The following is a 56709-nucleotide window of genomic DNA, read 5'->3' on the forward strand; positions in this document are numbered from 1 at the left end:
CCCCGGCGGCTCGCTGGTCATCTCCGGCGCCACCAGCGGCGACCGACCCGCGCACGCCGAGCTGACCCGGATCTTCTTCCTGGAACTGAAGGTGGTCGGCTCGACCATGGGCTCCAGGGACGAGCTGGAGGACCTGCTGGCGTTCTGCGAGAACACCGGGGTGCGGCCGGTGATCGACCAGGAACTGCCGCTGGACCGGGCCCGCGAGGGCTTCGAGCGGCTCGCGGCGGGCGACCAGTTCGGGAAGATCGTGCTGACTGTCAACTAAGGTTGACGCGCGTCATGGTGTCAATGTAGGTTGACACCATGACCGAAGCAACGGATCTCGCCGAGCGTGCCGGCGACCGCGACCCCCGGGTGGGGCTGCGGTCGGTCGCCGCGCTGCGGCGGCTGCTGGAGCAGCTCGAAGCCGTACAAGTCAGAAGCGCCCGGGTGCAGGGCTGGTCGTGGCAGGAGATCGCGGCCGAACTGGGTGTCAGCCGGCAGGCCGTGCACAAGAAGTACGGGAGGCATTGATGTTCGAGCGATTCACCAAGGGAGCCCGCGCCACGGTGACCGGCGCCGTGGCTCACGCCGAGCGGGCCGACGCCGGTTCGATCACCGCGGAACATCTGCTGCTCGCCCTGCTGGACCAGGACGGCGGCCGGGCCTCGTTCGCCGTCGCCGCACTGGGCCTCACGGACCGCAGGGCGTCGGTGGAGGCGGCACTCGCCGACGCGCGCAGGCGCGGCGGAATGACGAAGGCCGACGCGGACGCCCTCGCGGGCATCGGCATCGATCTCACCGCGATCGTCTCCCGCATCGAGGAGGCGCACGGCGAGGGGGTCCTGGCGGGCGGCGGCAGGACCCGCCGCCGGCGCACCGGGCATCGCCCGTTCGCCCAGGAGGGCAAGAAGATCCTGGAGAAGTCGCTGCGGATCGCACTCGGCCGCGGCGACCGCTTCATCGGCGAGGAGCACCTGCTGCTGGCCCTCACCGCATCCCCGGGAGTCGTCGCCGACGTGCTCGCCGACCACGGCGCCACGTACGGGACGGTCAGCCGCGCGCTGTACGGGGAGGGCGGCGAGGAGCAGGACAGCCGCAAGGCGAGCTGAAGGCGGCGGGCGGCCCGGGGAGTGGTCCCCGGGCCGCCCGCCGCCTTCGGTGCTGCCGCCGCTACCTCACTTCGTGCCGCCGTCGGTGTTCCCCCGCAGCAGCGCCCCGATGTGGGCCGCCGCCGTCGACAGGTGGCGGCGGGCCTCGGTGAGCTGGTCCTCCGTCACCCCCCGGTCCCTGGCCGCGTCGCGGATGTCGTCACGGAACCGGTCGAGCAGGCGGTCCAGATCGCGGGCCGGGTCCCCGGTGCCGCCCGCGTCCTTGCCCCAGTCGGGGTCGGCGTCGGCGGGTTCCGGCTTGACGTACGGAGGCCAGGTCCCGGTGCGGGCGAAGCCGCCCAGGGTGCCGGTGAGTTCCGCCAGCCCCTCCCGTACGCCCGCCGGCCAGTCGCCCCGGGCGAAGTGCTCCTGGACCTGGCGGGCGGCGTTCTGCATCTGCTCGCGCGCCCTGTCCTGGGCCTCCTTGGCCTGGCGGCGGGCCTGCTGGGCCTCCTCGCGGGCGCGGCGGGACTCGTCCTTCGCCCGGCGGGCCTGCTCCTTCCACTCCTGCTTGGCCTTGCGCAGTTCTTCCTTCGCGGTGCGCCAGGCCTCGTTGTCACCGAGGTCGCCGAAGTCACCGAAGCCTCTGAACGGGGGCTCCTTGCCGGTGCCCGCCCTGCCGCCGCCCGGCCGGGCGGAGCCGGTGTGCCGGGATTCGTCGGCGGCGGCCCGCATCTCGCTGCGCAGCTTGCCCGCCGCGCCCCGGACGTCGTCGCGCATCTCGGCGGCCAGTTCGGAGACCGACTCCCTGATCTCCAGCTCCAGGTCCGCGAGCTCACCGGTGCGGCCCGCCAGTTCGGCCCGGCCGGCGTCGGTGATCGAGTAGACCTTGCGTCCGCCCTCGGTGGCATGCGTGACCAGGCCCTCGGCCTCCAGCTTGGCCAGCCGCGGGTAGACCGTGCCGGCCGAGGGCGCGTACAGGCCCTGGAAGCGCTCCTCCAGGAGGCGGATCACCTCGTAGCCGTGCCGGGGGGCCTCGTCGAGCAGCTTCAGCAGGTAGAGGCGCAGGCGGCCGTGGGCGAATACGGGGGGCATGTCAGAGCACCTTTCCGGTCGGCTCGGCGTCGTGCGCGTCGTCATCGGCCGGTGGGCGGCGCAGCAGCGCGATCGATCCCGAGATCGTCGACGCCTTGAGTGTCCCGGCTCCGGAGCCCAGCGTGCCGGTGATCTTCTTCGCCCCCCACTGGCCGCTGACCCGCAGGTCCTCGAAACCGTTGGAGACGGAGCCGCTGGCGGTGTTCGCCTCGACGGTCGCGTCGGCCGGGTGCGGCAGGCGGATGGCGATCTCGCCGGAGACCGTGGCCAGCCGGACGTCGGTGGGCTGCCCGGTCGGGTCCAGGTCGAGCACCATGTCGCCGCTGACCGAATCGGCCTTCACGGAGGTGCCGGCGCCCTCGATGATCGTCAGATCGCCGGAGACCGAGTGGAAGCGCAGCCCGCCGGTGACGGCCTGTGCCTCCACGTTGCCGGAGACGGTCTCCGCGCCGACCGGGCCGGCGAGCCCGACGAGCGTGGTGTCGCCGGTGACGCCGCGTACGTCCGTACGGCCGCGGACCCCGGAGACGAAGGCGCCCGCACCGACCACGCCGACCTCCACGGCCGAGCCGGCCGGGACCGCGAGGGAGACCACCGCGCGGCGGTGCCAGCCCTTGCGGTCGAGCCACTTGAGCAGGCCCTGCCAGGCCAGGTCCTCGTACGCGACGGTCAGGACGCCGTCCTGCTGCGTGACGATCAGCGGGGGTCCCTCGATGTCGGAGACCTCCAGGCGGGCGGTCGGCTCGTCGGTGCCGACGACGTTGACCGTGCCGTTGACGATGCGCACGTTCAGCGCGGTGACGGGCTCGTCGAAGGTGAGCTTGCGAGGCTCGTCAATGGCCCACGTCGACACAGGCATGGATCTGACCTCCTGGGGAGCGCGGACGACGCAACATATCGCGTCTCTTGGTGAACACGATATATCGCGGGTACGGGAAGTCAAGGCGCGCAAGGAGAGGAGGCGAGATGGCCATTGGGGGCAAAAAGGATCAAAAGGGTGCAATGTGTCCTACGGTGTGGGGCATGGACGCGACATCACCTGTGGGGGCACTCCTGCTGTGCCGGGCCGAGCCCGAGACCGTGCGGCCGGTCGCCCAACTGCTGCGCGAGCCGATGCTGCTCGCGCCCGCCGGGGACGGCTGGAGCGTCCTCGTACCCGGGGGAGAGCCCTGGCGGGGCGGGCGCGACGGGCATGACGGGGAGCCGGCCGAGCCCGTCGACCGGGTGCTCGGCGGCTGGGCCACCGCACTCGCGGTCGGCTCCACCTGGCCGGTCCTGGCCCTGTGGTGGGACGGCGACCGGGCCGGATACACGCTCGCCGCGGGATTCCGCCGCCCGGTCGGCTACGTCTGGCTCGCGGACGGGACCCCGGCCGGTGAGGACGAGGCGACGCGTACGTTCGCCGAACGGCTCGGCCTCGACCCCGTCCTGGACGTCCAGGCCCTCGAAGCCCTGACCCGGCCCGATCCGGGGACGGACGCCCGGACCCGGCTGCGCGGGCTGCTCGCCGTGCTCACCCGCACCGGGCTCGCACTCCCGCCCGGCCTCGACCCCGGCGAGCCCTCCGGCCGGCTGGCCGAGGGGGCTGCCGCCTGGCCGGAGAGCGAACGGATCGAGTGGACCGGCTGGCGCGACGCGGTGAAGGTGGAACTCGAAGCGGTCGAGAACAGCCGCCTGGGTCCCTGGATGCGCGGGCCCCGGGCCCGCGCCCTGGCCGGCGCCCAGCTGGCGGCCGGACTCCCGCTCGCCCTCTGGGGAGCCGGGCGGCGCAGCGGCGGATGGATCTTCGCCGGGGCGCTGCTGATGGTCCACGGCGCGCTGGGTCTCGCCTACGACCGGATCAGGGACGGCGACGCGCCGGACGGTCCCTGAGCGGTCCCGTCGAACAGCCCCGCGTTCCGGCCGGTCAGTCCTCGTCGTCGTCCTCGTCGTCCAGCCGGGCCAGCCAGGTGGCGAGGCGCTCGACGGGCACCTCGAAGTCGGGGTTCAGATCGACGAAGGTGCGCAGCTGCTCGGCGAGCCACTCGAACGTGACCTCTTCCTCGCCTCGCCGCTTCTCCAGCTCCTCGATACCGCGGTCCGTGAAGTACATGCCGCAATTCTAGTGAAGGACGAAAGGCGCACATCAGTGGCCTGGTCGAGGCGCCCACGCCGAGGGGCCCGGTCCGCGATCGACTCGCGGGCCGGGCCCCTCGTTGCGTACGCGACCGGTCAGGCCTCGAAGACCTCCGCGACCAGCTGTGCCTGCTCGGCCTGGTGGCGCTTGGCCGAGCCGACCGCCGGGGACGAGCCGTGCGCGCGCGAGATGCGGCGCAGGCGCTCACCGTGCGGCACGTCGGCGCCGACGGCCAGGTCCAGGTGGTCGATCAGGTTCAGGGCGATGAACGGCCAGGCACCCTGGTTGGCCGGCTCCTCCTGGGCCCACAGGTACTTCGCCGCGTTCGGGTACTTGGCGATCTCGGCCTGGATCTCCGCACCCGGCAGCGGGTACAGGCGCTCCAGCCGGATGATCGCCGTCTCCGTGTCGCCACGCTTCTGACGCTCGGCGTCCAGGTCGTAGTAGACCTTGCCGGTGCAGAACACGACCTTGCGGACCGCGCTCGCCTCGACCGAGTCGTCGCCGATCACCGGGCGGAAGCCGCCGGTGGTGAACTCCTCCGCCTTCGACGCCGCCGCCTTGAGGCGGAGCATCGACTTCGGGGTGAAGACGATCAGCGGCTTGTGGTGCGGGTTGTGCACCTGCCACCGCAGAAGGTGGAAGTAGTTCGACGGCAGGGTCGGCATCGCGACCGTCATGTTGTCCTGCGCGCACATCTGGAGGAAGCGCTCCGGGCGGGCGGACGAGTGGTCCGGGCCCTGGCCCTCGTAGCCGTGCGGCAGCAGCAGCGTGACGCCGGAGGTCTGGCCCCACTTCTGCTCGGCCGAGGAGATGAACTCGTCGACGACGGTCTGCGCGCCGTTGACGAAGTCACCGAACTGGGCCTCCCAGATGACCAGCGACTCCGGGCGGGCCAGCGAGTAGCCGTACTCGAAGCCCATCGCCGCGTACTCGCTGAGCAGCGAGTCGTAGACGTTGTAACGGGCCTGCTCGTCGGAGAGGTAGAGCAGCGGGGTGTAGTCCTCGCCGGTCTCCTGGTCGACGAGGACCGCGTGGCGCTGGCCGAACGTGCCGCGGCGGGTGTCCTGGCCGGCGAGCCGGACCGGGGTGCCCTCCATCAGCAGCGAACCGATGGCCAGGGTCTCGCCCATGCCCCAGTCGATCGTGCCGTCCTCCACGGAGGCCGCACGACGCTGCATCTGCGGCATCAGGCGCGGGTGGACGGTGATGTGGTCGGGGATGTTGACCTGCGACTCGGCGATCCGCTTCACGACCTCCTGGGAGACCGCGGTGGTCACCGCCACCGGGAACTCGGCCCGGGGTTCGGACACATGCGGCTGCGCCGGGTGCGAGGTGGCCTCGCGGACCTCCGCGAACACCTTCTCCAGCTGGCCCTGGAAGTCCTGGAGCGCCTGCTCCGCCTCTTCCAGCGTGATGTCGCCGCGACCGATGAGGGACTCGGTGTAGAGCTTGCGCACCGAGCGCTTCTTGTCGATCAGGGTGTACATCTGCGGGTTGGTGAACTGCGGGTTGTCGCCCTCGTTGTGACCGCGGCGGCGGTAGCAGATGAGGTCGATCACGACGTCCTTGTTGAACGCCTGACGGAACTCGAAGGCGAGCCGCGCGACGCGGACGACGGCCTCGGGGTCGTCGCCGTTGACGTGGATGATCGGCGCCTCGATCATGCGCGCCACGTCGGTGGCGTACATCGAGGAGCGCGAGGACTCCGGGGCGGCGGTGAAGCCGACCTGGTTGTTGATCACCACGTGCACGGTGCCGCCGGTGCGGTAGCCGCGCAGCTGCGACATGTTCAGCGTCTCGGCGACGACGCCCTGGCCCGCGAAGGCCGCGTCGCCGTGGAGCGCGACGGGCAGGACGGTGAAGTCCGTGCCGCCCTTGTTGATGATGTCCTGCTTGGCGCGGGCGATGCCCTCCAGGACCGGGTCGACCGCCTCCAGGTGCGAGGGGTTGGCGGCCAGCGAGACCTTGATCTGCTCGCCGTCCAGACCGGTGAAGGTGCCCTCGGCGCCCAGGTGGTACTTGACGTCGCCGGAGCCGTGCATCGACTTCGGGTCGAGGTTGCCCTCGAACTCCCGGAAGATCTGCGCGTACGACTTGCCGACGATGTTCGCCAGCACGTTCAGCCGGCCGCGGTGGGCCATGCCGATGACGACCTCGTCGAGGCGGGCCTCGGCGGCGGAGTCGATGACCGCGTCGAGCAGCGGGATGACGGACTCGCCGCCCTCCAGCGAGAACCGCTTCTGACCGACGTACTTCGTCTGCAGGAAGGTCTCGAACGCCTCCGCGGCGTTCAGCCGGCGCAGGATGCGCAGCTGCTCCTCGCGCTCGGGCTTGGGGCGCGGACGCTCCACCCGGTCCTGGAGCCACTTGCGCTGCTTCGGGTCCTGGATGTGCATGAACTCGATGCCGGTGGTGCGGCAGTACGACTCACGCAGCACACCGAGGATGTCGCGGAGCTTCATCATCGTCTTGCCGGCGAAACCGCCGACCGCGAAGTCCCGCTCCAGGTCCCACAGGGTGAGGCCGTGCTCGGTGATGTCCAGGTCGGGGTGCTTGCGCTGGTGGTACTCCAGCGGGTCGGTGTCGGCCATGACGTGGCCGCGGACCCGGTAGGAGTGGATCAGCTCGAAGACCCGTGCGGCCTTGGTGACGTCGTCGTCGTGCGAGGCGTCGATGTCCTTGAGCCAGCGGACCGGCTCGTAGGGGATGCGGAGCGCCTTGAAGATCTCGTCGTAGAACTCGTTCTCGCCGAGCAGCAGCTGGGAGAGGATCCGCAGGAACTCGCCGGAGGCGGCGCCCTGGATGACCCGGTGGTCGTACGTCGAGGTCAGCGTCATGACCTTCGAGATGCCCAGCTTGTTCAGGGTGTCCTGGGACGTGCCCTGGAACTCCGCCGGGTAGTCCATCGCGCCGACGCCCATGATGAGGCCCTGTCCGGGCATCAGGCGGGGCACCGAGTGGACGGTGCCGATGCCGCCGGGGTTGGTCAGCGAGGCGGTGACTCCGGAGAAGTCGTCCATGCCGAGCTTGCCGTTGCGGGCCCGGCGGACGATGTCCTCGTAGGCCTGCCAGAACTCGAAGAAGTTGAGCGTCTCGGCCTTCTTGATGGCCGCGACGACCAGCTGGCGGTCGCCGTTCGGCTTCACCAGGTCGATGGCGAGGCCGAGGTTGACGTGCTCCGGCTTCACCAGGGTCGGCTTGCCGTCCTTCTGAGCGAAGGAGTAGTTCATCGCCGGCATGGCCTTGAGGGCCTGCACCATCGCGTACCCGATGAGGTGCGTGAAGGAGATCTTCCCGCCGCGGGCGCGCTTGAGGTGGTTGTTGATGACGATGCGGTTGTCGAAGAGCAGCTTCACCGGGACGGCGCGGACGGACGTGGCCGTCGGCAGCTCCAGCGAGGCGTTCATGTTCTTCGCGACCGCGGCCGACGGGCCGCGCAGCGTCACGTACTCGGGGCCGGCCGAGGCCTCGGTGGCCGGGGCGGCGGGGGCCTTCGCGGCCGGAGCCGGTGCGGGCTTCGCCGGGGCGGCCTTCACCGGAGCCGCCGGGGCGGCAGGTGCGGGCGCCGGGGCAGCGGGTGCGGCCGGAGCCTGAGCCGCGGGCTGCGCGGGTGCGGCAGGCGCGGTGGTGGGGGCCGGTGCGGTGGCGGCAGGTGCCGCGGGCACCGCAGCCCCCGCGGCTGCGGCGCCGGGAACGGGCTTGTCCGCCGTGCCGGACGTACCCGGCTTGTAGTCGGCGAAGAAGTCCCACCAGGCGCGATCGACCGAATTGGGATCCTGGAGGTACTGCTGGTAGATCTCGTCGACGAGCCACTCATTGGGGCCGAAAGCAGCAGCCGGGTTCGTACCCGGGCTGGCTTGGTCGGTCGAGATGCTCGAGTTACTGGGGGACTGAGACGACACGGCGGCAACCGCCCTCTTCCGCTTCACAAGGTGATGGACAGCGGAAATCAAGGCTACGCCTCCCCGGCCGTTCTCTGCAGGCCGGGCCGGTCTTCGTCGTGCAAGTCACATCGAAAGTCGGGTTTCGGGGCAGGAAATGGCGGGAAACAAGCTTGGTTCCGCTTCGCTCCGGGTACGCGAGACCGCCGTAACGGCCCCTTGGACCGTACCCCTTGTTCAGAACACGTAGAACGTGCCCTTCCGGTTCGAACCCTATGTCAACCGCGCGGCTGATGAGTCCCCGGAAGGGTGACGCGGATGCGGCAGCCGCGAGCCGATTCGGCCACACCGATCCGGCCGCCGTGCAGATCCACCGCCCAGCGGGCGATCGCCAGCCCCAGACCCGTACCGCCGTCGCTGCCCGGACCGTGCGGGGACGGCACCTCGCCCCGGTTGAAACGCTCGAAGACCCGGTGCCGCTCGGACTCCGGGATACCGGGGCCCTCGTCCCGGACCTCCAGGTGCAGTGACTCCGGCTGCGCCCCGCGCCGGGCGCGCACCGTGACCCGGCCGTGCGGCGGGCTGTGCTTCACCGCGTTGTCGATGAGGTTGGCCACCACCTGGTGCAGCCGCTCCGCGTCGGCGTGCGCCGTCAGCTCCGGCGGGGACACGTCCAGGTGCAGATGGACGTCGTTGCGGGCGTGGTTGCCGGAGCCCGAGGAGAGCCGGCGGTGCGCGGCGGCGAGGTTCGCCTCCTTCAGCACCCCCGACAGATAGGGCCACACCTCGAAGCGCCTGGCCTTCAGCGTGACCACGCCGTTGTCCAGCCGGGACAGGTCCAGCAGCGTCTCGACCAGCCGGCCGAGCCGCTCCGTCTGTTTGAGGGCCGTGCGCATCGTCTCGGGATCGGCCGAGGACACCCCGTCCACGACGTTCTCCAGCACGGCTCTCAGCGCCGCGATGGGCGTGCGCAGCTCATGTGAGACATTCGCCACCAGCTCCTTGCGGTGCCGGTCCACGGCGGCCAGGTCGTCCGCCATCAGGTTGATCGTCTGCGCCAGGTCGCCGAGCTCGTCGCGCCGGTCGGCGCCGCTCACCCGTCTGGTGTAGTCGCCGTGCGAGATCGACCGGGCCACCGCCCGCATCTCGTCCAGCGGCGCGGTCAGACCGTGGGCCACGAACTGGGTGATCAGCAGGGTCGCGATCACCGAGAAGACCGTGATGAACCTCAGCTCGGTGCGCGTCCGCAGGGCCACCATGAGCAGCCCGGTCGTGATGAACACCGAGACGACCACGAGCGTGCCCAGCTTGGCCTTGATGGAGAACGGCCGCAGCCCCCGCACGGGACCGGTCATGGCGCGGGGGTCTCCAGGGCGTAGCCGACGCCGTGCACGGTACGGATCCGCTCCGCGCCGATCTTGCGGCGCAGGGCCTTGATGTGGCTGTCGACGGTACGGGTGCCCGAGGCGTCCGCCCAGTCCCAGACCTCCGCCAGCAGCTGCTCACGGGAGAGCACCGCGCGCGGCGTGTTGGCCAGGCAGACCAGCAGGTCGAACTCGGTCGGCGTCAGATGGACGTCGTCCGCACGGACCCGCACCCGGCGCTGCGCGTGATCGATCTCCAGCTCACCGAGGCGCAGTATGCCGCTGCGGGGCGTCACCGCGGCCAGCGCGGCCCGCTCCACCCGGCGCAGCAGGACATGGACCCGGGCCGCCAGCTCACGCATCGAGAACGGCTTGGTCATGTAGTCGTCGGCGCCGACGCCGAGTCCGACCAGCATGTCCGTCTCGTCGTCCCGGGCGGTCAGCATCAGCACCGGCACCGGGCGCTGGGCCTGCACACGCCGGCAGACCTCCAGGCCGTCGAAGCCGGGAAGCATGATGTCGAGCACCATCAGATCCGGCTGCCAGGCCTCGGCCGCGTCCACGGCCGCCGGGCCGTCGAGCGCGGTCTGCACCAGGAAGCCCTCGGCCCGCAAGCGGGCGGAAATGGCATCGACGATCGTGGCATCGTCCTCGACCACCAGCACGCGGCGCTGCGCGCCCGGGGTGGCCGCGACACCTGTGTGGGTGGTGTGTGTCTGTTCCATCGCCCCGCCCCTGCCCGTTCTCACGGAGGACATTCCCCCGGACGTACGGTTTTCGCTCGTGAATTTCGTGGGTGATCCCGCTATCGGTCAGCAGCGTAAAGGCAGCGGACGGCTTCCGGCTACGCAGGGTGCAAGGGTGCGGGGGCGGGACGGGCGAACGGAAGTGGCGGAGTGTCGCTCTTGTGGCACTTGGCCCCCGGGCGTCCCGGGGCTCGCATACCCGGCGGGGGAATCTCAGTCCGCTCGAATTGCGAGATGGACCACGTCCGGCACACCTCGGGCAACACCTACTTCTTCGGTCCGAACCCCCCGGAATCCGGCATTCCGCAGAGCTTGTTCGAACTCGGCGGACGGCTGTGCGGACCACACCGCGAGCACTCCGCCCGGCGTCAGCCGGGCCCGGCAGTCGGCGAGACCGGCGGGGGAGTACAGATTCCCGTTGTCCTCGGTGACGGTCCAGTCCGGTCCGTTGTCGATGTCCAGACACAGTGCGTCGTAACGGTCCGTAGTCGAACCGAGGTACGCGACGAGGTCCGTCGTCAGGACCGCGGTCCGCGGATCGGCGAGCGCCGCCGCCGAGAGCCCGGCCAGCGGCCCGCCCCGGTGCCAGTCGACGATGGCCTGCTCCCGCTCGGCGACCACGATCCGCCCCCAGCGCGGTTCGGCGGCGGCCCGGACGAGCGAGAACCCGACACCGAGCCCGCCGATCAGCACCGCGGGCTCCCGCCGACCGGCGGGCAGTGCGGCGAGCGCGGCATCGATCAGCAGCCGCTCGGAGCGCCCGTCCGACGTGTCCATCAGGAAGCACCCGTTGGCGATGATCTCGAAGTCGTCACCACGCCTGCGCAGGACGACCTCCCCGTACGGTCCCTCACGGCGGTCCAGGGTGACGGGGGCGAGGGCGTCGGGGCCGAAGGTGTGGGACATGGCGCTGGTCTCCGGTGCAGGTGGGTCGGTGTCACCGTCATCCTGGCCCGCCGGTGGCGGCCGGGCCAGCGGTTTGGCTGATCCGCCCCTGATCGGACGGGGTCAGCCGCGTTCGGGACGCGGACCGCGTACGGCGAACAGCACGGCCCCCGCCGCGTACGCCGCCGACGCCACCAGCCACGCCCCGGTCTGCGGCCCCGGCTGCATCGGCCAGGCCCAGACGGAGGCCGCGCCGCCGGGGGTGCGCGGCGCGGCCAGGTACACCGCGCCGCCGTAGACCGTCATCGGCAGCCAGCTCAGCCGGGCGCCGGTCAGCGCGGCGGAGGCGGCCGCCACCCCGGTCGCGCCGAGCACGTTGCGGATCATGCCCGGGGCGCCGAAAGCCTCGGGATGTCCGGGGACGGCCAGGGCGAGCGCCGCCGCGGCCGGCCCGGTGAGGGCGAGCAGATGCAGCAGCCGCCGCGGCCACCAGCGGCGCACCGCGGTCCGGTCGAGCTCGTCGGCAGCGGCGTACAGGCTGGTGCCGATCGCGGCCGACACCAGCAGCGGGGCCAGCACGAGGACCGGGACGCGTCCCGTGTGGCCGAAACGGTCCTCCAGCCGGGCCGCGGCCCAGGCGGCGAGGAGCACGACGCCGGCCAGGGCGGCGGCGGTGCGGGGGAGGCCGCGGGACCGGACATAGAGGACCGGCAGCCCGGGCCGGAGCGCGGAACGCGGCGTGGCGGCGGGGCTCACAGGACGGGCACCTCCGACGGGGTGCAGCTCGTGCGCGTGGCCAGAAAGCGGCCGAGCCAGACGCGGCGCTCGGAGGCGGGCATGGCTTCGAGCCGGCGGAGCTGAGGGGTCCGCTCGGTGCCGAAGTACCGGGCGGCGTCGGGACCGGCGAGCCAGCCCCTGACGGCTTCGTCGGTCGCCATGACGCGGTCGGTGTGGAGGGTGTCGGGGCACTCCCGGTTCACCACCCCGTAGGTCACCTGCCAGACGAAGTCCTCCGGGTGCTGAAGCCGCCCGCGCAGGAGGTACCCGCCGACGTACGGCGTCGGCACCCGGACCTCGGTGGAACCGTCCAGGGGTTCCTGGTCCACATAGCGGGCCGGAGCGCCCGGCACCCCGTCCAGCCGCCCGAACAGTCCGGACAGCGCCCGTGAGACCTGCGGCAGCAGCGACTCGTCGTACTCGGTCAGGCAGAGCCGCGGGGTGCCGTCCGCGCAGACGGGCCGGGAGGCGGCCGGGTCCTCCCGCAGCAGGTCGGGGCCGGCGTGCGTGATCAGCGGGGCGACCGCGGCCGCCACGGCGAGCGGCACGACGGCGAGGAACCTGCGCCTGGCCGCATGGGCGATCAGCGCGGCCAGGGCGAGGCCGCAGGTCCACGCCGCCATCGCCGGGGCGAACCACCACACCGGCAGCGTCCTCTCCAGCGCGTACTGCATGGCCGGATCGAGGTACTGCGCCGAGGAGTCGTAGTAGTCAGGCACACCGAGGACGAGGTACAGCACGACGGCGAGGGCGGGCGCGGCCAGCCGCCACCGGCACCGCTGGCCGACGACGAAACCCACCGGCCCGACGGCCAGCAGGAAGGCGCAGTCCGCGACGGCCACGGAGGGAAAGGGGCTGCCGCCCCCGGCGTACGGCCAGGTGGCCACCAGCGAGCCGGCGAACACGACCAGATACCCGGCGACCGCCCACAGCGCGATCGGCAGCGCGGCCACCGCGACCCGCGTCGACCGGGCGCGTGGGGTGGTGCTCCAGAGTCCGGCGGTCGAGCGCCGGTGGTCGCGGGCGCCCTGCCGGCAGGAGGCGGCCGCCACCAGCGGACCGGTGAGCAGGGTGGCGGCGGAGTGCAGGTAGCCCTGGGCCTCGCCCCAGCCGCCCTGCCAGGTATCGGCCTTGGCCGCCATGGTGACGCCGAGCATGAGTACCACGCAGCCACCGGTCCACGGCGCGATGCCGCGGCGCAGTTCGGTCCGCAGCGCGAGGAGCGTCGGGCGGTACGCGGCGGGCGGGCGGGTGCGGCGGGGACCGGGGGAGTTCTCCTGTTCGGCGGCCAGGGTGCCGGTCGTCGTCATCGGGCGGCCGCCGTCGCCCGGTGGCTGTGCAGAGCTGCGGTGTAGCCCCGCTCGGCGGGGCTGCCGTCGAGCCGGTCCCCCTCGCCCCCGAGGGCCGCCAGCTCGGCCGTCGTCCCCCGGTACGCGATGCGGCCCGCCTCGACGAGCGTCACGTCCGCGCAGGCCGTGACCACGTCCTCGACGAGGTGCGTGGAGAGGATGACCGTGGCGCGCTCGCCGAGTTCCCGCATCAGCGCACGGAACTCCACCCGCTGCTCCGGGTCCAGACCCGCGGTCGGCTCGTCGAGCAGCAGCAGCTCCGGTTCGTTGACGATCGCCTGCGCGATGCCCACGCGCCGCACCATGCCGCCGGACAGGGTCTTCATCCGGACGTCGATCCGGTCCGTCAGACCCACCCGGTCCACCGCACGCTCCACCGCGCCCGCGATCACGGAGCCGTCCATCTCCTTCAGCCACGCCACATAGGCGACGAACTCGCGGACGGTGAAGCCCGGGTAGTAGCCGAACTCCTGGGGCAGGTAGCCCAGCCTGCGCCGGACCGCCGCACGACGGCGGTGATCCGCCGACGCTCCCACCTCGTCGCCCAGCAGCTCGATCCGGCCGGAGGTGGGAGCGGTGGCCGTGGACACCACCCTGATCAGCGACGTCTTGCCCGCCCCGTTCGGCCCGAGCAGCCCGTGCACCCCGGGGCCGAAGCCGAGATCGATCCCGTCCAGGGCGGTCGTACGGCGATGCCGGACCGTCAGCCCCGAGACCCTGACGGTGCTGTTCATACGCTCACGCTCACGACGTCGTCTCCAGGTGGTCGAAGGATCGGCGGCGCAGGGCCAGCAGCCCGGCGCAGCACACGGCCGCCAACGCCCAGCCGCCCTGTGCGGCGGGCCCCGCGAAGTACCGGGCGGCCAGCCGCGCCGTCTCGGCGGCCGGCGAGGGCGACATCCCGAAGGCCGGTACGGCGACGGCGGCGGCCCAGCACGCGGCGATGGAGGAGGCCCCGGTGCGGCAGCCGACGTACGAGCCGAGCGCCAGCGCGCCCAGCGTCATGGCCAGCCCGGGCAGCAGCCACGCCACGGCCCCCGGCCCCCCGGCCGATGCGGGCAGTACGGCCCAGGCGAGCGTCAGCACCGGGACGGTCACCGCGAGCACCGCGGCCGTCCTGATCAGCAGCAGCCGCAGCCCGCCGCCCGGAGTCGTCGCGGTGATCTCGTGCATCGGGTCGGCGGAACGGCCGTACGAGAGACCGACCCCGGCGAGCGGCAGCACCGGGGCGACGACGAGGAGCAGCGGCCGCACCGAGCCGCCGAGCCCGCCCCCGTACGCGAGGGCGACGGCGCCGAGTGCCACCAGCACCAGCGCCGCCGCCCACGCCCCCCGCAGGGCGGGCCCGGCGGCCCACAGCACCCGCCCGACCCGGGTGGCGGCCCCCCGCCCCCGCGCACGCCCCCACGTGCGCAGGGCCCCCCACCCCGGCGCGCGCCCCCGCGAGCGCACCGGTTCCGCGGCCGCGGCGGCGAGCACCGCCGCCCTGACCCCCTCCAGCAGCGGCAGCGCGTCCCCCCGGCCGCACACCGCCCCCGACACCCGGTCCGCGCAGCGTGCACAGGACTCGACGTGCTTCTCCAGGGACCAGGCCTCGGTCTCGGCGGCGGTGCCCGCCGCGTACCGCAGGGCCAGTTCGTCTGCCACGTGCCAGGCCGTCATGCGATGCCTCCCAGCGGTCCGCTCTCCACGACCAGCCGGTCCAGCGCGGCCCGCAGTTCGCGCCGGGCCCGCAGGGCACGGGTCTTGACCGTGCCCTCCGGTATGCCGAGCAGCCCGGCGGCCTCCCGGGTCGTCAGCCCGTCGATGACCGTCGCCCGCAGGACCTCCCGGAGTTCCGGCGAGATCCGGTCGAGCGCGGCACCCACGTCGCCGTACTCCAGGCCCGCCAGCACCCGGTCCTCGGCGGACGGCACGTCGGCCGCCCACTCCGCCCCGCCCGCGTGCTCGGCCTGCGCCACCCGCTCCGTCCTGGCCCGGCTCCGCCGCGCGTCGACCAGCCGGCGCGCGGCGATCACCCAGAGCCAGCCGCCGGCCTCGGCACCCCGGTGCGCACCGGCGGAGCGCCAGGCCGTGACGAAGGTGTCCTGGAGCACCTCCCGTACGGTCTCGGCGTCCGCACAGCGGCGGTTCAGCCGGGCCAGCAGCCATCCGGCGTGCCGGTCGTACAGGGCGGCCAGGGCCGTCGTGTCCCCCTGGGCGACGGCACGCAGCAGCGCCTCGTCGTTCCGGTCGTCCCCCGAGGGGCGCAAGTGGCTCACACCCTCTCTATCGGAGGCCGGACGCCACTCGGTTCACGCACGGCGCGAGAAGGCGCCGCCCGGGCGGCCCCGGCCGTTCAGGACTGCGGCGGTGTCCAGACGTACGGCGTCGTCGTGGTCACGGCGTGGAAGCCGAGCCGGCGCAGGATCGGGGCGCTGTCGTCGGAGGCGTCGACCTGGAGGTAGCGGCTTCCGCGGGCGACGGCCAGCCTCGCGCGGGTGGCGACCAGGGCGCGGTAGATCCCGCGGCCCCGCCACGCGGCCAGGGTCGAGCCGCCCCACAGTCCGGCGAACTCCGTACCCGTACGGAAGACCAGCCAGGCCGCGGAGACGACCTCGTCGCCGGCCTCGGCGACGAAGACGGCGATCTCGTCGGGGGCGGTGGCGACCCGGGCCATCAGGTCGTCGCCCAGCCAGCTCCAGTCCTCGCCCCAGATCTCCGACTCCACGACGGCGATGCGCCGCAGATCGGCTTCGGCGGTGACCTGCCGGATCGTCACACCGTCCGGCAGCACCGGGTCGGCGGCCATCTCCTCCGCGCGGCCGATGAGGACCGCCTCCCGCTCCTCGGGGACGAAGCCCGCGGCGCGCAGACGGTCGGTCAGGTCGGCCGGCAGGTCGTGGCCGCGGGTCTTCCACTCCACGGCCTCGCCGCGTGCGGCGAAGTGGTCGCGCTGCCGGGCGATCAGCTCGTCGAGCTCGGCCCCGCGCACCCCCACGTCCCGGGGCGTGGTCACGAAGCCGCGGAACTGGCCCACGACGCGCAGCAGTTCGCCGTCCCCCTCGTAGTGGACGCCCTCGGGCGGATTCGGGGGCGCACCGCGCATGTTCTCGTCGTAGGCCTGGAGCAGGCCGGCGGGGCCGGACGAGGATGCATCGGTCGACGAGGCTTCGGGCAACGGGGTTTCGGTCGCTTTGGTCACAGCAGAGAGCGTACGAGGCGGCGCAAGCGCTTTTCCGGGCTCCGGGCGGCTCGTGACGGTCTCAGCGCGCCCCGGTCCGCGGCGCCGCGAACCTCACGTCCGCCGCCGGGACGGTGACCTCGGCGTCCCCGCTGATGGCCCAGGCGGCGACCCGTGACACCACCGCGGCCGGGACCGCCGCACTGATCCCCGGCGCGGCCGGGATGTCCTGCGTCGCATGGGCGTCGTGGGGCAGGACGACCCGGTAGCCGAGGGCCAGGGCCGTGCGGGCCGTCGCCTGGACGCACATCTCCGACATCACGCCGCACACAGTGACCGCCTCGACGCCGGCCCCGCTCAGCAGGGAGCCCAGCGACGTCTGCGCGAAGCCGTCGTCCCTGGTCTTGCGGATCACGAACTCCGTCGGGCCGGCCTCGACGGGGAGGTGGAGCGCCCAGCCCGGGGTGTGCGGCTCGTCGTCCGGGCCGGGCGCACCGTCGTTCTGGAGGTGCACGACCAGGGCGCCGGCCCGGCGCGCCCGCGCGATCAGGTCAGCCGTCCGGTCGAGCAGCCCGGCCGCGCCGGGAACCGCCCGGCCGCCGGTCACCCCGGCCTTCTGGACGTCCACGACGAGCAGGGCGTGCGAAGGGGGCGCGGCATCGGTCATGGGGTCATCCTCTCCGGCCCCGCCGCCGTCCTCCACGGAATTTCGGCGGGACTATGCCGGCCGTCGCCGGCGTTGCACGGGGCACACGGCGACAGCCTCGCCCGTACCGCGATCGCTCACAGCGAACGCACCCCGGGGAACATTGAGCGGCTCACGAGCATTGAGTCTTCATAGCTCAACTTGAGTGCTGAAGGGGAGATCATGGCTACTGAGTCCAACGTCGTCACACCGCTGACCCTGCCTGTGCTGCCGCTCGATGACGAGGTCGTGCTGCCCGGAATGGTGGTTCCGCTCGATCTGTCCGACGCCGAGGTCCGTGCCGCCGTCGAGGCCGCCCAGGCCGCGGCGGGCGAGGGCGGTGGCAAGCCCGAGGTGCTGCTCGTTCCGCGCGTCGACGGCTCGTACACCGGGATCGGTGTCATCGGCACGGTCGAGCAGGTCGGCCGGCTGTCCGACGGCGATCCCGGCGCCCTCATCCGCGGCCGCGGACGGGTGCGGATCGGGGCCGGGACCAGTGGTCCCGGTGCCGCGCTCTGGGTGGAAGGGACCCGGGTCGACGTCTCCGTCCCCGAGCCCCTCCCCGGAGCCGTCGCCGAGCTGGTCAAGGAGTACAAGGCGCTCGCCACCAGCTGGCTGAAGAAGCGCGGCGCCTGGCAGGTCGTGGACCGGGTCCAGCAGATCGAGGACGTCTCCGCGCTCGCCGACAACTCCGGATACTCCCCCTTCCTCAGCATCGCCCAGAAGGTGCAGCTGCTGGAGACCGCGGAACCGGTCGCCCGGCTGAAGCTCGCCGTCCAGTGGCTCGGCGAGCACCTCGCCGAACAGGACGTCGCCGAGTCGATCGCCAAGGACGTCCAGGAGGGCGTCGACAAGCAGCAGCGCGAGTTCCTGCTGCGGCGCCAGCTCGACGCCGTGCGCAAGGAGCTCTCCGAGCTCAACGGTGAACCCGGTGCCGGCGACGAGTCCGACGACTACCGGTCGCGCGTCGAGGCCGCCGACCTCCCCGAGCACGTCCGCGAGGCCGCGCTCAAGGAGGTCGACAAGCTGGAACGGTCCTCCGACCAGAGCCCCGAGGGCTCCTGGATCAGGACCTGGCTGGACACCGTCCTCGAACTCCCGTGGACCGAGCGGACCGAGGACGCCTACGACATCAGGGGCGCCCAGGAGATCCTCGACGCCGAACACGCCGGCCTGCAGGACGTGAAGGAGCGCATCACCGAGTACCTCGCGGTGCGCAAGCGGCGTGCCGACCGCGGACTGGGAGTGGTCGGCGGGCGTCGCGGGGGAGCCGTGCTGGCCCTCGTCGGCCCGCCCGGGGTCGGCAAGACCTCGCTCGGTGAATCCGTGGCGCACGCCATGGGGCGCAAGTTCGTCCGCGTCGCGCTCGGCGGTGTCCGGGACGAGGCGGAGATCCGCGGCCACCGGCGCACGTACGTCGGCGCGCTCCCCGGACGCATCGTCCGCGCCATCAAGGAGGCCGGTTCGATGAACCCGGTCGTCCTCCTCGACGAGATCGACAAGGTCGGCTCCGACTTCCGGGGCGACCCGGCGGCGGCGCTGCTCGAAGTGCTCGACCCGGCGCAGAACCACACCTTCCGCGACCACTACCTGGAGGTTGAACTCGACCTCAGCGACGTCGTCTTCCTGGCCACCGCGAATGTGCTCGAAGCCATCCCGGAGGCGCTGCTCGACCGGATGGAACTGGTCAGGCTCGACGGCTACACCGAGGACGAGAAGGTCGTCATCGCCCGCGACCACCTGCTCCCGCGCCAGCTGGAGCGGGCCGGCCTGGAGAAGGACGAGGTCGCTCTCGACGAGTCGGCGCTGCGGAAGCTGGCCGGCGAGTACACGAGGGAGGCCGGGGTCCGGAACCTGGAGCGGGCCGTCGCCCGGCTGCTGCGCAAGGTCGCGGCCCAGCACGAGCTCGGTGACCGGGAACTGCCGTTCACGGTGACCGACGAGGACCTGCGCGGGCTCATCGGCCGGCCGCACCACGTCCCCGAGTCCGCCCAGGACCCGGCCGAGCGCCGCACCGCGGTGCCGGGCGTGGCCACCGGGCTCGCGGTCACCGGGGCGGGCGGTGACGTCCTCTTCGTGGAGGCGTCGCTCGCCGATCCGGAGACCGGGGCGTCCGGACTGACCCTCACCGGTCAGCTCGGCGACGTCATGAAGGAGTCCGCGCAGATCGCGCTGAGCTTCCTGCGCTCGCACGGCGCGGAGCTCGAACTGCCGGTCGCCGACCTCAAGGACCGGGGCGTGCACATCCACTTCCCGGCGGGCGCGGTCCCCAAGGACGGCCCGAGCGCGGGCATCACCCTGACGACCGCGCTGGCCTCGCTGCTCTCCGGGCGGCTGGTCCGCACGGATGTGGCGATGACCGGCGAGGTGTCGCTGACCGGCCGGGTGCTGCCGATCGGCGGCCTGAAGCAGAAGCTGCTGGCCGCGCACCGCGCGGGCATCACCACCGTGGTGATCCCCCAGCGCAACGAGGCCGATCTGGACGACGTCCCCGCCGAGGTGCTGGACACGCTGGAGGTCCACCCGGTCACGGACGTCCGCCAGGTGCTGGAGATCGCCCTGGCGCCGGCCTCGGCACCGGCGGAGCGAAGGATCCCGGCCGCGGCGTAGCTGTCACGGCGTGACGGACGCGGCACTGCGGACACGGCCGGTACGGACGGCCCGTCCCCCCTCGCGGGGAGGCGGGCCGTTCCGCGTGTCCGGCGGGCTCAGGGGCGGTAGATGGTCCCGGGGACCGGCTCGGCCGGGGCCATCAGCTGGGGCACGGTCACGAAGGTGTAGCCGCGCTTCTTCAGCTCGTGGATGATGCCCGGCACGGCGGGGACCGAGCCCTTGTAGATGTCGTGCAGCAGGATGATGCCGTCCCTGCTCGCCTGGTCGAGTATCCGCTTCTTGATCAGCGCGGAGTCAGTCGTCGAGTAGTCCTTGGCGGTGGCGCTCCACAGGATCTGCGACAGGCCGAGGTCCTTGCTGATCCCGGAGACGGTGTCGTCGGTCCGGCCCTGGGGCGGGCGCATCAGCCGCGGCTTCTTGCCGGTGATCGCCTCGATCGCGTCCTGCGTCTTCTCCAGCTCGGCGCGTATCTCGGCGGGCTTCTTGTCCGTCAGGATCTCGTGCGACCAGGTGTGGTTGGCCACCTCGTGCCCTTCGGCCTCGATGCGGCGGACGGTCTCGGGGTGCTTCTTCACATGGTTCTTGCCCAGCAGGAAGAAGGTCGCGTGGACCTTCTCCTTCTTGAGGATGTCCAGCAGGTGGGGGGTGTCCTCGGCCGGGCCCGCGTCGAAGGTCAGGGCGATGCACTTGGCCTCGCGGCAGTCCACCGGGCCGAACGAGCCCTTGGCGTCGGAGCCGGCGTCGCCGCGGGCGGATCCGGGGGCCGTGGTCTCCATCGAGCAGCCGCTCAGCGTCAGCGTGAGCGCCGTCACAAGAGCGACGGCCAACCCCGTACCGATCGACTTCGTCCTACTGGGCACGGCAGGTCACTCCCTCATGGCTTACACCGCACTTATGTGCGAACTGCAAGGACTATACATAGTGCGTATACACGCTATGTATAGGGGGTGTCCGTGCTGGTGGGGCGTACGGGACAGAGCCCGGCGACTGGGTGCGTCACCGGGCTCTGCGGGGAAGGACGGAAGGGCCGGGCGGCTGCCGGCGGGGGGCGGTCAGCCGTTGGCCAGTGCCTGTACGCGGTCGAGGGCGCCGTTGAAGTGGTTGTGGTCGCCGACCGTGGGGCCGGTCGAGGTGTACTGCCAGATCGTGTAGAAGCCCCAGCCGGCCGGGAGCGTGCCGACCGTGGTGTTGTAACGGGCCACCCAGAGCGGGTTGGTGGTGCCGAAGCTCGCGCTGTTGCCCGTGCAGGACTGCCACCAGCTGGTCGCGGTGTAGATGACCGCGTCGCGTCCGGTGCGCGCCTTGTAGGTGTTCACGAAGTCGCGGATCCAGGAGACCATCCCGGCCGCGGTCTTGCCGTAGCACTGCGCCCCGTACGGATTCCACTCGATGTCGAGGACGCCCGGCAGCGTCCTGCCGTCCTTGGACCAGCCGCCGCCGTGGTCCACGAAGTAGTTGGCCTGGACGGCGCCGCTCGTGGTGTCCGGGGTGGCGAAGTGGTACGAGCCGCGGATCATCCCGACGTTGTACGAGCCGTTGTACTGCTGGGTGAAGTCCTCGTTCGTGTAGTACGTGCCCTCCGAGGCCTTGACGTAGGCCCACTTGACGCCGCTGCTCCAGAGCGCCGACCAGTTCACGGCGTTCTGGTGACCGCTGACGTCCACACCCTCGGTCTGGACCGCACGGCTGGTGGGCAGTCCGCCCTGGCCGTCGTGGGCGATGACGCCCATGCCCATCGTGGCCGTGCCCCGGGCGGGGTGCGTGGGGTCTCCGGTGGCCGCGCCCGCGGCGCCGGGCAGGGCGACGAGGAGGGAGAGAGCTGCGAGCAGAGTTCCCGCTGCGGCGAAGCGCGAGCGGCGAGCTGTCTTGGAGCCGGATCTGTGCACGGGCATTGCGTGCCTCCGAGGCCTCGGTGGGGGGACCTGCTGACCCAGGGGGCGCCGGGCGCACCCCTGGCGGCATGCCATGGTGTGAACATGCCATGCATGACGCTACGCACGTAGACCCGGGTCGCGGAAGAGGGCCAGGACGGTGCCGTTGGTCTACTCCTGCGAAATACTGGCGGAGCTGCGGCGATGACCAGCGGTGAAAGAAACTTTCAGCGGCGGGAAAGCTCATGAGGGGTGTTGACGTGCACGGGAGCGAAAGCGGGAGTGAACCCGGCGCAAGCGGAGGAAGTGGTGTGGACCACGAATTTCTGGCCCTGGAGCTGGAGTTGGCGGTTTTCCTGCGCCGTGCCCGGGCGAACTCCGGCGAGATGGCGCGCGAGGTCCACCCCGAACTGGAGGCCGCGGCCTACGGGCTGTTCGTGCGGCTCGAATCGGCCGGCCGGCAGCGGGCCACCGACCTCGCCTCCTACTTCGGTGTCGGCAAGGCCACCATGAGCCGTCAACTGCGTGCTCTGGAAACGCTCGGACTGGTGGCGCGCGAGCCCGACCCGGCCGACGGCCGGGCCTTCCTCGTCCACCTCACCGACGAGGGCCTCGCCCGCTTCCGCAGCGTCCGCGACGCCCGCCGCGACCGCTACGTGCGCAAGCTCGCCGACTGGGACCGCGCCGAAGTGGCGGATCTGGCCCGGCTGCTGCACCAGCTGAACGCCCGCGCCGAGGACTGATCACGGGCGGGGGAGGCGGGGGCGGCCGGCCCGCGGGGGCGGCAGGGCGCCCGCCCGGCGGCTCACAGCTGGGCGAAGACCGCCGTCGCGTCGTCATGGGTCTTGCTCCGCCGCAGGTGCCTACGCTCCGTGTCCGCGTCCTCCAGGGCCCGGACCCGGTCGATCAGCCCCTGCGGCCCCTCCTTGTGGAGCACCCGGAAGCAGGCCGTCCAGTCGCCCTCGCCGAACATCTCCGTCCAGCGGCTCGCCCCGTCCGTCAGCGCGGCCACCGCACGCACCTCGGCGCGCGGCGTCCGCCCCGTGACCGCGCGGTCCGCCACGGCCGGGTCGGCGGCGGCGGTGAAGAAGCCGCCCTCCTTGTTCCGCACCCGCGCGTCGGCGATCGCCTCGGAGGCCAGGGAGCCCGGCGGCAGCCGGTCGAGCCGGTCGTCCAGCAGGGCGCCGACCGTGCCGACGGGCGACTCGAACAGCAGGACCGAGTCGGACAGCACCAGGTACTCGATCTCCTCCTCGTCCCAACGCACCACGACGGCAGTTGCCTGTGGCGTACGCACGTGAGAAAGGTCACACAGGGAACGATGCGTGTCGGCGGTGCGCCGGATGGACTCCGCGAGGACCTCCCGCAGGGTCAGATCCCGCCGCGAACCCGACAGTTCGACCAGGGCGCCGCCCAGCCGGGCGGTGAACCACGGGACCGAGTGCACACAACCGTCGTCCCCCTGTGGCGGGGTCACGCCGTCGAGCAGTACGACCCCCCCACCCTGGCCGGAGGCGGGCAGGACGGTGGCGGCCCAGTCCTCGTTCGGTCGCCCGGGAGTGCCGGGGGCGGTGGCGAGTTCGATGCGCATGCGGTCAGTCTGCACGACGCCTTCACGGAGCCTGCACGGACCGGGGATTGGCCCGTACCAGCAGGTCAGGCGGGCGGCTGGAGCGGAAGGAATCACTCCGGAGAGTGTGCGGGCGGGCATCCTGCCAAAGCCTGCCCCGAAGTTCCAGCCGGGCGCCCGCGTGTGCCGTCCGGGGCCCGGGGGGAGACTTGTTCGCCAACTCCGGAGTGATGTTCACTCGTTCGAGTGGCGGAGCGGTTGATGCGCGCCCCCCTCTCAAAAGCACTGGAATGGTCAGAAGCCGTACCAGGGGTCGGGGCGCTCGTTCACGTGACCGTGCGTCACCTCTGCTTCAAGGGCGGACGAGTCAAGATTGCGAGCACCGGTGCAGAAGAAGCGGCCTCGGAGCAAGGGCAGCAAGCAGAACGGTTCCGGGGTGGCGCCTTCGGCGCCGGCTGAGAGCGGGCGCACCGTGCGCGTCCGCAGCCGGCTCGTCGCGGGCGTCGCGGTCGTCGGGATCACCGTCATAGCCGCGGGGGCGCCCGCGGCTCTGAGCGCCTCGTCCGACCTGACCGAGTCGCAGCGGCTGGTCACCCTCGCGGAGCTGAACCAGCAGGCCATCGCGCTCGCGCACTCCCTCGCCGACGAGCGCGACGAGGTCACCGCGTTCATCGCCGCCGGCCGGGAGGGCAAGCCCGGCGGGACGAGCTCCGCCGCGGGGAGCCGCAGCGCCCGTGTCGACCAGCAGGTGGACGAGATCCGGGACACGGCCCCCGCCGACCTGCGCCGCGACCTCTCCACCATCCCCTCGCTGCGGCGGGACGCCGTGGGCGGCAAGGGCACGGCGCTGGAGGCCCACCAGGCGTACACCGAGGTCATCTCCAAGCTCCACGACCTCGCCAACGAACTCGCGGACAAGACCCCGCCGCGCGCCGCCGAGGCGGCCCGCACCCCGCTCGCGCTCGGCCGGGCCACCGAACAGGCCTCCGCCACCCGCGGGCTGCTGCTCGCCGCCCTCGCCGTCCCCCGCAAGGAGCCGGCCGCCCCGCAGACCGACCCGTTCACCGGCCTGCCCGTCCAGCCCCAGGACGAGGGCGAGACCAAGGAGGACCGCACCCGTGACGCGCTGAGCGGCGCCGCCCAGCAGGCCCGGGTCGGCGAACTCTCCGCACTGGCCTCCTTCGACCAGTCCGCCGGCGCCACCGCCCGCGACAAGCTGGCCACCACCGTCACCGGACCCGAGGTCAACAGCGCCGAGAAGTACCTCGCCGGGCTCACCGACCGCCCCGAGCTCTCCGAGTCCGACCAGAAGACCAGCAGCAAGAAGCTCCAGGCGGCGCTCTCCGCCCGGATCGACCGGATGCGCGGCGTCGAGTCCGCCCTCGGCACCGCCCAGGTGCAGCGCCTCGGCCAGCTGCGCGACGACGACGTCACGGCGCTCGAACTGCGGATCGCCCTCCTCGGCGGCTGCCTGCTCATCGCCGTCGGCGTCTCCACCGCCGTGGCCCGCACCCTCACCCAGCCGCTCGCCGTCCTGCGCATCGGCGCCGGCCGCCTCGCCGCGGAACCCGAGTCGGCCGAACCGGTCCGCTACACCGGCCGCAACGACGAGTTCGCCCAGGTCGTCCGCTCCATCAACGCCCTGCACGGCCGGCTCCACGGACTGCTCCACGAGTTCGGCGGACGGTTCGAGAAGCTGGAGAGCGAGCGCGGCGAACTGATCGCCGGCCGCGAGGCCCTCACCCTCCAGCGTGCGGAACTCCAGGTCCACACCGCCGATCTCGCGGCCCAGCTGGAGAAGCTGAAGAACACCGTCCACCACACCTTCGTCAACCTCTCGCTGCGCACCCTCGGTCTCGTCGAGCGCCAGCTCGGCGTCATCGAGTCGCTGGAGGAGCGCGAGCAGGACCCGGAGCGGCTCGGCACGCTGTTCAAGCTCGACCACATGGCCACCGTCATGCGCCGCCACAGCGAGAACATGCTGGTCCTCGCGGGCGCCGAGCACGGCCACGGGCACCCCGGACCGATCCCGCTGGTCGACGTCCTGCGCGCCGCGGTCAGCGAGATCGAGCGGTACGAGCGGGTCACCATCCAGTCCCTGCCGCCGCACGCCCAGGTCGCCGGGTTCGCCGCCGACGACCTCAGCCACCTCGTCGCCGAACTCCTGGAGAACGCCACCTCGTTCTCCCCGCCGGACTCCCATGTCCAGCTCTCCGGCTGGCTGCTGGAGACCGGTGAGGTGATGCTCTCCGTGCAGGACGAGGGCATCGGCATGTCGTCCGTGCGGATGGGCGAGCTCAACACCCGGCTCGGTGACCCGTCGCTCTTCGAGGCGGGCGAGCAGAGCGCGGACGGCGCCGGTCTCGGCCTCCAGGTGACCTCGCTGCTGGCCGCGCGCCACGGCGTCCGGGTCCAGCTGCGCGAGCAGAAGGGCAGCGGCGTGACCGCCGTCGTCGTTCTGCCGCAGGCCCTGCTGCCGAAGGCGCCCCCGGCCGCCACCCCGCCGCCGGTCACGGCCCCCGGCGACGCCCCGACGCTGAACCTCCCCGGTTCGGTCGCCGAGGCCAACTCCAACGCCCTGCCGCGCCGCACCCTCGCGCTGCCCGGCGACCCGCTGATCGCGGCGGCCGAGCAGACCATCGCCGAGGCCGGCCCGGCAACCGTCCCCGCGGCCGCTGCCGAGGTCCGCACCCCGGCCGTCCCGGTGCCCGACCACGCGCCCCCGGTCGCGCCGGAGCCGGAGCCGGAGACACGGTCCGCGCAGGCGTCCGCGCCGGACCCCGCGTCCTTCGTGCCCGCCGAGAGCGAGGCCGAGACCACGATGCAGGTCCGGCTCCCGCGTGTGCCCGAGTTCGACGACGTACCCGAGTTCACGCACGCCCCCGCCTTCGGGGACGGCCCGGAGCCCGCCACCGCCGACGGGCCGTACGCCATCGGTCCCGACCGCCACGAGCGCACCGCGGACGAGGGCACCGGCCGGCCCGCCGCCCCGGCCCCCGTGCCCGCCCCGGAGCCGGCCGCCCCCGCGAGCCCCGTGGCCGACGCCCTGCCCGGGCCGCGCCACGCCGAGCCCGAGCGGACCACCGACAAGGGACTGCCCAAGCGCACCCCCCGGGTCGTCAAGCCCGCGGCCGTCCCCACGGCCGAACGCAAGGGCAGCGTGGACAAGGAGGCCCTGCGCCGCCGGCTCGGCGGCTTCCACCAGGGCGCGAAGAACGGCCGCAGGGACGTCGAGGCGGAGATCGCCGAGGCCACCGCCCCGGCCACCGGCACCACACGTACCGAGCACACTGAGCCGGCCGGCCGTACCGATGGCCGTACCGGGGAGACGGGGGACACAGTCGAGGAGGCACGCAGTTGACTGCGCCCAGCACATTCGGGCTGAGTACCGAGGCCCGGAACCTTCACTGGTTGCTGAGCAATCTGGTGGAGGAGGTGCCAGGGGTCCACTCGGTCACCGTCGTCTCGTCCGACGGGCTCATGCTGCTCTCCTCCGACCCCGGCCACCAGAGCGCCCCGGTGACCGGCAGGCAGGACGGCCCCCGTGGCTCCAGCGCCGACCTGGCGACCATCGTCTCCGGCATCGGCAGCCTCACCGTCGGCGCCGCGAAGCTGATGGACGGCGGCGGCGTCAAGCAGACCATGGTCGCCATGGACGAGGGCAGCGTCTTCGTCATGTCGATCAGCGACGGCTCGCTGCTCGGGGTGCACGCCACCCCCGACTGCGACATGAGCGTCATCGCCTACCACATGGCGCTCTTCGTCGGCCGTGCCGGACACGTACTCACCCCCGAACTCCGCAGTGAGCTGCGCAAATCGATGGAGAGCGCCCAGTGACCCACGCCGCCGCCGAACCCGCCCGCAGGCTCCCCGTGCGCGGCGCCGACAAACGGCCCGCACGCGTCCGCCCGTACTCGCTCACCGGCGGCCGCACCCGCTTCGGGCACGTGCTGCTCGTCGAGACGTTCGTGGCCGCGCTCGAAGCCCCGGACGAGCGACGCGAACTGACCAACGGAAACCTGGCCTCGCGTGTGATGCCGGAGCTCCGGGCCATCGTCGAGCTCTGCCGGCGGATGCGTACCGTCGCGGAGATCTCCGCACTCCTGAAGATGCCGCTCGGCGTGGTCAGGGTGCTGCTCAGCGACTTGGCCGACCAGGGAAAGATCCGCGTGTACGGAACCGGTCACGGCACCGGCCAGCCCGACCGCGCGCTGCTCGAAAGGGTGCTCAATGGACTCCGTCGTCTCTGAGTCGGCGCTGTTCGCCCCTCGCCAGCCGGGCCCCAAGGACCAGGCCGACGAAGCGCTGCAGGCCTGGCAGCTCGACCACACCCGGGCGCCGATCGCCACGAAGATAGTCGTCGCGGGCGGCTTCGGCGTGGGCAAGACCACCTTCGTGGGCTCGGTCTCCGAGATCACCCCGCTGAAGACCGAAGCGATGATGACCCAGGCGAGCGAGGAGACCGACGACCTCACCGCGACGCCCGACAAGGTCACCACGACCGTCGCCATGGACTTCGGCCGGCTGACCCTGGACGACGACCTGGTGCTGTACGTCTTCGGCACACCCGGCCAGCAGCGCTTCTGGTTCATGTGGGACGACCTGGTGCGCGGCGCGATCGGCGCGGTCGTGATGGCCGACACCCGCCGGCTCGCCGACTGCTTCCCCGCCCTCGACTACTTCGAGAGCTGCGGCCTGCCGTACATCGTGGCCGTCAACCATTTCGAGGGAACGCCCGGGTTCGAGGCCGATGACGTCCGGGAGGCCCTGACGGTCCCTCCGCACGTGCCTGTTGTGATCATGGACGCGCGTAACAGGATCACCGTCGTCGAGTCGCTGCTGGCCCTGGTGGGCCATGCACTCGACGCCACCCCGGCATAGCCACACACAACGGAGAACCGCGATGCGGAAGATACTCATAGTCGGAGCCGGCCAGTCCGGTCTCCAGCTCGCCCTCGGACTGCAGTCCAGAGGCTACGAAGTCACCCTCATGTCCAACCGCACGGCGGACGAGATCCGCTCCGGCCGGGTCATGTCCACGCAGTGCATGTTCCACACGGCGCTCCAGCACGAGCGGGACTACCAGCTCAACTTCTGGGAGTCCCAGGCCCCGCGCATCGAGGGCCTCGGCGTCTCGGTCGCCGCGCCCGACTCCTCGCGCGCCATCGACTGGGTCGGCAAGCTGGACGGCTTCGCCCAGTCCGTGGACCAGCGCGTCAAGATGGCCGGCTGGATGGAGACGTTCGCCCAGCGCGGCGGACAGCTCGTCATCCACGGTGCGGCCGTGTCCGACCTGGACTACTTCTCCCGCACCTACGACCTGGTGATGGTCTCGGCCGGCAAGGGCGAGCTCGTCTCCATGTTCGGCCGGGACGCCTCCCGTTCGCCGTACGACGCCCCGCAGCGCGCCCTGGCCGTCGCGTACGTCCACGGCATGGGCCCGCGTCCGGAGCACCCCGAGTTCGACGCGGTCCGCTGCAACCTGGTCCCGGGCGTCGGCGAGCTCTTCGTGATGCCGACCCTGACCACCTCGGGCCGCGCCGACATCCTGTTCTGGGAGGGCGTCCCGGGCGGACCGCTCGACGCCTTCCAGGGCATCAAGGACCCGTCGGAGCACCTCGCCAAGACGCTGGAGCTCATGGAGCGGTTCACCCCGTGGGAGTACGCGCGCGCCACCAAGGTCGAGCTGACCGACGCCAACGGCACCCTGGCGGGCCGTTACGCCCCGACCGTCCGCAAGCCGATCGGCCGGCTGCCCGGCGGCGGCCTGGTGCTCGGCGTGGCGGACGTGGTCGTCGCCAACGACCCGATCACCGGCCAGGGCTCCAACTCGGCCTCCAAGTGTGCGAACGCCTACCTGGACTCGATCATCGAGCACGGCGACCGCGCCTTCGACGAGACGTGGATGCAGTCCACGTTCGACCGCTACTGGGACACCGCCCAGCACGTCACGAAGTGGACGAACGCGATGCTCGGCGCCCCGCCGGAGCACGTGCTGAACCTGATCGGCGCCGCCGGCCAGCTCCAGCCCGTCGCCGACCGCTTCGCGAACGGGTTCAACAACCCGGCGGACTTCGAGAACTTCTTCTACGAGCCGGAGAAGACGAACGCGTACCTCGCCTCGGTCGCGGGCCCGGCTTCCTGAGCCACCCGCACCCAGAGACGCACCGGCCGGGCCGGGGCCCGTCGGACCATCCGGCGGCGCCCGGCCCGGCCGGTGCGTTTCGGTCCGCGGACCTACGCGTCGGGTGCGGAGGACTCCCCGTACCCCTCGTCCGCGCCCTCGGACGCCCCCTCGGGGAGTTCCGGTGGCGTGTACGTGGTCAGCGGAGTGCTCTCCGGATCCGGCCGCACCGCGCCCAGCAGCGGATTCGCCGCCAGCGGTGAGACCTTCACCTGCGCCCCGGGCCGCGGGGCCTGCACCACCAGGCCGTTGCCGATGTAGAGCGCCACATGGGTCGCCTTCGGGAAGTAGATCACCAGGTCTCCCGGGCGAAGCGCGCTCAGCTCCACCTTCCGCAGCTGCCGCCACTGCTCCTGCGAGGTCCGGGGGATGGTGCGCCCGGCGCTCGCCCAGGCCTGCGAGGTGAGCCCCGAGCAGTCGAACGAGTCGGGGCCCTCCGCGCCCCACACGTACGGCTTGCCGATCTGTTCGATCGCGTACCGGACGGCCTCGCCGCCCTCCGCCGTCGCCGGCCGGGCCGAGGACAGCGCACCGGAGGCGACCAAAGCCTTCTGGGCCTGGTCCGTGCCCTCCTGTTCGAGGCGGGAGACCTCGGCGAGCCGGTCGGCGGAGAGCGTGGCGAGCAGGGTCTCGACGTCCCTCAGCTTCGTCCGGACGGCGTCGCGTTCCTTCTTCTGCCGGGCGGCCAGCACCTGTTGCCTGTCGAGCACCTTGCGGGATTCCTTCGCCAGCTCGTCGGCCCGCTTCTCGGCGCCGGTGAGCCGCTTCACCGTCGCGGCCCGCCCGGCGGCCAGCCGCTGGATGACCTGCCCCTGGTCCAGGGCGTGCTCGGGGTCGCGGATCAGCAGCAGCTGGAGGTACGCGGAGAAGTCGGACCGGCCCTGGTACTGCTCACGGGCCAGCCGGCCGGCGGCGTCGTGGCTGCGGGCCAGCGAGAGTCGGGCGGCGACGAGCGAGGCGTCCAGCTTCTTCGCCTGGGCGGTCCGCTTCTTCAGCTCGGCCGCCGTCCCGTTGTACGTCTCGGTGGCCTCCTCGGCCTGCTGGTAGAGCCCCTGGAGCCGGGTCAGCAGCCCGGCGACGGTACCGGGCGCGGCCTCGGGAGCCGCCTCGGGTCCGGCCGCCGGGGCGGCGGGGTCCGAGGGGCCCGGCGAGGGGGCCGCGACGGCGGCGGCCGGTGAGGCCACGACGACGGCGGCGAGCGCCGCCGTGCCGAAGGAGCGCAGGAGCCTGCCCGCCACGACACCACCTCCGGGAACGGGGCGAATCGTGTGACTACCCCATGAGTGAGCGCAATCCGTCCATACGCTCACCCGTCGCGGGGCGATGCAAGAACCTGCGGGCGTGGCGGCGGTCCGATTCCCCCGGAAGGCGGCGGAACGGGCCCGCGGAGGGGGTCCCCGCGGGCGGCGCTCCGGTCAGGCCACCGGGAACGCGTAGACCACGCGCCCGCGCCGGACGATCGCGGTCTTCCCGTAGGCCAGTACCTGGTACGAGGCGGTGACCGTCGCCCCCTTCGGGTCCTGCGCCCCGATGTCCTGGAACTTCCACAGCCGCCGCCCGTCGGCCGCCGCGAAGGCGGTGACCTGCGCCGGGCCCGCCGCGAGGAGCGTGCCGCCCGAGCCGCTGAGCGTGACCCGCGGGGCGGAGCCGTTGGCCGCGGCCTCCGTCGACCGCCGCCAGACGAGCCGTCCGGTCGCCCGGTCGACGGCGCCCACCTCCTGGTTGCGGTTGCTGGTGTGCAGGATGTCGTCGGCCTCGACGGAGGGCCCGAAGACCGAGCCCGGGGTGCCGTTCAGCGTCCACTTCGGCTTGCCGCCGGGCGTCTCGAAGGCCCGGAGGTCGTCGCCGACCGCCGCGTACAGCACGCCTTCGGCGTCCCCCGAGGCCGCCCCGTCCGGCGTGACCGTGCCGAACGCCTTGATCCACTGCTGCTTCCCGGTCGTCCGGTCGAAGCTGCGGAAGAGGGCCTTGCCCTTGGCGGCCTTCACGTCGGCGGGGGTGAGCGTCAGCGGTTCCTGCCGCACGACGAAGGCGTCCTGCCGGATCGCCACCAGCCGGTACACGGGCGCGATCGGGCCCCGGCCGCTGGGCACGGGCGTGCGCCACAGCTCCTTGCGCTGCTCGATGTCGTACCCGAACAGGTACGACTTGACGACCTGCCGGTCCTTGCCGGGCTTCTTGCCCTTCTTCGGCTTGGGTGCCTTCACGGTGACCTGGTGCGATCCGGTGAACCAGATGTGCGCACCGGATGATCCGACGAGGGTGCGCAACGTCAGGTGCGGAGCGCCTTCGAACCCGTCGGCGTACGCGACCCGGTGGGCCACCCGCCCGTCCTTCGCCGACAGCCACAGGAACTCGGACGGGCCGGCGACGAAGCAGAACTCCTTGCCGGCCGGCAGGGCGGCCTGCCCCTTGGCGGCGTCCGGGCTCTCCCAGAGCCTGCGCCCGGTGTTCAGGTCGACGGCGGACGCCTGGGTCTCGCCGGTCAGCACCAGCAGCCGTTCGTTCCACAGGGCGGCGGTGAGCGGGGCCGGTTCGGTGTCGGGCTGGGTGTAGATCCAGCGCGGCTGCGGAGGGAGCCCGGCGACCGTCGGCCGGCTGGGCTCCGGCGCGGGCTTGGGGTCCTCCACGGGCGCGTCGTCGCCACCTAGCGCGGCCACCCCGCCGCCCCCGACCAGCAGCCCGGCGACACCGGCGGCGGCCCCGATCAGGAGCGCCCGGCGGTCCACCCGGGCGGTCCTCGCGGCCGCCGGGGGAGGGGGAGTGGCGGACGGCAGGGGTGCCGCGGGCCCGGCGGACGGCAGTGCGTGCGGGGTCTGGGGTGCGGCGGGGATGCCCGGACCGGAGCCCGGCAGCTGCTGCGGCATGGCGAGCTGGGCCGTCACGCGGTCGGGCCGGGGCGCGTGCGGATCGACGATCCCCAGCTGCGCGGTCCGGGTGTCGCGGGCGGGAGCGGCGGGAGCGGGAGGAGCCGGCGCCTCGTCGGGACCGTGCGTCGCCGACGGCTCGGGCGCGTTGTCGCTGAACGCGTCCGCCGGGGGCGCCTTCACCAGGGAGGCCGCGGGAGCGTCGACGGCGGCCGGCGGGGTGTCCTGGATGTCCTGACTGTCCTGGGTGCCATCGGATTCCGTCACGGCGACGGGCGGGGCGGCGTCCTGGACGTCGGCCGGCTCCGCCAGGTCGGCGGGCGGGGCGGAGGCCAGCATCCGGGCCCGGGCGTCCTGCTGGGCCACGGCGGACGCCAGCGGCGCCGGCAGCCAGCCGCCCTTGGCCAGCCCGGCCGCGCCTTCGAGGGCCAGCTCCGCCGCCACCGCACCCGCGGCGGGCCGCTCGGCCGGGTCCTTCGCCAGGCAGCGGGCGACCAGCTCGCGCAACGCCTCCGGGACGTCGTCGAGCCGGGGGTCGGTGTGTGCGATCCGTTCGGCCGCCTCGTCCGCCGGGCCGTCCGCCAGCGGGGTGCTTCCCGTCGCCGCGTACGCGAGCAGCAGGCCCAGCACGAAGAGGTCCGACGCCGGTCCTGCCTCCTTGCCCGCCACCTGCTCCGGGGTCAGGTAGCCGAGCCGCACGGAGAGCTGTCCGCCCGGCCGTGCCTCGGCGTCGGCCGCCGCACCCAGCGGCCCGAAGGCGGTGAGCCGGGGCCCGTCCTCGGCCACCAGCACGGTCCTGGGGGCCAGTCCCTGGAGCACGGCTCCCGTCGCGTGGACCCGGGAGAGCGTTTCGGCGATGCCCGCGCCCAGTATCCGTACGGCACGCTCGGGCAGCGGCCCCGCGATGTCGACGGCCTCGGCGAGCGTCAGCGACGGTACGTACGCCGAGGCCGTCCACAGCGGGTCGTCGTCGCCGGAGCCGTCCGTACGGGAGTCGAGCCGGGCCGCCACCCAGCCGCCGGCCAGCCGGTCGGCGGTGCGGGCCTCGGACTGGAAGCGGCGCCGGAACGCGGGCACAGCGGCCAGCGCCGGCCGGGCCGCGGTGACCACGACGAGATCGTCCGGATCCGCGCCGCGGGCGAGGTACTGGACCGCGGCGGCCGTCTCACGGAACCGCACCAGCACGGTGTACGGGCCGAAGCGGCGTGGATCGTCCTGACGCAGCGCCTCCATGGCGCACCCCCTTGTGACCGTCCTTCGGACCAGACCGTCGATCTTAGACCGAGGTGCCGCGCCCACCCCCATTCCGGCCGGGGACATCAGCCGGGCTTCGACCAGGGCCACTTGGGGCGGTGGCGTTCGCGGCCCTCCGGGGCGTACTCGTACACCCAGCCGCGCTGGATCCCCAGCCGCTTGGAGTACCCGGCCGGGACCCTCCGGTACGCGTGCACGGTGGCCGGGCCGCCGTCGGCGTCCGGGACCGGGACCTCGTACCACTTGGGCGGGTGGCCGGTCGCGCCGACGAGGACGGGCAGGACCCGTCCGTCCAGCGGCCCGCCGGTGAAGGGGGTGTTCTCGCTTCTCACCGCCCCAGTCTGACCGATCGGTCCGGGCGGCCCGGGCGGCCCGGTCTGCCGGTCCTGCCGGTCAGTCCGCCGGCAGCAGATGCGCCGCCGCGCCGATCAGGGGCACCAGCCGGTCCGCCAGCCGGCCGGCCGGGCCCGCCGCGGTCTCCAGCGGCAGCAGTTCGGCCACCGCGGCCGCGGTCTCCGGGTCGGTGGCCGCGGTGACGGCGAGCAGGCCGATGAACTGGTCGACGAGCCAGTCCCGCAGCTCGGAGGCGGCCGGCTGCTTCCCCTCGTCCAGCCAGATCAGCGAGGCCGCCTCGACCGCGGCGATCCAGGTCCGCACCATCATCCGCAGCCGCGGCGCGGGTTCGCTGCCCGCGCCCCGGCCCAGATGCAGCAGGATCTGCTCGGCCGCCGCCCGCCGGACCTCGTCGACGATCGTGCTCGTCCGGGACGTCTCGGCGACACTGCCGCCGCGCAGCAGGGCGCTGAAACCTGCGTCGTGCTGGTCGACGAAGGCGAGGTAGCGGTCCAGGACCCGTGTCACCCGTTCCGTGGGCGGGCCCACGGCCGGTTCGGCGAAGCAGAGTTTCAGCTCCTCGGCGGCAGACCTCAGCGCGGCCTCGTACAACTGCTGCCGCCCGCCGGGGAAGTAGCGGTAGACCAGGGGGCGGGACACCCCGGCGACCGTCGCGACCTCGTCGAGCGAGACCTCGTCGGGGGCCCGGTGCGCGAAGAGGGTGAGCGCCGCGCCCAGGAGCTGGGTGCGGCGTTCCTCGACGCTGAGCCTTCGGTACGCACGGCTGGGCGGCGCGGCTGCGGCAGGGGTCATACCGGCCAGCCTAATCGCCGGCGCCGTCAGGCCAGCAGGCCCGAGCTCTTCCACAGCCTGCGTCCCGGCCCGTTGAGGACCCCGATGTCGTCGAAGAAGTCCGTCAGCCGCTTGGCCCCGGACTGCATGACCTCCGCCCGGTGGCCGCTGGCCTTCACCTGGGCCACGGCCTCCCGGCGGTCCAGGCCGACGTTCTCGTACACCTGCGGATTGACGAAGCAGACGGAGAAGACGCGCGCCGCCTCCCCGCAGCTCACCCGGGTGAGCTCGCGCTCCCAGCGCGGGGCGGTCACCATCTGGCGGCGCAACTCCTCGCGGGCGTAACGGACATGCCGCGCCTCCTCGACGACATGGATGCGGGTCACGCCGCGCACCAGGGTCTGGACGCGCTCGTCGGGGAAGGTCAGCCGCTGCATCCAGTCGAGGATCTCCTCGCCGAGCAGCGTCGCCGCGAACGAACCGGGCGTCGTGGACACGGTCTTCAGGACGCGCGCCAGATTGTGGTAGCGGCGCGGCACCGGGTAGCAGGGCGCGCCGCCCCAGGTGATCATGCGGCCGAACATCATCGAGTGCCGGCACTCGTCGGCGATCTCGGTGAGCGCGTAGCGGACGTGGTTGCTGACCACCGGCTTGTCGTAGATGTGCCGGACCAGCAGCTGCATCAGGATGATCTCGAACCAGATGCCGAGCGAGGCCAGCGAGGCGGCCTCGTGGCGGGCCAGCTCCTGCCGCTGCTCCTGCGACATCCGCTTCCACATCGGGGTGTCGTAGAGGGAGAGCAGCTCGGGCGGCCAGAACCACTTGCCGTCCTCGGCCGCCGCGTCCCAGTCGAGCTCCTTGTCCGGGTCGAAGGAGTGCTTGGCCGAGGCCTCCAGCAGCCGTTCGGCGATCTGCTCGCGGTCGCGGAGCGGGCCGAGTGCGTCGCGGAGCAACTGCACATCGCGTTCGGTCACGGTCGTCATGGCTGGACGTACCTCTCCCAAGGGTTACCGACGGTCACCCACTATGAGACTGCCTGTCAGCAAGGCCGTCAATCCCTTGTGCGCGACTTGTTGACCCGGCGTCTACCAGCGTGTGAACCTGCCAACTGAGAAAGGTCCTGGGGGACTTACCGCAAGACCGCGAGGCGAAGGAGCCGTCCGTGTCGACACACGACCTCTACACCACCGCCCCCGAGCAGCCGCTGTGGACGGTGCCCGCCTCGGGCGCCGCCCGGTTCAGCTGGGACTACGACGACGGCCGTGAGCGGCTCCTCGCCCTGTACCAGAAGGGCAAGGACAAGCAGTGGGACGGCAACAAGCGCATCGACTGGAGCCTGGAGGTCGACCCCACCGACCCGCTCGGCACCCCCGACGAGGCCCTCACCCTGTACGGCACCCCGCACTGGGCGAAGATGACCGAGAAGGACCGGGGAGAGCTGCGCAAGCACTACACCTCCTGGCAGTTCAGCCAGTTCCTCCACGGTGAACAGGGCGCCATGGTCTGCGCGGCCCGCATCGTCGAGTCCGTCCCCGACCTGGACGCCAAGTTCTACTCCGCGACCCAGACCATGGACGAGGCGCGGCACGCGGAGATCTACGGCCGGTTCCTGCACGAGAAGATCGGGATGCTCTACCCGGTCAACGACAACCTCCAGGGGCTGCTCGGCGACACCCTCCGCGACTCGCGCTGGGACATGCCCTACCTCGGCATGCAGGTCCTCATCGAGGGCCTGGCCCTGGCCGCGTTCGGCATGATCCGCGACACCACCACCAAGCCGCTGCCGAAGCAGATCCTCGCGTACGTCATGCAGGACGAGGCCCGCCATGTCGCCTTCGGCCGGATGGCGCTGCGCGACTACTACAAGCAGCTGAGCGACGCCGAACTGCGCGAGCGCGAGGAGTTCGTCATCGAGGGCTGCTACCTCATGCGCGACCGGCTCAGCGGTGTGGAGGTGCTGGAGAACTTCGGCATCGGCAAGCAGGAGGCGAAGGAGCTCTCCGAGCACTCGGAGTTCCTCCAGCTCTTCCGCAAGCTGCTGTTCAGCCGCATCGTCCCGTGCGTGAAGGACATCGGCCTGTGGGGCGAACGGCTCCAGAAGGCGTACGTCGACATGGGCGTCCTGGAGCTGGGCGACTCCAGCCTGGACCTCCTCATGGCGCAGGACGAGGAGATAGCCGAACAGCTGGACCGGGAGCGGTTCGCGGTGGAGGAGCAGGAGCGGGTGGCGGAGGTCGCCGAGGCCATCGCGGACGGCGGGGAGGGCCGGTAGGCCCGGAGCGGTCCGAACGGCGGCCCTACGTCAGGACCAGCCAGCGCCGGCCGTCGAGGAGTTCGCGTGCCGCGTCGAGATGACCGGCGTGGCACGCGGTCTCGGTGATGACGTGCAGCAGGACGTCCCGCAGGGTGTGCAGGTGCGGTGCGCCGAACTGGTCGTGGGGCCACCAGGCCAGGGGCGCACCGGCCGCCGCCGCGGTGACGACGGCGTCCGCGAGAGCGATCTCCGCGCGGTACCGGTCGAGGACCTCGGCGACCGTGACGCCGGGGTCCACCTGCCAGGCGTCGTCGATCTCGTCCAGGGCGGCGATCACGGTCGTGTCGCCCGTGAACACGGCACGGAACCAGAACCGTTCGACATCGAGCGCCAGATGCTGGACGAGGCCGAGACAGGTCCACCCGGACGGCAGCACGGGCAGCCGCAGCGCCTCCTCGTCGAGCCCTTCGAGGATGCCGAGGACGTGGCGGCGCTGGCCGTCCAGGGACGACAGGAGCGCGCGGATCTCGGCGTCCGTGGGACCGGGCGCGACGGTCGCGGCCGCTGTCGCGGGTCCGGGTGCGGCGGTCATCGTGCGATCTCCCGGACGTGGCCGCCCGGATCCCGGAAACCCGCGGTCCGGCTGCCCCGCGTCCGGTCCGCCGGGCTGTTCGGCAGGGTCGCTCCGCGGCCGGCCGGCACCTCGCGGCTGATGCTGCCGGGCCGGTCCGTCGTGCCGTTGGTCTCTGTCACGGTTGCAACGATCTACGAACGTTCCTGTCCTGTACAGGGGGCGGCGGCGTCCGCGGCGGTGCGGCGGAGGTCCGCCGGCCGCTCCATGCAGATCAGGTCCGGACGCTCGTCCCACGGCGGGACGACGGTGAAGCCCAACCGCTCGTACAGGGCGAGGGCACCGGTGCGCCACTGCCACACCGACAGCCGCACGGTGCGCACCCCCTCCCGCGCCGCGTGCGCGAGCGCGGCGTCCAGCAGTGCGGAGGCGACGCCCCGGCCGCGGTGCGCGGGGTCCGTCCACAGCCGCTTGATCTCCACCCGGCCTTCCACGGGTGCGGTGACCACGACACAGCCGGTGGCGGTGTCCCCGTCCCGCGCGACGAACACGGTGGCGTCGGCGAACGCCCTGTCGGGGTCCTCGGCCTCCGCCCGGTAGCGCTCGGGCAGCGCGGCCGCGTCCGCGACGGGCCGGCCCTTCTCCGCCTCCGTCTGCAGGAGGTAGCCGGTGAGCATCGCGGACAGCCCGTCCACGGTGGTGAGGGCGCCGGCCGGAGCCCGGACGACGGCGGGACCACGTCGATCGTTCATGGCACCAGGATCACATGGGGCCGCGGCGGGCCGGGGCCGCGCGGTGGGCAGGCGGCATGGCCGAAATCCTGTGTACGGTCCGGGGCCGGCGGCGGGAGGATGGCCCCATGACCTCCACCACTGTCGCCCCGGACCTCGCCGCAGCCCGCCGCAGTCTCGAAGGGCTCGCGCTCGGGGACGCGTTCGGGGAGCGGTGGTTCCCCCTCTTCCGGGAGCCCAGGCAGGCGTACAACGAGATCAGGGCACGCCGCACCCCGCCCGAGCCGGTCTGGAACTGGACCGACGACACCGCGCTGGCCCGCGCCCTCCAGCGTGTGCTCGACGAGCACGGACAGGTCGAACAGGACCGTCTCGCGCTGCTCTTCGCCCTCGCCTTCGAGGTCGATCCGGGCCGTGGTTACGGCCACGGCATGCACCTCCTGCTGCCCGCACTGCTGACCTCCCCTGCGGACTGGCGGACGCTGGCCCCCGAACTCTTCGAGGGCGGCAGCCTCGGCAACGGCGCCGCGATGCGGGTCGCCCCGCTCGGCGCGCGCTTCCACCGCGACGTCGGCTTCGCGGCCGCGCAGGCCGCCTTGCAGGCGGAGGTCACCCACGCCCACCCCGAGGGGATCGCCGGGGCGGTGGCGGTCGCGGTGGCCGCGGCGCTGGCGGTGCGCGGCGAGTTCACGCTCGCCCGAGTCGCCGGCCGGACCCCGGCGGGGGCGGTGCGGGAGGGACTGCTGCGGGCCGTGGACGTCCCCTTCGGCACCGAGCCGTGGAAGGCCGCCGACCTGCTCGGCAACGGGCAGCGCATCCGCTCCGACGACACCGTGCCGTTCGCGCTGTGGACCGCGGCCCGGCACCCGGACGATCTGGAGGCGGCGCTGTGGGCCACGGCCGAGGGGCTGGGGGACGTCGACACGACGTGTGCCATCACCGGCGGGGTCGTCGGTGCGGTCACGGGGGTCGAGGGGGTGCCGGCCGAGTGGCTGCGCCGCCGCGAGGCGCTGAGTTGAGGCGGGCGCGCGGCCCGCACCTGGGGCTCGAAAGGGCGTTCGCCCGCATGACGTAACTTGGGCGCCATGACCACGCCGCCGCCCCAGCCGCGACAAGGCCCGTACGACCCGCAGCAGGGTCCGTACGGCCCTCCGCGACAAGGCCCGTACGTCCCGCCGCAGCAGCCCCCGCAGAACCCGTACGGCGGGCAGCCGGTGCCGAGGCAGCCGCCCTACGGCTATCCGCAGGCGCCGCCGCCCCAGCCCTGGGGCGGGCCCGCGTTCGGCGGTCCGGGGTTCCCCGGCATGCCGCCGCCGAAGCGGAGCCGGGCCGGACTGATCGCCGGGATCGTCGTCGGCGCCCTGGTGGTGGCCGGCGGCATCGCGTTCGGCGTCGCCCGGCTGGTGGACGCGGCGGACGACGGCGGACTCCCGGTGGCCGGGGGCTTCCCGGCGGCCGAGTACCGGCTGACCGTGCCCAGGACGCTGCTCGACGACGAGTACACGCTGGCGAAGGACCTCTCGTCGACCGAGGGACGGGAGATCGAGAAGACCTACGACCCGAGCATCCGTGACGCGAAGGCCGTCGTCACCCAGTACACCTCCGACAGCGGCGGCACCCTGGTCATCTCCGGCCTGTGGGGCCGCATCAAGGGACCGGAGTTCACCCGCGACAAGATCCTGGAGGGCGCGGCCGAGAACGACGGCATGACCATCGCCGTCCCCGCCCGGGAGTTCACCCCCGACGGGTACGGGATCACCGTGTCCTGCCAGGTCGTGCGGTCGAAGGAGGGGGCCGTCAGCAGCACCCTCCCGATGTGCGCCTGGGGCGACGGCAACACCGCGTCCTTCGTCGCCGTCGTCACCGCCGAGACCGCGCTCCAGGACCCGGAGGAGGTCGACCTGGAGAAGGCCGCGCTGGACACTGCCAAGGTCAGGGCCGAGTCGCGCAAGCCGATAGCCGCGACCGAGGCCGGCTGACCGGGCGCCGCCCGCCGGGACCGCCCGTCACGGTCGTAGGGGGCCCAGCGCGTCCTCCACCGCACGGGCCATGGCGAGCAGCGCGGCGTCCGCGCCGCGGCGCGCCACCAGTTGGAGCCCGACCGGGCAGCCGTCCGGGGTGAATCCGGCGGGCACGCTCGCCGCCGGATGACCGCTCAGGTTGAACGCCCAGGTCAGCGCGGTGGAGTAGAGCCCGCCCGGACCGTCGTGGCCGTGCGGGCGGTTGGGGGTGACGGGCGTGAGGAGCAGCGGCGTGTCCGCGAAGAAGGCGTCGAGTCGGCGGTCGTTCTCGCGCCGGAGCTCCGCCAGGGACCGCGGCACCTCTCCGCTCCGTACGGCCTGCCAGGCCGCCCCCGGGTCCAGCAGCTCGCAGCCGCCGTCCACGAGCCGGACCACCCCCGCCGCGGTCAGCCGCCGTACCGCGCCCCGCACCACCGCCGCGACCTCCGGGTCGACGTCCGCGTACCCGAGGCCGGGGCTGTGGGCGGCGCGCAGGGGCAGCCCGGCCGGGGCCGGGGCGTAGCCGTCCAGGACGCAGCGCAGATACGACTCCGCCTCCGCGGCCGACCGGGCGAGGACCCCGGCGGACGCGAGCCCCGAACGGTCGGGGGAGGGCAGCAGCCCGTTGGTCGTCTTCAGCCCGAACACCCCGCACCACGCGGCCGGGATCCGCACCGAACCCGCCCCGTCGCTGCCGGTCGCCAGCCCCACCAGATCCGCCGCGACCGCCACCGCGGGGCCCGCCGACGAACCGCCCGGCGTCCGGTCGGGACGCCACGGGTTGACCGTGCGGCCGTGGGCGCCGAGACCCCAGGTCTTCCAGTGCGTGCCGGGGCCGGGCACGGAGGTCGCGCCGACCGGTACGCCGCCGGCCGCGATCAGCCGGCGGGCGGCGTACGAGCGGATCCCGGCCGGTCCCTTCACCGCGAACGGCAGCCCCGCCAGGGGGAGCCGGGCCGCCCCGGGCACCCGGGCGAGCGCCTCGTCGCGCCACACATCGATGAAGGCACGGAGCCGCGGGTCCTCCCGCTCCACCGCGTCCAGCGCCTCCGCGACACTCCTGGGATCCGTCACCGGATCAGTCTTCCAGCGCCTCCTCCATCACGGAACGGGCGATCGGGGCCGCGCTGCCGCCGCCGCTGATGTCGGCCCGGTCGGCGGCGGCGTCCTCGACGACCACGGCGACCGCGACGGCCGGCCTCGCGGAGCCCTCGGCCTGCGCCCATGAGATGAACCAGGCATACGGCATGCCGGAGTTGTCGATCCCGTGCTGCGCCGTGCCGGTCTTGCCGCCGACCGTCGCCCCGTCGATCGCCGCATTGGTGCCGGTGCCGTCCTGCACCACGTCGATCATCATCCGGCGCAGTTGCATCGCCGTCATCGGGTTCATCGCCCGGTGGTACGAACGCGAGCCGGTGGTGCGGACGGTGGAGCCGCTGTGGGTGGTCGTCCGGTCCACCAGGTGCGGGTACATGAGGTCGCCGCCGTTGGCCACGGCCGCGGCCACCATCGCCATCTGGAGCGGCGTCGCCGTCGTGTCGAACTGGCCGATCGCGGACTGGGCGAGCTGGTCGTCGCTCATCTCCGTGTCGAAGTTGCTCTTGGCCACCCCGGACGGGATCTTGAGCCCGGTGTCGTTGAAACCGAACTTCTCGACAGCGTCCACCATGCCGTCCAGACCGACCTCCACCCCGAGGTGCGCCATCACGGTGTTGCAGGAGACCCGGATCGCCTCGGCCAGGGAGGCCTTCTCGCAGCCGCTCGCCTCGTTGGGCAGCGTGGTCGTGGTGCCCGGCAGGACGTAGGGGGAGGGGGTGTCGGTCGCGTCGTCCGGATCGGTGACGACCTCGGCGTCCAGCGCCGCCGCGGCCGTCACGATCTTGAACGTGGAGCCGGGCGGATACGTCTGCCGGATCGCCCGGTTGAGCATCGGCTGCCTCGTGGACGCGTTGAGCTCGCGCCAGGCGTCGGTGACGGACGAACCGGTTCCGGACAGCCGCCCGGGGTCGTACGAGGGTGTCGAGACCAGGGCCAGGATCTTGCCGGTCGTCGGCTCGATGGCCGCGACCGCGCCCTTCCGTCCGCCGAGCCCCTCGTAGGCGGCCCGTTGCATCGAGTCCTTGATGGTGGTGACGACATCGCCGCCCGGCTGCCGGCTGCGGGTGATCTCGTTCCAGAAGGGGAGCGGGGCGAGCATGGAGTCGGTGCCGGAGAGGATCCCGTCCTCGGCGTTCTCGATCAGGGTGGTGCCGTACGTCTGCGAGGCGTACCCCGTCACCGGCGCGTACAGCGGGCCGTTGCGGTAGGTGCGTTCGTACGCGAGCTGCTCACCGGTGTCCTTCGAGCCGGTGACGGACCGGCCGCCGACCAGGATGCTGCCGCGCGGCCGGTCGTAACGGTCGATCGTGGAGCGGCGGTTGGCGGAGTTGTCGTCGAGCTCGTCGGCGTCGAAGACCTGGACGCGGGCGGCGTTCACCAGCAGGGCCACGAGGAGCAGCAGACAGAACGCGGCGGCGCGCCGGATGTAGCGGATCACGGCCGGGCCTCCTGCGCGTTCGACGGGTACGGGTTCACTGCTCGTCCTCCAGGGCCGGTGCGACGACGCCGGTCTCCACCTCGTCGGGGTGGGGTCTGCGGGCCACGTCGCTGACCCGGATCAGCAGCGCCACGATGATCCAGTTGGTGACCACGGAGGAGCCGCCCTGCGCGAGGAACGGCATCGCCATGCCCGTCAGGGGGATCAGCCCCATCACCCCGCCCGCGATCACGAACACCTGGAGCGCCAGGATCGAGGCGAGCCCGATCGACAGCAGCCGTCCGAACGCGTCGCGCAGGGCGAGCCCGGCCCGGTATCCCCGGGCCACCAGCAGGGCGTACAGCAGGAAGACGGCGGTCAGCCCGGTCAGGCCGAGCTCCTCGCCTGCCGTCGCCAGGATGAAGTCGGACTTGGCGGCGAAGCCGATGAGGATGGAGTGGCCGAGCCCCAGCCCGGTGCCGAGCATCCCGCCCGCGGCGAAGGCGAACAGCGACTGGGCGAGCTGCCCGGGGCCCCGGCCGGCGTCGATGGACGCGAACGGGTCGAGCCAGTCCTGCACCCGGCTGTGCACATGCGGTTCGAAGGAGCCGACGACGAACGCGCCGACGGCGGCCAGCAGCAGGCCGACGGCGATCCAGCCGGTCCTGCCGGTCGCCACGTACAGCAGGATCACGAAGAGGCCGAAGAACAGCAGCGAGGTCCCCAGGTCACGTTCCAGGACCAGGACACCGACGCTGAACAGCCAGATCGCGACGATCGGCCCGAGCACCCGCCCGGTGGGGAGCTGGAGCTTCCAGATCCTGCGGCCGGTGTACGCCAGGGCGTTGTGGTTCGCCGCGAGATAGGCGGCGAAGAACACGGCGAGCAGGATCTTGGCGAACTCGCCGGGCTGGAAGGAGAATCCGCCGACCCGGATCCAGATCTTGGCGCCGTTCACCGCGGGGAAGAAGATCGGCACGATCATCAGGACGAGGGCGGCGGCGACGGACAGATACGCATAGCGCTGGAGCACCCGGTGGTCGCGCAGGAACACCACCACGGCGATGAAGAACGCGACGCCGAGCGTGGACCAGATCAGCTGGGTGGGGGCCGCCTGGTCCTTCGGGGTCTCCAGGTCGAGCCGGTAGATCAGCACCAGGCCCAGGCCGTTGAGCAGGACGGCGATGGGCAGCAGCAGCGGATCGGCGTACGGGGCGCGGAAGCGGACGGCGAGATGGGCGAGCAGGGCGAGCAGCCCGAGGCCGCCGCCGTATCCGGCGACATCGGGCGGGACCGCGTCGTCGTGGGCCAGGCCGACAGCGGCGTAGCCGTAGACGGAGATCAGGACGGCCCCGATGAGGAGCGAGAGTTCTACGCCGCGCCGCTTGGGCAGGCGCAGCTCGGGCGGGGGTGTGTCCGCCGTCGTTGCGGTCATGCCACGCAACGTAGCAAGACGTGGGGGTTATTTCCCTTATGTCATAGTGCGGAGGTTCGCGGGGTTCCGGGTGCCGTCCTGCGGTCGGATGCCCGTGGGTCCTATGCGGGTGGCTCGTCGTCATGGTCCAGGCGTACGTACTCCGGCAGCGTCAGCCGGGCCACCGCCCCGCCGTCCGGCGCGTTCTCGAAGACCAGCCCGGCGCCCATCACGCCGGCCTGCCCGGTGGCGATGGTCAGCCCGAGGCCGTGCCCCTTGCCGCCGCCCTCCGTGCGGAAACGCTGCGGACCGCCCGCGGTCAGATACTCCGGGAAGCCGTCGCCGTGGTCGCGTACGGTCACCACCGGCCCGTCGACCGTCACCACCACCGGCGGGCGGCCGTGCCGGTGCGCGTTGCCGATCAGATTGCCGAGCACCCGCTCCAGCCGCCGCCTGTCCGTCTCGACCCGCACGGGCGGCCCGTCCGCCGCGCACCTGACCTCGGTGCCGGGCCCGAAGGTCCGCGCCACCCGCTCGGTGAGCGGCGCCAGTTCGTGCACGGCGAGATCGACCCGCTCGGTACGGGCGTCGAGCCGGGAGACCTCCAGCAGGTCCTCCGTCAGCGCGCGCATCGCCCGGACCCGGTCCTGCACCAGCTCCGACGGGCGGCCCGGCGGCAGCAGTTCGGCGGCAGCCGACAGACCGGTCAGCGGGGTGCGCAGCTCGTGCGCCACATCCGCGGTGAAGCGCTGCTCGGACACGAGTTTGCGCTGGAGCGTCGAGGCCATCGTGTCCAGTGCCCCCGCGACGATCGCCACCTCGTCCTGCCGGCGCGCGGGGTCGGCCGTGCGGGGGTCGTTGACGCGGGCGTCCAGATCGCCCGCCCCGATCCGGCGGGCCACCCGCGCGGTCTGGTGCAGCCGCCGGGTGACCCGGGTGACGGAGAACGCGCCGACGAGCAGCGTGGCGCCGATCGCCAGCAGCGAGGAGCCGACGATCGCCCCGTCCAGGCCGTTGATCGTGCGGGCGCTCTGGCTGTAGTCGATCTGCGTCGCCAGCGCGTGCCCGTCGGCCGGGGCGGCGGCCCACATCGTGGGGCGGCCGAGGTGGTCGGCCACCATCGTGCCCCGCTTCCCGCCCACCGCCAGGGCGCGCAGCGACGCGGGCAGCCCCGGCGGATCGAGCCCGGAACGCGGCGGCAGCGCCTCGCCCGCCTCATAGGCGGCGGTCACGTCCGTCAGCCTGGACAGTGCCTTCTCGCGGGCGTGACCGACGGTCTGCCGGGTGACGGCGGTGTGCACCAGGACGCCCAGCAGGGCGGCGAGCACGCAGCACATGACGGTGATGAAGACCGCGGACCTCCAGGTGAGCGTCGCGGTCCAGGCGGGCAGCCGCAGCCGCCGCCGCCGCCGGGAGGCGCGGACCGGGGGCTCGTCCGCCCGGCGGCGGCTCACCGGCGCTCCGCCGACACGGCCGCCGAGGGCGCCTCGGTGGGCAGGGCCGACGGGGTGGCGGCCGGCGGCGTGGATGCCGTCGCCGCGGGGCTCGGCCGCTCGGTCGCGGCGGGCCGCCGGCCGGGCTCGGCGCGCGGGGCCGTCCGCAGGATCTCGTCCTGCGTGGGCAGCATGGCGCGCTGCTGGTCGTCCCAGGACCAGGCCGTGCGGTACTGGTAGCCCGTGATGGCCGAGGGTGCCCGCATGATCAGGTCCCGGCCCGCCAGCTCCACGCTGATCACGGCGTCGGACGTGGACATGATCCGGGTGAGCCCGCTCGGCTCCGGCATGTAGACGCGTACGGAGAGCTGGCGGTCGGCCAGCTGGATGGCCAGGACCATCTCGTCCCGGCCGTCGCCCGTCAGATCGCGGAAGTACGGCGGCAGCACCGGGCAGGACTTCGGCGCGGTCCGGCAGGCGCGGATCCGCCGGACGGCCTCGGCCGGCAGCTCGGCCGTGCCGCTGGAGCGGTCCGCACGGGCGTTGAGCCCCGCCTGCACCACCGCCACGGGGTCCAGCCGGTGCACATCGCCGCCCGGCACCGTGATGCCGGGGATATGGGCGGTCTCGCCCTCGCCGTAGTCGTACGGGGCGGCGGAGGCGGGCGGCAGCTCCGGCCAGAGGCGGGCCGGACCGATCGCCGTAGGGACCTGCCCGGCGCTCCGCAGTTCGCCCCCGGTGCCGCAGCCGGCCAGCAGTGCGGCGCCGGCGACGGCCGCGAGGGCCACCGCCGTGCGGCGCTCCGCCCGGTGCCCCCTCCGGTGCTGCGGACGCATGTCTTCCTCCCTCTCCGACGGCCCGGGCGGTGCGTGCGCGCACGGCCCCGGCTCCGTAGACCTTATTCGGAGGGAAGTCTCTTATGTGTATTTAGTTCCGGCAGGGAGTCGGTGCGGATGCCGGTTCAGTGATGCCGGTTCAGTGCTGGTACGGGTTCTGGCCCTGCCCCTGCGCGCCCGGTGCGTGCCCCGGCTGCTGCTGGCCCTGGCCGAACGGATTCCCGTCACCGGCCGCCACGTGCTGGGCGAGCAGCTGATCGGCCTGCTCCTTGGGGATCTTCTGCTCACCGCCGCAGAAGGTGCACTGGGTGGCGTACTTCGTCGAGAAGGGGAACAGCGGCACGAAGAACAGCGTGAACTTCGTCACCCGCTTGCGCAGGGTGTGCGCGGCCGGATTCCCGCACCAGCCGCAGACCAGCGTCAGGACGGCCAGTTGGTAGAGATAGCCTCGCGTACCGAAAATGATCATGTCGTGGGTCCCTTCCCCGTATTCCCCAGGAGCGCCCGGCGGCAGAGCGCCAGCAGCTTTTCGTCCTCGTGTGTGTCGTGGCTGCCGTATCCGCCGTCCATCGCGTTGTGACGGCGTACGGAGGCGAGTTCGGCGTGCAGCACGTGTACCGCGTCCGACCCTGCCCCAGCAGCCCCCGTCCGCGCCAGGCATTCGGCCACCCGAACCCTGACATGACGGTTCTTCTCCCAGGCCGCGAGGAGTACCGGAACGGACTCCTCGGCCCGACCGGAAACCTCCCACAGTGCGATCGCCGCGTCCACCCGCAGCCACAGCTCCTCGTGGAGCAGCAGCGCCCGCAGCCGGGGCGCGGTCACCGCCGCGAGCGGGCCGAGCCGGCCCAGCGCGCTCGCCGCCGACCGCCGCTCGCGCGCGTGCTCCGCCTGGAGCCCCTCGATCAGGACCGGCAGCACGGCCCCGGCGTCCCCGTCGACGGCCCACAGCGCCTCGGCCGCCTCCGTGGCCGCCGCCGTGCCGGGGCGGCGGATCATCGCCCGCAGCTCGGGGACCGCGCAGTGCGCCGCGGGCCCGAACGAGCCGAGCGCCCGCAGCGCCGCCGTACGCAGCCACTCGCCCCGGTACTCCGGAGCCCCGCGCAGCACCCGCAGCACCTCGGGCGCCGCCTCGCCCGCCCGGAGCGCGGTCAGCCCGGCGAGCAGCGGGCTGGCCCGGTCGTACGCCCCCTCGTCGAGCCCGACCTCGCTCAGCCTGCGGCGCAGCAGTCCGGCCAGCGGCTCGGCGGCCGCGCCCAGATAACCGATGGCGAACCCCACGTCGTGCGGCACCTCGGGCCGCTCCAGGGCCGCCTCCAGCGCGGGCAGCGCGCGGGCGTCGCCGAGCCGGGCCAGGGCCTTCACCGCACTGCCCAGCCCCGGCGGCCCGCTGGCCCACTCCTTCACCCAGGCGCCCGGATCCGCCGAGACCCGGGCCGCCAGCGCGTCAGCGGCGGGTGCGGCCAGGCAGAAGAGCTCCTCCAGGACGTGCGAGGCGGCATCGGCGAGCTTCGGCTCGTGCGAGGCGAGCTGCTCGCCCACGAGCCGGACGAGCTCCCCGTAGGAACCGCGCCAGGCCCGGATCAGCCCGCTGCTCATCCGGACGGCGTCGATGCGCTGTCCGGAGTCGGGGCTGCGGAGCTGATCGGTCAGCAGCGCCGTGCGCTCGGCGACGCGGTCGTCCAGGCCGACGTGCAGGGTGCGCAGCAGGTCGGCGGCCCAGGGCGCCGTCCGCCCGGTCCGCTCCTCGGCTGCCGGCGCCCGCACCTGCCCCACCAGGGTCACCGGCGCGGCATCGGCAGCGGCGGGCTCGGGCTCGCCGTGCGCCGCGGCCGCGGTGCACGACGAGGTCTCGGAGGTCTCGCAGTCATCGGGGTCGGCGAGGCCGTCAGGGTCCTCGCGGACCTCGGGCACTTCACCGGCTCCGGGCTCTCCCGGTGCGGAGCGCAGCTGCCGCAGCAGGCCCGCCACCACCGTCACCACATCGCCCGGAAGCGACCGGGGCGCGCACCTGGCCAGCTGGGCCAGGGCCGCCAGCCGCAGCCCCGGCGGGTTCGCCTCCGCGGCCAGCCGGCTCAGCCAGTCGGCGATGGGGCCGGTCAGCGAACGGTGGCGCAGCCCGAGCCGCCCCGCCGCCTCGACCAGGGCGAGGCGCACCTCCTCGTCCCGTTCCACCGCCAGCCGCTCGCACAGCAGGGTCAGGACCCGCGCCGGATCGCCGTGCAGCGTGGCCAGGGCCAGCGGGGCGGAGACCCGCACCCCCGGGTCGTCATCGGCCATCAGCGCGAAGAAGACGCCGGCGCCCGCGCTCACGGCAGCCGCCGCCATCGCGTAGTTCGCCGCGCCCTCGGCCTCGTCCTCGTCGATCTCGTCCTCGTCGAGGTCGATGCCGCCGATGCTGGTCAGCAGCTCGACGACGCTGCCGCGGTCCGGGACGGCCGGATCGACGACCAGCTCGAAGAGGAAGGGGATGCAGGCGAGCGTGCAGGCGTAGACGTCCCCCTGGTGGTGCACGGCCCCGTACATACCGTCCAGCGCGCCCTCGCGCTCCGCCGGATCGGCGGACGCGAGGCCCTGAAGCAGGCCCGGCACATCATCGGCAGGCCCGTAGGCATGCTCCATCGAGGCCCAGTCGACCTCGTCGATCCCCGCGAACACGCCATCGCCTCCCCACGGCTTTCACGATGCAGCGTCTGCGCAGAGTGTGCACCACCGCTCGGACAATCCACCTGCCGCACAGCGTCTTTTGCCCTTGAACATGACAACGCCTGCGGTGGTGCGGTATGCCCGCACCGGGAGCGCCAGGGGGGCAGCCCCCTACGGTGTGTCCGGAACCGGCCGTCCCCGCTCCGGCTCGGTGAGCGGTGCCAGCAGGTCGCCGTGCCGCTCCAGCCGTTCCGCCATGTCGCCCGCCAGGAAGGTCAGCTCCGCTGGCCCGCGGCATGTCTCGATCTCCGCCCAGGTGACCGGCGCGGAGACGGACGGCTCGGTCCGCGCGCGCAGGGTGTAGGGGGTGGCGGTCGTCTTCGCGGCGGCGTTCTGGCTGAAATCGACGAACACCTTGCCGGGCCGCAGCGCCCGTCTCATCCGGTGCACCACAAGATCCGGAAGCTCGCCCTCCGCCTCGACGGCGAGCGTCTTCGCGTACGCCGACACCCGCTCGGACGCGGTGGGCTCCAGCGGGACGAGCAGATGCAGCCCCTTCGACCCGGAGGTCTTGCCGTACGCCTCCAGCCCGTCGGCCGCCAGCCGCTCGCGCAGCCAGAGCGCGACCCGGCAGCACTCCACGACCGTCGCGGGCGCCCCGGGGTCCAGGTCGAACACCAGCCGGTCGGCCAGCCCGGGCGCCCCGGCCCGCCACTGCGGGGTATGGAACTCCACCACCAGATTGGCCGCCCACATCAGTGAGGCGAGGTCCTGGACGACGACCTGTCGCGCCTGTTCGTTGTCGTGATGCGGCACCGGGGCGGTGTGTACCCAGGACGGCGTACCGGGCGGCGGGTTCTTGGTGAAGAACAGCTGCCCGTCAGGCCCGTCCGGATAGCGCAGGAAGGACAGCGGCCGGTCCCGCAGGTGCGCCAGCAGAGGCGCGGCCGCCGTGGCCGCGTAATAGTGCAGCACCTCGCCCTTGGTGGTGCCGGTGGCCGGATACAGCACCTTGTCCAGGTTGCTGAGCGACAGCCGCCGCCCCTCCACCACTGTGATCGGCGTCATACGATAAGAATCACACGAAAACTGGATCTATACGGGCGTAACGCATTTAAGGGGTGACCGGTGAGGTCCATATGGAACGGCGCCATCTCCTTCGGGCTGGTCAGCATCCCGATCAAGCTGGTCAACGCCACCGAGAACCACTCGATCTCCTTCCGCCAGATCCACGTCGCCGACGGTGGCCGGGTCCGCTACCGGAAGGTGTGCGAGCTGGACGGCGAGGAGGTGACCGCCGCCGACATCGGCAAGGCGTACGAGGACGCCGACGGCTCGATGATCCCGATCACCGACGAGGACCTCGGCTCGCTGCCGCTGCCCACCGCCAAGACGATCGAGATCGTCGCCTTCGTGCCCGCCGACTCCATCGACCCGCTCCAGATGGACGCGGCGTACTACCTCTCCGCCAACGGGGTACCGGCCGCCAAGCCGTACACCCTGCTGCGCGAGGCGCTGAAGCGGAGCCAGAAGGTCGCCCTCGCCAAGTACGCGCTGCGCGGCCGTGAACGGCTGGGCATGCTGCGGGTCGTCGACGACGTGATCGCGATGCACGGTCTGCTCTGGCCGGACGAGATCCGGGCTCCGGAAGGCGTCGCCCCGGAGAGTGACGTGACGGTCCGCGACGCCGAGCTCGACCTCGCGGACGCCCTGATGGACACGCTCGGCGAGGTCGACATGGACTCGCTGCACGACGACTACCGCGAGGCGGTCGAGGAACTCATCGCCGCCAAGGCCTCCGGCGAGACCCTGGAGCCGGCCGCGGCCGACGAGTCCGGCGGAAAGGTCATCGACCTCATCGCCGCGCTGGAGGGCAGCGTGCGGGCGGCCAAGGAGGCCCGCGGGGAGGAGTCCGGGGCGCGGGGGAAGGGGGCGGACGACGACGAGACCCCGGTCGCGAAGGTCACCTCGCTCTCGGACCGCGCGTCCTCGGGCGGCAAGGCGTCGGCCGGCAAGGCATCGACCTCCAAGGCCTCGGGCGGTACGCGCAGGACCCCGACGGGCAAGTCGGTGTCGCGCGCGTCGGCCGGTTCCGGCTCCGGTTCCGGCAAGTCCTCCGGGGCGAAGAAGTCCACGGCGGGGGCGCGGAAGCCGGCGGCCAAGAAGAGCGCGTCGAGCGGCGGGACCGGTGCGAAGAAGACCGCCGCCAAGGGGGCCGCCTCCAAGAAGACGGCGGCCAAGAAGCAGACGGCCGCGCAGCACACCCCGCGCAAGCGCGCCTCGGCCTGACCCCTCGGGTCAGCATTCCGCCTTCGCGCGGCCCCTCGAAGGCTTGCGCGGAGCCGTCGGCGTCCCTAAATTGAACACTGACCAATTGGTCAGTGTTCAATTCCGTGTCCAGGGGTGGGTTCGATGGCAGCCGACGGTGTGGTGGGGGCGGTACGGGCAGTGCCCGAAGCGGCGCGGAGCGGGCCCGGCCGCCGGGTGATCTGGGCGCTGGTCGGAGTGCTGCTGACTTCCTTCCTCAGCGCGCTCGACCAGACGATCGTGTCCGTCTCGGCCTTCCCGATCGCCACGGCCCTCGACCCGGCCGACGGGGTCCGGCTCATGCCCTGGCTGATCACCGCCTACCTGCTGGGCTCGACCGCCACCCAGCCGCTCTACGGCAAGATCTCCGACCTGTACGGGGCGAAGAAGGTGTTCCTCGTCGCCGCCGGGATCTTCCTCGCCGCGTCCGCGCTGTGCGGCCTCGCCGGTTCGATGGGGCAGCTCATCGCGTTCCGGGCGGTCCAGGGCATCGGGGCCGGCGGTCTCTACAGCGTCTCGCTGATTCTCCTGGCCCGGGCCGTACCGGCCCGCGACCGGGCGAAGTTCCAGGGCGTCGCCGGTCTGGTGATCGCGCTGGCGACCGTCGGCGGGCCGCTCGCCGGCGGATTCCTCACCGGCGACCACGCGCTGTTCGGCATCCACACCTCCTGGCGCTGGGTCTTCTACGTCAACCTGCCGATCGGGCTCGTCGGCATCGCCATGGTGGCGACCCTGCTGAAGCTGCCACCGGCCACCGGGCGGGGCGGCCACCGGATCGACTTCGCCGGTGCGCTGCTCGTCGTCGCCGCCACCTGCTCGCTGCTCCTGATGACCACCTGGGGCGGCGTGACGTACGCCTGGTCCGACCCGGCCGTCCTCGGTCTCGCCGCTGCCGGTGCGATCCTGCTCGGCCTGTTCGCCCGGCGGCAGACGAGGGCGGCCGAACCTCTGATGCCCCCACGGATCTTCCGCGAGCGCACCGTGGCCGTGGCCGCCCCGATGCTCTTCGTCACCGGCTTCGCCCTGATGGGCGCGATCACCTACGCCGCGCTCTACCTCCAACTGGTCAAGGGCATGACCCCCACCGCGACCGGCCTCCGGCTCATGCCGATGATCGTCGGCATTCTGGTCGCCTCCATCGGCTCGGGCATCGTCATCTCCGCCCGCGACGGCCGGTACAAGATCTTCCCGGTGATCGGTACGGCGGTCGCCGCCGGCGGGCTCGGCGTGCTGGGCACGCTGCGTGCGGACAGCTCGTACGGGGTGCTCGCGACCGGACTGCTGCTGCTCGGCCTCGGTCTCGGCCTGCTGATGCAGGTGCTCGTCCAGGCGGTCCAGAACGCGGTGCCCGATCGCGATCTCGGTGCGGCCACGACCACCGCGACGTTCTTCCGGACGATGGGCCAGTCCTTCGGGGCAGCGGTCTTCGGGGCCGTGCTCACCAATCAGTTCGCCGCCCGTGTGGCCGAGAGCAGGGCGCCAGGACTGGCAGGCAGGGACATCACCCCCGAGACGCTGGCCGGCCTGCCGGAGCCCGCACGCGCGGCGGGGCTCGACGCCTTCACCGCCGCCCTCGGCGTGGTCTTCGTCAGCGCTGCGGCGATCATGCTGGTGGCCTTCCTCGTCTCCTTCCTCCTCAAGGAGATGAGACTGCGGGAGATCGACGACATCGACGCCGTCGCCAGTGAGATCGGCGACCGGGGGCTGTCGGACGGTGCCGCGGCGGGAGCCGATGATGGTGGGGCGCAGGGCTCGGGAGCAGCTGGGGTCCGTGATGAAGGAACGGAGGGGTGCGATGCCCCTGCAGCGGTCGGAAGTGGTCGACGCGGCGCTGACACTGCTCGATGACATCGGGCTCGACGCCCTGTCCACCCGCAGGCTCGCCACGGAACTCGGCGTGAGGCCCGGAGCCCTGTACTGGCACGTCAAGAACAAGCAGGACCTGCTGGACGCCCTCGCGGAGAAGATCCTCGGCGAACTCTCACCACCGGCCGACGGGGGCGACTGGCGGGAGACGGTCCGCGCCATGGCCGTGAACCTGCGTGAGGTGCTGCTCGCCCACCGGGACGCCGCCCGGCTCGTGGCCGGGTCCGCCTGGCTCGGCCCGAACCGGCTCGGCTTCGCCGACGGACTGATGGGCGTACTGCGCGGAACGGGCGCGCCCATCGCGGCGGTCGCCTACGGCTGCGACACGGTGCTGAGCTATGTGACGGGCTTCGCACTCCAGGAACAGGGCGAGTCGGACACCCCCACCGGTGAGGATTCCGTCCGCCGGAAACCGGCCCGCGGCGAGTCCGCCGGTCAGGAACCCGCCCCCTCGGAGCCCGCTTCCCCCGCCGGTGTCGCCACCGTCGCGTCCGGACCCGCTTCGCAGGCGCCCGACTTCGGACCGTTCCCGCACCTGGGCGCCTGGGTGGCGGAGTGGAACTCCGGTGTGCGGCAGGACACCTTCACCGCCGGTCTGGAGATCCTGATCGGCGGGCTGGACCGCTACCTCACCGCACGGACCGGCCACTGAGGCGGCCGCGACGCCCTCGTCCCCGCCACCGCCGTACCCCGGACGGACCGAACGGCCGCCACGGGGCCCGATGCAGACCCCGCGACGGCCGTTCGGTCCGTCCTCGTGACGATGCGCCGCCTGGCGCGCGGCTCAGCGCCGGCGGTAGGAGCTCACGTAGCCGGACGCCGGCGTGCCGACACCCGTCACGTCGTCGTACCCACGCACCGCCGACAGCGAGGCGTCCTTGCCCAGGCTCCGCACCGAGGTCCGCAGGCCGTCGGCCGCGTCGAACCCGTTGACGAAGTCCACCCGGGCGACGGCCAGGTCACGCCGGGACCCCAGCGGGTGGTCCGTCACGTCGTGGTACGCCCCGGAGTGGTAGCGGGCGTAGATCGCCGGGTTGGCGAAGCCGATCGGCCGGCCGCGCTGCGCCTGCTGTGCCAAGGCCTGGACACCGGCGATGACCGGGGCCGCCAGGGACGTGCCGCCGATGCGGTACTCGTCGTAGCCCAGCGAACCGTCGGGCAGCGTCTGCGTCTGGCCCACCAGGAAGCCGGTGTTGGGGTCGGCGACGGCCGCGATGTCCGGAGCGGTGCGCATCCGGGTCTTCCCGTTCGCCTTCGCCAGCGAGTCCGGCACGATGCCGCGCTGGTAGGACGGCTGCTTCACGGTGGAACTGGTGCCGCCGCCCGCGCCCGAGGTGTACGCCCCGGGGAAGTCGGTCCAGCTCCGGCCGTCCTCCGACAGGAGCGCGTTCGTCGTTCCCCAGCCGGTCTCCCACTGGTAGGTGTCGTGCTTGCCGACGGCCAGTGACGTGCCGCCGACCGAGGTCACCCACGCGGAGTTGGACGGGACGTCGATCTGCTTGGTGCCGGTGGACGCGACGTTGTCGCCGTCGTCGCCCGAGGAGAAGTAGAAGCCGATTCCCTCGACCGCACCCATCTTGAACACCTGGTCGTAGGCGAGCGCCAGGTCAGGGGTCTGGTTGGCCTCGATGTCGCCCCAGGAGTTGGAGACGATGTCCGCGAGGCGGGAGTCGACGACCTTGTTCAGCGAGTCCAGCAGGTCGTTGTCGTAGCAGGACGCGCCGCCCACGTAGACGATGTCGGCAGCGGGCGCGACCGCGTGCACGGCCTCGACGTCGAGCGTCTCCTCGCCGTACCAGCCGGAGGCCCCGCACTCCTCGGTCTTCGTGTAGTCGTCCGGCAGCACCTGGCTGAGCTGCCCGCGCCGGTACGGTGCGTCACCGTTGCGCCCGGCGTACTCGGCGGCGTCCTTCGCGATGGTGGGGGAGGCGTACGCGTCGGTGATCGCGACGGTCACCCCCTTGCCGGTGTAGCCCCCGGCCCCGTACGCGGCACGCAGCTGCTTTCCGGTGTACCCCTTGACCGCGTACGGCACCTTGGACCCGTACGCGCTCGGCAGGGTGGAGGCGGTCTTCGACCCGAAGTACGAGGAGAACGGCCCCGCGTTGCGGAACACGGCGTCCGGCGGCGGCAGCACCTCGTCATGGCTCGACTTGTGCGGTGCGTTGTCCAGACCGGAGACGGCGAGCACGGCATCGCTCAGCGCGGCGGGCACGGAGGCGGTGCCGGCCGGGGCCCGGAAGGTCCGGCCGCCCTTGCGGTAGTTGCGCAGCTGGGTGCCGAACGCCTTCTCGGCGGCGGCCACGTCACCGGTGGCGGAGACGTAGTGCAGGCTGCTGCCGGTGACCGTCAGTCCACTGGACTTCAGCCACTGGCTCACCCGGGCGACCTGCTCCTGCGTGGCCCCGAACCGCTCCTGTGCCTGCGCGGCGCTCAGATACTTCCCGTACGACGGCGACCGCGGGTCGGAAACGGCGGCGGCATACGCGGCCAGCCCCTTCGCGTCACGCCCGGCCAGATGGACCCGGACCGCGACCTTTCCGCTGTCGGCCGTGGCCCCCTGGTCGGCCGTGGCGGTCGCCCAGGCCGGCTTGGTGCCCTGCAGCGCGTCCCGGCCGCCCGGCGCGGAGTCCGCGCTGGCGTTGGGTATCCCGAGGGCGAGCGCACCGGCGAGCAGTGGCAGTGTCACTGCCATGCTCAGCCCGGCGCGTCGTCCGGCGCGGCTGATTCTCAACGTAACCCCCTGCGATGTGGGTCTCGCGTGTGGAGCATGTGCCGGATGATGTGCACATGTAATGCGCCACTCTGGCGAGGATCACCTCATGCATGGGGCATGTATTCGCCAAGAATCGGCCAAGGGCAGCCGCGTCGGCGTCAGTTGTCACCGAACCGCCGAAGATCCGCCTCCTTGACCGCTACCTCCTCTATCTCCGTATGCGTCTGGCCGGTCACCTGAAGGAGACCGTGTCCGTCAGGCCGCCGCCGAAGGATGTCGACGTGGTCACGTAGGTGCAGCCGGTGTACCGGTAGCCGGGCTGGATCCTGGATCCGTCCGCGTAGCTGGTGACGAGGGCACCGGAACCTCCCGCGTCCACCCGGTGCTTGTACAGGAAGTGGTACTCGCCCGCGGGAAGCCGGAGCGTCGCGTGCGGGTAGTTCTTCCCCGTGTCCTTGCAGGCCCTCAGCGCACCGGACGACCATGTGTACGACGTGCAGCTTCCGCAGCCTCCGATGGTCACCCGGCCCGTGACCGGCCCGGTGTACAGCACCTCCACCCCGTCCGGGGCGTCATTGGAGAGGACGAGCTCCATCCGGGCGCCGCCGGGCGTGCCCGCCGGAGGGAGCCGGCTGCCGGCCGCCGCCCGGGTGTCGGCTATCTCCGCGGCGATGGCGATGTCCCGCGCCCGCGCACGGCGTCCGTCCTTTCCGTAGGTGTCGGCGAACCCGGTCAGCGTCTTGCGGGCCTCCGCGAACCGCTTCTCCTTGAACTCGTCGAGCCCGCAGGCGTAGACACC

52 protein-coding genes (2 of these 52 running past the window's edge) are annotated in these 56709 nt (G+C 72.6%); 17 read left to right on the plus strand and 35 right to left on the minus strand.

Annotated features, from left to right (window positions below; translation table 11 throughout):
- The 3 genes in view from OG408_RS26925 to OG408_RS26935 are tightly spaced (at most 38 nt apart) and all read left to right on the plus strand, a layout consistent with a single transcriptional unit that may run on beyond the window.
- A protein-coding gene (locus tag OG408_RS26925; RefSeq protein ID WP_266782773.1) for a zinc-binding dehydrogenase crosses the window boundary here: on the plus strand, positions 1-268 show its 3' end. It extends 698 nt beyond the left edge of the window; the window shows 268 of its 966 coding nt (coding positions 699-966); the start codon falls outside the window, past its left edge; the stop codon is at positions 266-268.
- 38 nt (positions 269-306) lie between these two features.
- Positions 307-516, plus strand: coding sequence for a sigma factor-like helix-turn-helix DNA-binding protein (locus OG408_RS26930; protein ID WP_266782775.1), 210 nt, complete (start codon positions 307-309; stop codon positions 514-516).
- On the plus strand, positions 516-1094 hold the full coding sequence (locus tag OG408_RS26935; RefSeq protein WP_326672398.1) for a Clp protease N-terminal domain-containing protein: 579 nt from the start codon (positions 516-518) through the stop codon (positions 1092-1094). The genes OG408_RS26930 and OG408_RS26935 overlap by 1 nt, the downstream gene beginning before the upstream one ends.
- A 66-nt stretch (positions 1095-1160) precedes the next feature.
- Here the strand turns inward: OG408_RS26935 and OG408_RS26940 are convergent, their stop codons facing one another.
- Both OG408_RS26940 and OG408_RS26945 read right to left on the minus strand, forming a co-directional pair.
- Positions 1161-2168 carry a PadR family transcriptional regulator gene (locus OG408_RS26940; RefSeq protein WP_326672400.1) on the minus strand — a complete coding sequence of 336 codons (1008 nt, stop codon included), beginning with the start codon at positions 2166-2168 and terminating at the stop codon, positions 1161-1163.
- Position 2169: 1 nt separating this feature from the next.
- Positions 2170-3027, minus strand: coding sequence for a DUF4097 family beta strand repeat-containing protein (locus OG408_RS26945; protein ID WP_285564639.1), 858 nt, complete (start codon positions 3025-3027; stop codon positions 2170-2172).
- Between the two features lie 164 nt (positions 3028-3191).
- Between OG408_RS26945 and OG408_RS26950 the strand changes: the two genes are divergently transcribed.
- Positions 3192-4040 carry a hypothetical protein gene (locus OG408_RS26950; protein ID WP_285564640.1) on the plus strand — a complete coding sequence of 283 codons (849 nt, stop codon included), beginning with the start codon at positions 3192-3194 and terminating at the stop codon, positions 4038-4040.
- A 34-nt stretch (positions 4041-4074) separates the two neighbouring features.
- Here the strand turns inward: OG408_RS26950 and OG408_RS26955 are convergent, their stop codons facing one another.
- The 12 genes from OG408_RS26955 to OG408_RS27010 all read right to left on the minus strand — a co-directional run bounded on the left by OG408_RS26955 (position 4075) and on the right by OG408_RS27010 (position 17119).
- Positions 4075-4260 (minus strand): DUF6104 family protein, encoded by a 186-nt coding sequence (locus OG408_RS26955; protein ID WP_046907272.1) that lies wholly within the window; start codon positions 4258-4260, stop codon positions 4075-4077.
- A 119-nt stretch (positions 4261-4379) separates the two neighbouring features.
- The gene (locus OG408_RS26960) at positions 4380-8189 is read right to left on the minus strand and encodes a multifunctional oxoglutarate decarboxylase/oxoglutarate dehydrogenase thiamine pyrophosphate-binding subunit/dihydrolipoyllysine-residue succinyltransferase subunit (protein WP_326672405.1); all 3810 of its coding nucleotides are present in this window, start codon (positions 8187-8189) and stop codon (positions 4380-4382) included.
- Between the two features lie 257 nt (positions 8190-8446).
- Positions 8447-9523: a HAMP domain-containing sensor histidine kinase gene (locus tag OG408_RS26965; RefSeq protein ID WP_266782784.1), complete on the minus strand. Its 1077-nt coding sequence runs from the start codon at positions 9521-9523 to the stop codon at positions 8447-8449.
- Complete coding sequence (locus OG408_RS26970) at positions 9520-10257, minus strand: response regulator transcription factor (RefSeq protein WP_024491908.1); 738 nt, start codon at positions 10255-10257, stop codon at positions 9520-9522. The genes OG408_RS26965 and OG408_RS26970 overlap by 4 nt, the downstream gene beginning before the upstream one ends.
- A 234-nt stretch (positions 10258-10491) precedes the next feature.
- Positions 10492-11184 carry a spermidine synthase gene (locus tag OG408_RS26975; protein WP_266782785.1) on the minus strand — a complete coding sequence of 231 codons (693 nt, stop codon included), beginning with the start codon at positions 11182-11184 and terminating at the stop codon, positions 10492-10494.
- A gap of 102 nt (positions 11185-11286) precedes the next feature.
- Positions 11287-11919 (minus strand): hypothetical protein, encoded by a 633-nt coding sequence (locus OG408_RS26980; protein WP_266782786.1) that lies wholly within the window; start codon positions 11917-11919, stop codon positions 11287-11289.
- Positions 11916-13250, minus strand: a complete 1335-nt coding sequence (locus tag OG408_RS26985; protein ID WP_326672409.1) for a hypothetical protein — start codon at positions 13248-13250, stop codon at positions 11916-11918. Before OG408_RS26985 ends, OG408_RS26980 begins: the two co-directional genes overlap by 4 nt.
- Positions 13247-14023: an ATP-binding cassette domain-containing protein gene (locus OG408_RS26990; RefSeq protein ID WP_285564643.1), complete on the minus strand. Its 777-nt coding sequence runs from the start codon at positions 14021-14023 to the stop codon at positions 13247-13249. The genes OG408_RS26985 and OG408_RS26990 overlap by 4 nt, the downstream gene beginning before the upstream one ends.
- Before the next feature lie 10 nt (positions 14024-14033).
- Entirely contained in the window at positions 14034-14951 is a 918-nt protein-coding gene (locus OG408_RS26995; protein ID WP_326672412.1) for a hypothetical protein, read from the minus strand.
- A complete protein-coding gene (locus OG408_RS27000) occupies positions 14948-15550 on the minus strand; it encodes an RNA polymerase sigma factor (protein WP_326672414.1) in 603 nt (200 codons plus the stop codon). The genes OG408_RS26995 and OG408_RS27000 overlap by 4 nt, the downstream gene beginning before the upstream one ends.
- A gap of 77 nt (positions 15551-15627) precedes the next feature.
- Positions 15628-16377 carry a GNAT family N-acetyltransferase gene (locus OG408_RS27005; protein WP_326674598.1) on the minus strand — a complete coding sequence of 250 codons (750 nt, stop codon included), beginning with the start codon at positions 16375-16377 and terminating at the stop codon, positions 15628-15630.
- Positions 16378-16534: 157 nt separating this feature from the next.
- Positions 16535-17119 (minus strand): cysteine hydrolase family protein, encoded by a 585-nt coding sequence (locus OG408_RS27010; RefSeq protein WP_326672416.1) that lies wholly within the window; start codon positions 17117-17119, stop codon positions 16535-16537.
- A gap of 201 nt (positions 17120-17320) precedes the next feature.
- Here OG408_RS27010 and lon point away from each other — a divergent pair, with 201 nt between their 5' ends.
- Entirely contained in the window at positions 17321-19747 is a 2427-nt protein-coding gene (lon, locus tag OG408_RS27015) for an endopeptidase La (RefSeq protein WP_326672418.1), read from the plus strand.
- 98 nt (positions 19748-19845) lie between these two features.
- On the opposite strand, the gene OG408_RS27020 is transcribed toward lon, so the two are convergent.
- Complete coding sequence (locus tag OG408_RS27020; protein WP_266786444.1) at positions 19846-20526, minus strand: polysaccharide deacetylase family protein; 681 nt, start codon at positions 20524-20526, stop codon at positions 19846-19848.
- 276 nt (positions 20527-20802) lie between these two features.
- On the minus strand, positions 20803-21642 hold the full coding sequence (locus tag OG408_RS27025; RefSeq protein ID WP_266782793.1) for a lysozyme: 840 nt from the start codon (positions 21640-21642) through the stop codon (positions 20803-20805).
- Between the two features lie 224 nt (positions 21643-21866).
- Here OG408_RS27025 and OG408_RS27030 point away from each other — a divergent pair, with 224 nt between their 5' ends.
- Entirely contained in the window at positions 21867-22364 is a 498-nt protein-coding gene (locus OG408_RS27030) for a MarR family winged helix-turn-helix transcriptional regulator (protein ID WP_405405438.1), read from the plus strand.
- A 62-nt stretch (positions 22365-22426) separates the two neighbouring features.
- Here OG408_RS27030 and OG408_RS27035 read toward each other — a convergent pair whose 3' ends face one another.
- Positions 22427-23212 (minus strand): hypothetical protein, encoded by a 786-nt coding sequence (locus tag OG408_RS27035; RefSeq protein WP_326672421.1) that lies wholly within the window; start codon positions 23210-23212, stop codon positions 22427-22429.
- 364 nt (positions 23213-23576) lie between these two features.
- On the opposite strand from OG408_RS27035, the gene OG408_RS27040 reads away from it, so the two are divergent.
- The 5 genes from OG408_RS27040 to OG408_RS27060 are packed head-to-tail and all read left to right on the plus strand — an operon-like array spanning position 23577 to position 29336.
- Complete coding sequence (locus OG408_RS27040) at positions 23577-26552, plus strand: sensor histidine kinase (RefSeq protein WP_326674599.1); 2976 nt, start codon at positions 23577-23579, stop codon at positions 26550-26552.
- Complete coding sequence (locus OG408_RS27045) at positions 26549-27028, plus strand: roadblock/LC7 domain-containing protein (RefSeq protein ID WP_266782796.1); 480 nt, start codon at positions 26549-26551, stop codon at positions 27026-27028. Before OG408_RS27040 ends, OG408_RS27045 begins: the two co-directional genes overlap by 4 nt.
- A complete protein-coding gene (locus OG408_RS27050) occupies positions 27025-27441 on the plus strand; it encodes a DUF742 domain-containing protein (RefSeq protein ID WP_326672423.1) in 417 nt (138 codons plus the stop codon). The genes OG408_RS27045 and OG408_RS27050 overlap by 4 nt, the downstream gene beginning before the upstream one ends.
- Positions 27422-28072, plus strand: a complete 651-nt coding sequence (locus OG408_RS27055; RefSeq protein ID WP_266782800.1) for a GTP-binding protein — start codon at positions 27422-27424, stop codon at positions 28070-28072. Before OG408_RS27050 ends, OG408_RS27055 begins: the two co-directional genes overlap by 20 nt.
- A gap of 22 nt (positions 28073-28094) precedes the next feature.
- The gene (locus OG408_RS27060) at positions 28095-29336 is read left to right on the plus strand and encodes a styrene monooxygenase/indole monooxygenase family protein (RefSeq protein ID WP_266782802.1); all 1242 of its coding nucleotides are present in this window, start codon (positions 28095-28097) and stop codon (positions 29334-29336) included.
- A gap of 92 nt (positions 29337-29428) precedes the next feature.
- Here the strand turns inward: OG408_RS27060 and OG408_RS27065 are convergent, their stop codons facing one another.
- The 5 genes from OG408_RS27065 to OG408_RS27085 all read right to left on the minus strand — a co-directional run bounded on the left by OG408_RS27065 (position 29429) and on the right by OG408_RS27085 (position 35604).
- On the minus strand, positions 29429-30613 hold the full coding sequence (locus OG408_RS27065) for a C40 family peptidase (protein ID WP_266782804.1): 1185 nt from the start codon (positions 30611-30613) through the stop codon (positions 29429-29431).
- Positions 30614-30790: 177 nt separating this feature from the next.
- Positions 30791-33475, minus strand: a complete 2685-nt coding sequence (locus OG408_RS27070) for an outer membrane protein assembly factor BamB family protein (RefSeq protein ID WP_326672427.1) — start codon at positions 33473-33475, stop codon at positions 30791-30793.
- Between the two features lie 86 nt (positions 33476-33561).
- Positions 33562-33828 carry a hypothetical protein gene (locus OG408_RS27075; RefSeq protein WP_266782808.1) on the minus strand — a complete coding sequence of 89 codons (267 nt, stop codon included), beginning with the start codon at positions 33826-33828 and terminating at the stop codon, positions 33562-33564.
- A 61-nt stretch (positions 33829-33889) separates the two neighbouring features.
- Entirely contained in the window at positions 33890-34642 is a 753-nt protein-coding gene (locus tag OG408_RS27080; RefSeq protein WP_285564652.1) for a TetR/AcrR family transcriptional regulator, read from the minus strand.
- Positions 34643-34668: 26 nt separating this feature from the next.
- A complete protein-coding gene (locus OG408_RS27085; protein ID WP_285564653.1) occupies positions 34669-35604 on the minus strand; it encodes an AurF N-oxygenase family protein in 936 nt (311 codons plus the stop codon).
- A 179-nt stretch (positions 35605-35783) separates the two neighbouring features.
- Here OG408_RS27085 and OG408_RS27090 point away from each other — a divergent pair, with 179 nt between their 5' ends.
- A complete protein-coding gene (locus OG408_RS27090) occupies positions 35784-36893 on the plus strand; it encodes a ferritin-like domain-containing protein (protein ID WP_266782814.1) in 1110 nt (369 codons plus the stop codon).
- 25 nt (positions 36894-36918) lie between these two features.
- Here the strand turns inward: OG408_RS27090 and OG408_RS27095 are convergent, their stop codons facing one another.
- Genes OG408_RS27095 through OG408_RS27105 form a run of 3 tightly spaced genes read right to left on the minus strand, consistent with a single transcriptional unit; the run spans position 36919 to position 38198 of the window.
- Positions 36919-37467 (minus strand): mycothiol transferase, encoded by a 549-nt coding sequence (locus OG408_RS27095; RefSeq protein WP_326672433.1) that lies wholly within the window; start codon positions 37465-37467, stop codon positions 36919-36921.
- On the minus strand, positions 37464-37628 hold the full coding sequence (locus OG408_RS27100; RefSeq protein WP_326672434.1) for a hypothetical protein: 165 nt from the start codon (positions 37626-37628) through the stop codon (positions 37464-37466). Before OG408_RS27100 ends, OG408_RS27095 begins: the two co-directional genes overlap by 4 nt.
- A gap of 12 nt (positions 37629-37640) precedes the next feature.
- Positions 37641-38198: a GNAT family N-acetyltransferase gene (locus OG408_RS27105; protein WP_326672436.1), complete on the minus strand. Its 558-nt coding sequence runs from the start codon at positions 38196-38198 to the stop codon at positions 37641-37643.
- A 107-nt stretch (positions 38199-38305) separates the two neighbouring features.
- Between OG408_RS27105 and OG408_RS27110 the strand changes: the two genes are divergently transcribed.
- Together OG408_RS27110 and OG408_RS27115 are read left to right on the plus strand one after the other, a co-directional pair.
- Positions 38306-39196: an ADP-ribosylglycohydrolase family protein gene (locus OG408_RS27110; protein ID WP_266782822.1), complete on the plus strand. Its 891-nt coding sequence runs from the start codon at positions 38306-38308 to the stop codon at positions 39194-39196.
- Between the two features lie 66 nt (positions 39197-39262).
- Entirely contained in the window at positions 39263-40156 is an 894-nt protein-coding gene (locus OG408_RS27115; RefSeq protein ID WP_326672438.1) for a hypothetical protein, read from the plus strand.
- A gap of 27 nt (positions 40157-40183) precedes the next feature.
- On the opposite strand, the gene OG408_RS27120 is transcribed toward OG408_RS27115, so the two are convergent.
- The 8 genes from OG408_RS27120 to ligD form a co-directional block, all read right to left on the minus strand.
- Positions 40184-41251: an amidase gene (locus tag OG408_RS27120; RefSeq protein WP_326672440.1), complete on the minus strand. Its 1068-nt coding sequence runs from the start codon at positions 41249-41251 to the stop codon at positions 40184-40186.
- A 4-nt stretch (positions 41252-41255) separates the two neighbouring features.
- Positions 41256-42713 carry a penicillin-binding transpeptidase domain-containing protein gene (locus OG408_RS27125; RefSeq protein ID WP_266782828.1) on the minus strand — a complete coding sequence of 486 codons (1458 nt, stop codon included), beginning with the start codon at positions 42711-42713 and terminating at the stop codon, positions 41256-41258.
- A 34-nt stretch (positions 42714-42747) separates the two neighbouring features.
- A complete protein-coding gene (locus tag OG408_RS27130; protein WP_266782830.1) occupies positions 42748-44127 on the minus strand; it encodes an FtsW/RodA/SpoVE family cell cycle protein in 1380 nt (459 codons plus the stop codon).
- A 101-nt stretch (positions 44128-44228) separates the two neighbouring features.
- The gene (locus OG408_RS27135; RefSeq protein WP_266782832.1) at positions 44229-45560 is read right to left on the minus strand and encodes a sensor histidine kinase; all 1332 of its coding nucleotides are present in this window, start codon (positions 45558-45560) and stop codon (positions 44229-44231) included.
- Complete coding sequence (locus OG408_RS27140) at positions 45557-46375, minus strand: hypothetical protein (RefSeq protein ID WP_266782834.1); 819 nt, start codon at positions 46373-46375, stop codon at positions 45557-45559. The genes OG408_RS27135 and OG408_RS27140 overlap by 4 nt, the downstream gene beginning before the upstream one ends.
- 139 nt (positions 46376-46514) lie before the next feature.
- The gene (locus tag OG408_RS27145; protein ID WP_266782836.1) at positions 46515-46844 is read right to left on the minus strand and encodes a zinc-ribbon domain-containing protein; all 330 of its coding nucleotides are present in this window, start codon (positions 46842-46844) and stop codon (positions 46515-46517) included.
- Positions 46841-49033: a HEAT repeat domain-containing protein gene (locus tag OG408_RS27150; protein WP_266782838.1), complete on the minus strand. Its 2193-nt coding sequence runs from the start codon at positions 49031-49033 to the stop codon at positions 46841-46843. Before OG408_RS27150 ends, OG408_RS27145 begins: the two co-directional genes overlap by 4 nt.
- Positions 49034-49192: 159 nt before the next feature.
- Positions 49193-50089, minus strand: a complete 897-nt coding sequence (gene ligD, locus OG408_RS27155; protein ID WP_326672445.1) for a non-homologous end-joining DNA ligase — start codon at positions 50087-50089, stop codon at positions 49193-49195.
- A gap of 60 nt (positions 50090-50149) precedes the next feature.
- Between ligD and ku the strand changes: the two genes are divergently transcribed.
- The 3 genes from ku (at position 50150) to OG408_RS27170 (ending at position 53846) form a co-directional block, all read left to right on the plus strand.
- Entirely contained in the window at positions 50150-51310 is a 1161-nt protein-coding gene (gene ku / locus OG408_RS27160; RefSeq protein WP_266782842.1) for a non-homologous end joining protein Ku, read from the plus strand.
- 123 nt (positions 51311-51433) lie between these two features.
- Positions 51434-53176, plus strand: a complete 1743-nt coding sequence (locus OG408_RS27165; protein WP_326672447.1) for an MDR family MFS transporter — start codon at positions 51434-51436, stop codon at positions 53174-53176.
- Entirely contained in the window at positions 53124-53846 is a 723-nt protein-coding gene (locus tag OG408_RS27170) for a TetR/AcrR family transcriptional regulator C-terminal domain-containing protein (RefSeq protein WP_326672449.1), read from the plus strand. Before OG408_RS27165 ends, OG408_RS27170 begins: the two co-directional genes overlap by 53 nt.
- Positions 53847-53978: 132 nt before the next feature.
- Here OG408_RS27170 and OG408_RS27175 read toward each other — a convergent pair whose 3' ends face one another.
- A complete protein-coding gene (locus OG408_RS27175; protein ID WP_326672451.1) occupies positions 53979-55889 on the minus strand; it encodes a S53 family peptidase in 1911 nt (636 codons plus the stop codon).
- A gap of 253 nt (positions 55890-56142) precedes the next feature.
- A protein-coding gene (locus OG408_RS27180; protein ID WP_326672453.1) for a hypothetical protein crosses the window boundary here: on the minus strand, positions 56143-56709 show its 3' portion. Its footprint extends 933 nt past the window's final position; 567 of the gene's 1500 nt are visible here — the last part of the coding sequence; the start codon falls outside the window, past its right edge; its stop codon occupies positions 56143-56145.

Origin of the sequence: Streptomyces sp. NBC_01257 (assembly GCF_035917255.1) — a bacterium.
Taxonomy (GTDB): Bacteria; Actinomycetota; Actinomycetes; order Streptomycetales; family Streptomycetaceae; genus Streptomyces.

Excerpts from the sequence above, each read along its gene's own strand:
- OG408_RS26930 (WP_266782775.1), top strand. The coding sequence starts at position 307 with ATGACCGAAGCAACGGATCTCGCCGAGCGTGCCGGCGACCGCGACCCC.
- OG408_RS26935 (WP_326672398.1), top strand. The coding sequence starts at position 516 with ATGTTCGAGCGATTCACCAAGGGAGCCCGCGCCACGGTGACCGGCGCC.
- OG408_RS26940 (WP_326672400.1), bottom strand. The coding sequence starts at position 2,168 with ATGCCCCCCGTATTCGCCCACGGCCGCCTGCGCCTCTACCTGCTGAAG.
- OG408_RS26945 (WP_285564639.1), bottom strand. The coding sequence starts at position 3,027 with ATGCCTGTGTCGACGTGGGCCATTGACGAGCCTCGCAAGCTCACCTTC.
- OG408_RS26950 (WP_285564640.1), top strand. The coding sequence starts at position 3,192 with ATGGACGCGACATCACCTGTGGGGGCACTCCTGCTGTGCCGGGCCGAG.
- OG408_RS26955 (WP_046907272.1), bottom strand. The coding sequence starts at position 4,260 with ATGTACTTCACGGACCGCGGTATCGAGGAGCTGGAGAAGCGGCGAGGC.
- OG408_RS26965 (WP_266782784.1), bottom strand. The coding sequence starts at position 9,523 with ATGACCGGTCCCGTGCGGGGGCTGCGGCCGTTCTCCATCAAGGCCAAG.
- OG408_RS26970 (WP_024491908.1), bottom strand. The coding sequence starts at position 10,257 with ATGGAACAGACACACACCACCCACACAGGTGTCGCGGCCACCCCGGGC.
- OG408_RS26975 (WP_266782785.1), bottom strand. The coding sequence starts at position 11,184 with ATGTCCCACACCTTCGGCCCCGACGCCCTCGCCCCCGTCACCCTGGAC.
- OG408_RS26985 (WP_326672409.1), bottom strand. The coding sequence starts at position 13,250 with ATGACGACGACCGGCACCCTGGCCGCCGAACAGGAGAACTCCCCCGGT.
- OG408_RS26990 (WP_285564643.1), bottom strand. The coding sequence starts at position 14,023 with ATGAACAGCACCGTCAGGGTCTCGGGGCTGACGGTCCGGCATCGCCGT.
- OG408_RS26995 (WP_326672412.1), bottom strand. The coding sequence starts at position 14,951 with ATGACGGCCTGGCACGTGGCAGACGAACTGGCCCTGCGGTACGCGGCG.
- OG408_RS27005 (WP_326674598.1), bottom strand. The coding sequence starts at position 16,377 with ATGCGCGGTGCGCCCCCGAATCCGCCCGAGGGCGTCCACTACGAGGGG.
- OG408_RS27010 (WP_326672416.1), bottom strand. The coding sequence starts at position 17,119 with ATGACCGATGCCGCGCCCCCTTCGCACGCCCTGCTCGTCGTGGACGTC.
- lon (WP_326672418.1), top strand. The coding sequence starts at position 17,321 with ATGGCTACTGAGTCCAACGTCGTCACACCGCTGACCCTGCCTGTGCTG.
- OG408_RS27020 (WP_266786444.1), bottom strand. The coding sequence starts at position 20,526 with ATGGAGACCACGGCCCCCGGATCCGCCCGCGGCGACGCCGGCTCCGAC.
- OG408_RS27025 (WP_266782793.1), bottom strand. The coding sequence starts at position 21,642 with ATGCCCGTGCACAGATCCGGCTCCAAGACAGCTCGCCGCTCGCGCTTC.
- OG408_RS27030 (WP_405405438.1), top strand. The coding sequence starts at position 21,867 with ATGAGGGGTGTTGACGTGCACGGGAGCGAAAGCGGGAGTGAACCCGGC.
- OG408_RS27035 (WP_326672421.1), bottom strand. The coding sequence starts at position 23,212 with ATGCGCATCGAACTCGCCACCGCCCCCGGCACTCCCGGGCGACCGAAC.
- OG408_RS27055 (WP_266782800.1), top strand. The coding sequence starts at position 27,422 with ATGGACTCCGTCGTCTCTGAGTCGGCGCTGTTCGCCCCTCGCCAGCCG.
- OG408_RS27060 (WP_266782802.1), top strand. The coding sequence starts at position 28,095 with ATGCGGAAGATACTCATAGTCGGAGCCGGCCAGTCCGGTCTCCAGCTC.
- OG408_RS27070 (WP_326672427.1), bottom strand. The coding sequence starts at position 33,475 with ATGGAGGCGCTGCGTCAGGACGATCCACGCCGCTTCGGCCCGTACACC.
- OG408_RS27080 (WP_285564652.1), bottom strand. The coding sequence starts at position 34,642 with ATGACCCCTGCCGCAGCCGCGCCGCCCAGCCGTGCGTACCGAAGGCTC.
- OG408_RS27085 (WP_285564653.1), bottom strand. The coding sequence starts at position 35,604 with ATGACGACCGTGACCGAACGCGATGTGCAGTTGCTCCGCGACGCACTC.
- OG408_RS27095 (WP_326672433.1), bottom strand. The coding sequence starts at position 37,467 with ATGACCGCCGCACCCGGACCCGCGACAGCGGCCGCGACCGTCGCGCCC.
- OG408_RS27105 (WP_326672436.1), bottom strand. The coding sequence starts at position 38,198 with ATGAACGATCGACGTGGTCCCGCCGTCGTCCGGGCTCCGGCCGGCGCC.
- OG408_RS27110 (WP_266782822.1), top strand. The coding sequence starts at position 38,306 with ATGACCTCCACCACTGTCGCCCCGGACCTCGCCGCAGCCCGCCGCAGT.
- OG408_RS27115 (WP_326672438.1), top strand. The coding sequence starts at position 39,263 with ATGACCACGCCGCCGCCCCAGCCGCGACAAGGCCCGTACGACCCGCAG.
- OG408_RS27130 (WP_266782830.1), bottom strand. The coding sequence starts at position 44,127 with ATGACCGCAACGACGGCGGACACACCCCCGCCCGAGCTGCGCCTGCCC.
- OG408_RS27140 (WP_266782834.1), bottom strand. The coding sequence starts at position 46,375 with ATGCGTCCGCAGCACCGGAGGGGGCACCGGGCGGAGCGCCGCACGGCG.
- OG408_RS27145 (WP_266782836.1), bottom strand. The coding sequence starts at position 46,844 with ATGATCATTTTCGGTACGCGAGGCTATCTCTACCAACTGGCCGTCCTG.
- ligD (WP_326672445.1), bottom strand. The coding sequence starts at position 50,089 with ATGACGCCGATCACAGTGGTGGAGGGGCGGCGGCTGTCGCTCAGCAAC.
- OG408_RS27165 (WP_326672447.1), top strand. The coding sequence starts at position 51,434 with ATGGCAGCCGACGGTGTGGTGGGGGCGGTACGGGCAGTGCCCGAAGCG.
- OG408_RS27170 (WP_326672449.1), top strand. The coding sequence starts at position 53,124 with ATGCCCCTGCAGCGGTCGGAAGTGGTCGACGCGGCGCTGACACTGCTC.
- OG408_RS27175 (WP_326672451.1), bottom strand. The coding sequence starts at position 55,889 with ATGGCAGTGACACTGCCACTGCTCGCCGGTGCGCTCGCCCTCGGGATA.